Source organism: Bradyrhizobium sp. Leo170 (assembly GCF_004296405.1).
Classification (GTDB): Bacteria; Pseudomonadota; Alphaproteobacteria; order Rhizobiales; family Xanthobacteraceae; genus Bradyrhizobium.
Genome location: NZ_PSRR01000013.1, coordinates 1 through 56,841 on the forward strand (window position 1 = coordinate 1; position 56,841 = coordinate 56,841).

Annotated in this window: 52 protein-coding genes and 5 pseudogenes (1 of these 57 only partly in view); 37 read left to right on the forward strand and 20 right to left on the reverse strand. The window is 62.8% G+C overall.

The features are described 5' to 3' along the window. Positions 1-898 (reverse strand): TRAP transporter permease (locus CWO89_RS04380; RefSeq protein WP_130577440.1); only part of this gene is annotated, 898 nt, incomplete at its 3' end. Between the two features lie 363 nt (positions 899-1,261). Between CWO89_RS04380 and CWO89_RS04385 the strand changes: the two genes are divergently transcribed. Then, the gene (locus CWO89_RS04385) at positions 1,262-2,065 is read left to right on the forward strand and encodes an SDR family NAD(P)-dependent oxidoreductase (protein ID WP_130577441.1); all 804 of its coding nucleotides are present in this window, start codon (positions 1,262-1,264) and stop codon (positions 2,063-2,065) included. Between the two features lie 101 nt (positions 2,066-2,166). On the opposite strand, the gene CWO89_RS04390 is transcribed toward CWO89_RS04385, so the two are convergent. Further along, positions 2,167-3,711: a cation:proton antiporter gene (locus CWO89_RS04390; RefSeq protein ID WP_130577442.1), complete on the reverse strand. Its 1,545-nt coding sequence runs from the start codon at positions 3,709-3,711 to the stop codon at positions 2,167-2,169. A gap of 205 nt (positions 3,712-3,916) precedes the next feature. On the opposite strand from CWO89_RS04390, the gene CWO89_RS04395 reads away from it, so the two are divergent. The 8 genes from CWO89_RS04395 (at position 3,917) to CWO89_RS04430 (ending at position 9,948) form a co-directional block, all read left to right on the forward strand. Then, positions 3,917-4,630 (forward strand): tetratricopeptide repeat protein, encoded by a 714-nt coding sequence (locus CWO89_RS04395; RefSeq protein ID WP_165421005.1) that lies wholly within the window; start codon positions 3,917-3,919, stop codon positions 4,628-4,630. A 205-nt stretch (positions 4,631-4,835) separates the two neighbouring features. Further along, positions 4,836-6,743 (forward strand): propionyl-CoA synthetase, encoded by a 1,908-nt coding sequence (locus CWO89_RS04400; RefSeq protein ID WP_130577444.1) that lies wholly within the window; start codon positions 4,836-4,838, stop codon positions 6,741-6,743. Between the two features lie 139 nt (positions 6,744-6,882). Beyond that, positions 6,883-7,152, forward strand: coding sequence for a hypothetical protein (locus tag CWO89_RS04405; protein ID WP_130577445.1), 270 nt, complete (start codon positions 6,883-6,885; stop codon positions 7,150-7,152). 16 nt (positions 7,153-7,168) lie between these two features. Then, positions 7,169-7,375: a DUF6494 family protein gene (locus CWO89_RS04410; RefSeq protein WP_130577446.1), complete on the forward strand. Its 207-nt coding sequence runs from the start codon at positions 7,169-7,171 to the stop codon at positions 7,373-7,375. 114 nt (positions 7,376-7,489) lie between these two features. Continuing rightward, positions 7,490-7,909: a RusA family crossover junction endodeoxyribonuclease gene (locus CWO89_RS04415; RefSeq protein WP_130577447.1), complete on the forward strand. Its 420-nt coding sequence runs from the start codon at positions 7,490-7,492 to the stop codon at positions 7,907-7,909. Next, entirely contained in the window at positions 7,906-8,559 is a 654-nt protein-coding gene (locus CWO89_RS04420) for a hypothetical protein (protein ID WP_130577448.1), read from the forward strand. Before CWO89_RS04415 ends, CWO89_RS04420 begins: the two co-directional genes overlap by 4 nt. Positions 8,560-8,771: 212 nt before the next feature. After that, the gene (locus tag CWO89_RS04425) at positions 8,772-9,503 is read left to right on the forward strand and encodes an OmpW/AlkL family protein (RefSeq protein ID WP_165420996.1); all 732 of its coding nucleotides are present in this window, start codon (positions 8,772-8,774) and stop codon (positions 9,501-9,503) included. Positions 9,504-9,729: 226 nt separating this feature from the next. Further along, positions 9,730-9,948, forward strand: coding sequence for an alkylphosphonate utilization protein (locus CWO89_RS04430; protein WP_130577450.1), 219 nt, complete (start codon positions 9,730-9,732; stop codon positions 9,946-9,948). Between the two features lie 118 nt (positions 9,949-10,066). Here CWO89_RS04430 and CWO89_RS04435 read toward each other — a convergent pair whose 3' ends face one another. After that, complete coding sequence (locus CWO89_RS04435; RefSeq protein WP_165420997.1) at positions 10,067-10,762, reverse strand: DUF1013 domain-containing protein; 696 nt, start codon at positions 10,760-10,762, stop codon at positions 10,067-10,069. A 226-nt stretch (positions 10,763-10,988) separates the two neighbouring features. Between CWO89_RS04435 and ispH the strand changes: the two genes are divergently transcribed. Genes ispH through rnhA form a run of 3 tightly spaced genes read left to right on the forward strand, consistent with a single transcriptional unit; the run spans position 10,989 to position 13,408 of the window. Continuing rightward, positions 10,989-11,957 carry a 4-hydroxy-3-methylbut-2-enyl diphosphate reductase gene (ispH, locus tag CWO89_RS04440; RefSeq protein ID WP_130577452.1) on the forward strand — a complete coding sequence of 323 codons (969 nt, stop codon included), beginning with the start codon at positions 10,989-10,991 and terminating at the stop codon, positions 11,955-11,957. Positions 11,958-11,963: 6 nt separating this feature from the next. After that, positions 11,964-12,944, forward strand: a complete 981-nt coding sequence (locus CWO89_RS04445; protein ID WP_130577453.1) for a homoserine kinase — start codon at positions 11,964-11,966, stop codon at positions 12,942-12,944. Then, positions 12,941-13,408 (forward strand): ribonuclease HI, encoded by a 468-nt coding sequence (gene rnhA, locus CWO89_RS04450; protein WP_130577454.1) that lies wholly within the window; start codon positions 12,941-12,943, stop codon positions 13,406-13,408. Before CWO89_RS04445 ends, rnhA begins: the two co-directional genes overlap by 4 nt. Positions 13,409-13,604: 196 nt before the next feature. Here rnhA and CWO89_RS04455 read toward each other — a convergent pair whose 3' ends face one another. From CWO89_RS04455 to CWO89_RS04480, 6 genes are all read right to left on the reverse strand, one after another. Then, positions 13,605-14,090 carry a peroxiredoxin gene (locus CWO89_RS04455; protein WP_028168672.1) on the reverse strand — a complete coding sequence of 162 codons (486 nt, stop codon included), beginning with the start codon at positions 14,088-14,090 and terminating at the stop codon, positions 13,605-13,607. A gap of 108 nt (positions 14,091-14,198) precedes the next feature. Beyond that, complete coding sequence (locus tag CWO89_RS04460) at positions 14,199-14,753, reverse strand: DUF924 family protein (RefSeq protein WP_130577455.1); 555 nt, start codon at positions 14,751-14,753, stop codon at positions 14,199-14,201. Between the two features lie 27 nt (positions 14,754-14,780). Next, the gene (locus CWO89_RS04465; protein WP_130577456.1) at positions 14,781-16,469 is read right to left on the reverse strand and encodes a long-chain fatty acid--CoA ligase; all 1,689 of its coding nucleotides are present in this window, start codon (positions 16,467-16,469) and stop codon (positions 14,781-14,783) included. Between the two features lie 136 nt (positions 16,470-16,605). Continuing rightward, positions 16,606-18,075 (reverse strand): D-alanyl-D-alanine carboxypeptidase family protein, encoded by a 1,470-nt coding sequence (locus CWO89_RS04470; RefSeq protein ID WP_130577457.1) that lies wholly within the window; start codon positions 18,073-18,075, stop codon positions 16,606-16,608. Positions 18,076-18,296: 221 nt separating this feature from the next. Then, complete coding sequence (locus CWO89_RS04475; RefSeq protein WP_130577458.1) at positions 18,297-20,075, reverse strand: glucan ABC transporter ATP-binding protein/ permease; 1,779 nt, start codon at positions 20,073-20,075, stop codon at positions 18,297-18,299. Positions 20,076-20,246: 171 nt separating this feature from the next. After that, positions 20,247-21,305 (reverse strand): ABC transporter substrate-binding protein, encoded by a 1,059-nt coding sequence (locus CWO89_RS04480; protein ID WP_130577459.1) that lies wholly within the window; start codon positions 21,303-21,305, stop codon positions 20,247-20,249. A gap of 239 nt (positions 21,306-21,544) precedes the next feature. Between CWO89_RS04480 and CWO89_RS04485 the strand changes: the two genes are divergently transcribed. The 6 genes and pseudogenes from CWO89_RS04485 (at position 21,545) to CWO89_RS04505 (ending at position 25,059) form a co-directional block, all read left to right on the forward strand. Next, positions 21,545-21,982, forward strand: a complete 438-nt coding sequence (locus CWO89_RS04485; protein ID WP_130577460.1) for a hypothetical protein — start codon at positions 21,545-21,547, stop codon at positions 21,980-21,982. A 110-nt stretch (positions 21,983-22,092) separates the two neighbouring features. Beyond that, entirely contained in the window at positions 22,093-22,491 is a 399-nt protein-coding gene (gene hisE / locus CWO89_RS04490; RefSeq protein WP_130577461.1) for a phosphoribosyl-ATP diphosphatase, read from the forward strand. A gap of 62 nt (positions 22,492-22,553) precedes the next feature. Continuing rightward, complete coding sequence (locus CWO89_RS04495; RefSeq protein ID WP_130577462.1) at positions 22,554-23,135, forward strand: YqaA family protein; 582 nt, start codon at positions 22,554-22,556, stop codon at positions 23,133-23,135. Positions 23,136-23,266: 131 nt separating this feature from the next. Further along, positions 23,267-23,422 (forward strand): hypothetical protein, encoded by a 156-nt coding sequence (locus CWO89_RS49405; protein ID WP_463701560.1) that lies wholly within the window; start codon positions 23,267-23,269, stop codon positions 23,420-23,422. A gap of 3 nt (positions 23,423-23,425) precedes the next feature. Beyond that, positions 23,426-23,872, forward strand: a pseudogene (locus CWO89_RS04500) (hypothetical protein); the annotation flags it as partial. Between the two features lie 218 nt (positions 23,873-24,090). Beyond that, positions 24,091-25,059 carry an NAD(P)H-dependent flavin oxidoreductase gene (locus CWO89_RS04505; RefSeq protein WP_130577463.1) on the forward strand — a complete coding sequence of 323 codons (969 nt, stop codon included), beginning with the start codon at positions 24,091-24,093 and terminating at the stop codon, positions 25,057-25,059. Between the two features lie 53 nt (positions 25,060-25,112). On the opposite strand, the gene CWO89_RS04510 is transcribed toward CWO89_RS04505, so the two are convergent. Beyond that, on the reverse strand, positions 25,113-25,940 hold the full coding sequence (locus tag CWO89_RS04510) for an oxidoreductase (RefSeq protein WP_130577464.1): 828 nt from the start codon (positions 25,938-25,940) through the stop codon (positions 25,113-25,115). 101 nt (positions 25,941-26,041) lie between these two features. Here CWO89_RS04510 and CWO89_RS04515 point away from each other — a divergent pair, with 101 nt between their 5' ends. From CWO89_RS04515 to CWO89_RS04530, 4 genes are all read left to right on the forward strand, one after another. Continuing rightward, a complete protein-coding gene (locus CWO89_RS04515; protein WP_130577465.1) occupies positions 26,042-27,025 on the forward strand; it encodes a LysR family transcriptional regulator in 984 nt (327 codons plus the stop codon). A 116-nt stretch (positions 27,026-27,141) separates the two neighbouring features. Further along, on the forward strand, positions 27,142-27,777 hold the full coding sequence (upp, locus tag CWO89_RS04520) for a uracil phosphoribosyltransferase (RefSeq protein ID WP_130577466.1): 636 nt from the start codon (positions 27,142-27,144) through the stop codon (positions 27,775-27,777). A gap of 11 nt (positions 27,778-27,788) precedes the next feature. Continuing rightward, complete coding sequence (locus CWO89_RS04525; RefSeq protein WP_130577467.1) at positions 27,789-28,562, forward strand: thioesterase family protein; 774 nt, start codon at positions 27,789-27,791, stop codon at positions 28,560-28,562. Positions 28,563-28,839: 277 nt separating this feature from the next. After that, on the forward strand, positions 28,840-30,891 hold the full coding sequence (locus CWO89_RS04530) for an ATP-binding protein (protein WP_130577468.1): 2,052 nt from the start codon (positions 28,840-28,842) through the stop codon (positions 30,889-30,891). Positions 30,892-31,056: 165 nt separating this feature from the next. Here the strand turns inward: CWO89_RS04530 and CWO89_RS04535 are convergent. Then, positions 31,057-32,618: pseudogene (locus tag CWO89_RS04535) on the reverse strand (AMP-binding protein). Positions 32,619-32,729: 111 nt separating this feature from the next. On the opposite strand from CWO89_RS04535, the gene CWO89_RS04540 reads away from it, so the two are divergent. The 3 genes from CWO89_RS04540 (at position 32,730) to CWO89_RS04550 (ending at position 34,984) form a co-directional block, all read left to right on the forward strand. Next, a complete protein-coding gene (locus tag CWO89_RS04540; RefSeq protein ID WP_245475716.1) occupies positions 32,730-33,692 on the forward strand; it encodes an NAD(P)H-dependent flavin oxidoreductase in 963 nt (320 codons plus the stop codon). A gap of 164 nt (positions 33,693-33,856) precedes the next feature. Continuing rightward, positions 33,857-34,138 carry a hypothetical protein gene (locus tag CWO89_RS04545; protein WP_165420998.1) on the forward strand — a complete coding sequence of 94 codons (282 nt, stop codon included), beginning with the start codon at positions 33,857-33,859 and terminating at the stop codon, positions 34,136-34,138. A 120-nt stretch (positions 34,139-34,258) separates the two neighbouring features. After that, positions 34,259-34,984: a hypothetical protein gene (locus CWO89_RS04550; protein WP_130577470.1), complete on the forward strand. Its 726-nt coding sequence runs from the start codon at positions 34,259-34,261 to the stop codon at positions 34,982-34,984. Positions 34,985-35,085: 101 nt separating this feature from the next. On the opposite strand, the gene CWO89_RS04555 is transcribed toward CWO89_RS04550, so the two are convergent. Continuing rightward, positions 35,086-35,388 (reverse strand): hypothetical protein, encoded by a 303-nt coding sequence (locus CWO89_RS04555; protein ID WP_130577471.1) that lies wholly within the window; start codon positions 35,386-35,388, stop codon positions 35,086-35,088. A 113-nt stretch (positions 35,389-35,501) separates the two neighbouring features. Then, positions 35,502-35,678, reverse strand: a complete 177-nt coding sequence (locus CWO89_RS45695; protein ID WP_165420999.1) for a hypothetical protein — start codon at positions 35,676-35,678, stop codon at positions 35,502-35,504. 330 nt (positions 35,679-36,008) lie between these two features. Between CWO89_RS45695 and CWO89_RS04560 the strand changes: the two genes are divergently transcribed. The 4 genes from CWO89_RS04560 (at position 36,009) to CWO89_RS04575 (ending at position 40,334) form a co-directional block, all read left to right on the forward strand. Then, positions 36,009-37,343: an ABC transporter substrate-binding protein gene (locus tag CWO89_RS04560; protein WP_130577472.1), complete on the forward strand. Its 1,335-nt coding sequence runs from the start codon at positions 36,009-36,011 to the stop codon at positions 37,341-37,343. Between the two features lie 91 nt (positions 37,344-37,434). Then, on the forward strand, positions 37,435-38,376 hold the full coding sequence (locus tag CWO89_RS04565; protein WP_130577473.1) for a carbohydrate ABC transporter permease: 942 nt from the start codon (positions 37,435-37,437) through the stop codon (positions 38,374-38,376). Further along, complete coding sequence (locus CWO89_RS04570; protein ID WP_130577474.1) at positions 38,376-39,227, forward strand: carbohydrate ABC transporter permease; 852 nt, start codon at positions 38,376-38,378, stop codon at positions 39,225-39,227. Before CWO89_RS04565 ends, CWO89_RS04570 begins: the two co-directional genes overlap by 1 nt. A gap of 15 nt (positions 39,228-39,242) precedes the next feature. Then, the gene (locus CWO89_RS04575; protein WP_130577475.1) at positions 39,243-40,334 is read left to right on the forward strand and encodes an ABC transporter ATP-binding protein; all 1,092 of its coding nucleotides are present in this window, start codon (positions 39,243-39,245) and stop codon (positions 40,332-40,334) included. 36 nt (positions 40,335-40,370) lie between these two features. Here CWO89_RS04575 and CWO89_RS04580 read toward each other — a convergent pair. Further along, positions 40,371-42,089: pseudogene (locus CWO89_RS04580) on the reverse strand (alpha/beta hydrolase). Between the two features lie 528 nt (positions 42,090-42,617). On the opposite strand from CWO89_RS04580, the gene CWO89_RS04585 reads away from it, so the two are divergent. From CWO89_RS04585 to CWO89_RS48790, 3 genes and pseudogenes are all read left to right on the forward strand, one after another. Next, a complete protein-coding gene (locus CWO89_RS04585; RefSeq protein ID WP_130577476.1) occupies positions 42,618-43,454 on the forward strand; it encodes a universal stress protein in 837 nt (278 codons plus the stop codon). Between the two features lie 338 nt (positions 43,455-43,792). Next, positions 43,793-45,547, forward strand: coding sequence for a gamma-glutamyltransferase (gene ggt / locus CWO89_RS04590; protein ID WP_207234394.1), 1,755 nt, complete (start codon positions 43,793-43,795; stop codon positions 45,545-45,547). 54 nt (positions 45,548-45,601) lie between these two features. Then, a pseudogene (locus CWO89_RS48790) lies at positions 45,602-46,045 on the forward strand (ATP-binding cassette domain-containing protein); the annotation flags it as partial. A gap of 221 nt (positions 46,046-46,266) precedes the next feature. Here the strand turns inward: CWO89_RS48790 and CWO89_RS04600 are convergent. Together CWO89_RS04600 and CWO89_RS45700 are read right to left on the reverse strand one after the other, a co-directional pair. Next, positions 46,267-47,211: a LysR family transcriptional regulator gene (locus tag CWO89_RS04600; RefSeq protein ID WP_165421000.1), complete on the reverse strand. Its 945-nt coding sequence runs from the start codon at positions 47,209-47,211 to the stop codon at positions 46,267-46,269. 65 nt (positions 47,212-47,276) lie between these two features. Then, entirely contained in the window at positions 47,277-47,435 is a 159-nt protein-coding gene (locus CWO89_RS45700; RefSeq protein ID WP_165421001.1) for a hypothetical protein, read from the reverse strand. A gap of 11 nt (positions 47,436-47,446) precedes the next feature. On the opposite strand from CWO89_RS45700, the gene CWO89_RS04605 reads away from it, so the two are divergent. From CWO89_RS04605 to CWO89_RS04615, 3 genes are all read left to right on the forward strand, one after another. Then, positions 47,447-47,833 carry a cupin domain-containing protein gene (locus CWO89_RS04605; protein WP_130577479.1) on the forward strand — a complete coding sequence of 129 codons (387 nt, stop codon included), beginning with the start codon at positions 47,447-47,449 and terminating at the stop codon, positions 47,831-47,833. An 88-nt stretch (positions 47,834-47,921) separates the two neighbouring features. Further along, a complete protein-coding gene (locus CWO89_RS04610) occupies positions 47,922-49,145 on the forward strand; it encodes an FAD-dependent oxidoreductase (protein WP_165421002.1) in 1,224 nt (407 codons plus the stop codon). 154 nt (positions 49,146-49,299) lie between these two features. Continuing rightward, positions 49,300-50,277: a Bug family tripartite tricarboxylate transporter substrate binding protein gene (locus CWO89_RS04615; RefSeq protein ID WP_165421003.1), complete on the forward strand. Its 978-nt coding sequence runs from the start codon at positions 49,300-49,302 to the stop codon at positions 50,275-50,277. Between the two features lie 1,699 nt (positions 50,278-51,976). Here CWO89_RS04615 and CWO89_RS04620 read toward each other — a convergent pair. The 4 genes from CWO89_RS04620 to CWO89_RS04635 all read right to left on the reverse strand — a co-directional run bounded on the left by CWO89_RS04620 (position 51,977) and on the right by CWO89_RS04635 (position 54,201). Continuing rightward, positions 51,977-52,471 (reverse strand): hypothetical protein, encoded by a 495-nt coding sequence (locus CWO89_RS04620; RefSeq protein WP_130577482.1) that lies wholly within the window; start codon positions 52,469-52,471, stop codon positions 51,977-51,979. Between the two features lie 189 nt (positions 52,472-52,660). Continuing rightward, a complete protein-coding gene (locus CWO89_RS04625) occupies positions 52,661-53,290 on the reverse strand; it encodes a trypsin-like serine protease (RefSeq protein ID WP_130577483.1) in 630 nt (209 codons plus the stop codon). A 167-nt stretch (positions 53,291-53,457) separates the two neighbouring features. Next, on the reverse strand, positions 53,458-53,721 hold the full coding sequence (locus CWO89_RS04630) for a thiosulfate oxidation carrier complex protein SoxZ (RefSeq protein ID WP_245475718.1): 264 nt from the start codon (positions 53,719-53,721) through the stop codon (positions 53,458-53,460). A 42-nt stretch (positions 53,722-53,763) separates the two neighbouring features. Continuing rightward, positions 53,764-54,201 (reverse strand): thiosulfate oxidation carrier protein SoxY, encoded by a 438-nt coding sequence (locus CWO89_RS04635; protein WP_165421004.1) that lies wholly within the window; start codon positions 54,199-54,201, stop codon positions 53,764-53,766. A gap of 218 nt (positions 54,202-54,419) precedes the next feature. Here CWO89_RS04635 and CWO89_RS04640 point away from each other — a divergent pair, with 218 nt between their 5' ends. Together CWO89_RS04640 and CWO89_RS04645 are read left to right on the forward strand one after the other, a co-directional pair. Beyond that, on the forward strand, positions 54,420-55,451 hold the full coding sequence (locus CWO89_RS04640) for a hypothetical protein (RefSeq protein WP_130577486.1): 1,032 nt from the start codon (positions 54,420-54,422) through the stop codon (positions 55,449-55,451). Further along, positions 55,333-56,841, forward strand: a pseudogene (locus tag CWO89_RS04645) (hypothetical protein); its annotated part runs 1,542 nt beyond the window's last position; the annotation flags it as partial. The gene CWO89_RS04640 and the pseudogene CWO89_RS04645, both read left to right, overlap by 119 nt.

Here is a 56,841-nt window from a genome sequence, read left to right on the forward strand (position 1 = left end):
CGAGGCCGCCGGCCGCCAGCAATCCGCCGGCGGCGTTTTTCTCAAAGCCTGCTTTGGCCAGCATCGGATAGGCCACGGTGCCGATCATCACGGTGGTGGCGACGCCGGAACCCGAGGGGCCGCCGAGCAGGAACGACGACAGCACGACCGTCCGTCCTGCGCTGTTCGGCTTGCCGCCCATCAGCGCCAGCGAGAAGTCGATGAAGAATTTCCCGGCGCCGGATTGCTGCAGGAATGCGCCGTAGATGGTGAACAGGATGATCAGCGTGGCCGACACATCGACCGCGACGCCGAAAATGCCTTCCAGGGTGATGAAGAGATGGCCCACCAGGCGGGACAAATCATAGCCACGGTGGGTCCACGGTGCCGGCAAATGCGGACCGAGCATCGCATAGGCGATGAAGAACAGCGACACCACGGGCATGATGGGTCCGGTCGTGCGCCGCGTCGCCTCGAGTAGCAGCACGATGAAGACAATGCCGACGATGACATCCAGGTGGTCGGGCGTGGTGGCGCGGTCGGTGAAATCCTCGCCGCCCCACAGCGCATAGACGATGGTTGCGACCGCAACGATGCCCGGCACGATGTCCCACCAGCGTACGCGGTTGCGAAACCGGGTAGCCAGCGGAAACAGCAGGAAGCTCAGCACCAGCGTGAAGGCGACATGGGTATAGCGAAGTTCCTGGGTCGGAACGATCGCGTAGGCGGCATAGAGGTGGAACAGGCTCATGACCACCGCGATCGTGGTCGAAATGCGTCCCGCCCAGCCCATCAGGCGGTTGGTCGCGCCTTCCTCAGCCTCAACGAAGGTTTCCGCTTTTTGCAGCGCCTCCTCGGAGATGGCGACGACGTCGTCATTGGGCGACGATTTGCCTGACGGTCGGCCTTCTGTGGTCATGCTTCCCCCGGTACGCTCTCTGTAGCCCGGCTGGATGGCCGGGTCTTGGGCGGCGCATTCATGCTGGTTTGGGGGAAGCGTTGCAAGGGGCATCGCGCCTGCGACTTTCGGATGATACATGCGGCGTATGCATCGGGCACTTCAGCCGGATTGGGTTGACCGCGGGCGCGCGTCCGGCCAATTTCCCGGCAAGGGGAATACTCATGAATTCCAGGTTGGCGGCTGCCGCATTCTTGGTCGGCGCCTGGCGCGCCGGCCTGTAATCCTTAGCCCGGATAAGCGAAGCTGTGATTTGGGAGCGCCAGGCCCCGGATTACGCTTCGCTTCATCCGGGCTACAACACGAATAGCAAGGGAGAAACCAATGGATCGGCTCAAGGGCAAAATCGCGATGGTGGTCGGCGCCGGCTCGATCGGGCCGGGCTGGGGCAATGGCAAGGCGACCGCCGTCACCTTTGCCCGCGAGGGTGCCAGCGTGTTCTGTGTCGACCGTAACGCGGCTGCCGCGGAAGAGACGGCCGGCATCATCACCGGCGAGGGCGGCAATGCGACCGCGTTCACCGCGGATGTCTCGCGTGCGGCCGACGTCGAGGCGATGGTCGCGGCATGCCTCAAGACATACGGCCGCATCGACGTAACAGACAACAATGTCGGCATCGCCGAGATGGGCAGCGTCGTCGAGGTGAGCGAAGCGGAATGGGACCGCGTGTTCGCCGTCAACCTCAAGAGCGCCTATCTTGCCATGAAGCACGTGATCCCCGTGATGCAGAAGCAGGGCGGCGGCTCGATCATCAACATCTCCTCGATTGCCTCGATCCGCCATCTCGGCATTTCCTACGTCACCTACGCCACCACCAAGGCGGCGATGAACCAGATGACGCGCACCACCGCGGTGCAGTTCGCGCGCGACCATGTGCGCGTGAATGCGATCCTGCCCGGTCTGATGAAGACGCCGATGGTGGCGCATTCCGCCGGCCTCGCCGCCAGCTATGCTGCCGGCGATGTGGACGAGATGTGGCGCGCTCGCGACGCGCAGGTGCCGATGGGCCACATGGGCGACGCCTGGGACGTCGCCAACGCCGCGCTGTTCCTGGCTTCGGACGAATCGAAATACGTCACAGGAATTGAACTCGTCGTCGACGGCGGCGTGACGCTGAAGGTGAGTTAGCGCGTGGTGCCGTAGGGTGGGCAAAGCGAAGCGTGCCCACCATCCACGTTCGGTGCAAGAAAGGTGGGCACGCTTCGCTTTGCCCACCCTACAAATTCCCGTTACGCCTGCGCGCTCAATTCCGCACGGTCGAGTTCTTCCTCGATCAGGTGAAACGCATCATCGCCGATCTCCTCGGATTCACGCAGCGTCAAGAGCGATTGCCGGGCGGCGCTGATCGCGCGGCGTCTTAAGGGGTCGGCGGGAAGCTCGCTCGAGGTGACGCCGCCGCTTGGATCGGTCTCCGCGCGCATCAGGAGCGCGCGGTACTCCAGCCTGAGGATTTCGGCCTCTTCGGACGGATCGCTGTCGATCTCCTCCAGCGCGGCGCGAAAGGCGATGGCGCGGGCGCGCGCTGCCTCGGCCGTCACCGGGTCGTCGTCCTTCAGACGCAGCGCCAGGATCAAAGGCCGCAGGGTCAAGCCCTGGATCACCAGCGTTCCAAATACCACAGAAAAGGCGGTCAGCAGGATCAGGTCGCGATACGGAAAATCTTCCGGCAATGCAAAAGCGGCCGCCAGCGTGACGATGCCGCGCATGCCGCACCAGGAAACGACGATGCCGCCCTTGACCGTCGGCGGCGGCGCGGCGCGGTGGGGATGAAACAGCCCCCACGCCACCAGCCGCCTGACGACGGCGCCATAGCTCATCACCCAGCCGATGCGCGCGAGGACGACGGCCGCCAGCGCGCTTGCGGCAAAGATGCAATATTCCACGCGCACGACCTCGTCGAGCCCGGCCCAGATCGGCTTGAGCTGCATGCCGATCAGCATGAAGGCGAGCACGTTGAGCACGAACACCACGGTCTCCCACACCGCGTAGGACGGCACGCGTAGTCGCGCCGGCGTCCGCGCCGGTGCAGTACGCGCCATGGTGATGGCGAAGACGACGATGGTGAGGATGCCGGACAGGCCGATCCGCTCGGCGATGATCCACGCCATGAACGTGCCGCCGAACTGGGTGATGATCGCGCTCGGCGCGTAAGCGATTCGGCGCGTCAGCAGCATCGAAAGCCGGGCGAAGAGATAGCCGGCGATCAGGCTGCCGATCACCGCCAGCACGAGCGACGGCGCAAATTCGCGCAGCTTCAGGTGTTCGACTGCCACAGTGCCAACGGCGACGCGATAGATCAGCAGCGCGCTGGCATCATTGAGCAGGCTTTCGCCCTCGAGGATCTTCAGCAGCCGATAGGGCAGCTTGACCTGGCGCAGGATCGCGACCGCGGCCGCCGCATCCGGCGGAGCGACGATGGCGCCCAATGCGATCGCCGCGGCCCATGGCATGTCCGGCCTCAGCCAATGCGCCACCAGCGCGACGGCGGCGGTCGTGGTGCCGACCGCAGCGAGCACCAGCATCGACACCGGCAACCAGTTGTTGCGGAGGTCGCGGAGCGACGTATCGAATGCGGCATCGAGCAGCACAGGTGCCACGAACAGCGCCAGCGCGAGGCCGGGTTCCAATGTCCAGGATGGCCCCGACGGCAGGAAGGTCAGGAGCACGCCGCCGACCGCAAGGAAGGTCGGATAAGGCACGTTGATCCGTCGCGCCACCGCCGACAGCGGAATGGCGACGAGCAGCAGGACGATGGTCCATTCGAAGGTTGACACGCGTCAAATTCCTGTTGGCAGTCATTGGCTAATCTAGCATGAGTTTGCGAGCCCATGAGCAAGCGCGGAAATCGCGACAAATCTCCCGCTGGTGCGGGGTACGCGTCGTTTGCTACCATTGGCTCGAGATCAAGAATTCCTACCGGACCAATCGATGCAATCCTGGCTCTTCATCCGACGCGTCATCGTCGCGTCGAGCCTTTGCATGGCGCTCGCCCAGCCTGCATTTGCAACCAGCGTAGAACCGCTCAAGGATGTGCAGGCCGATCCCGCGCCATGCCTCACTGCTGCCGGCGCTGACGATAACGATAAGGCCGTCGATCTCTGCACGGCGCTGATCGACAACGAAAACACCGCCAAGGCCGATCGCGTCAAGGCGCTGATCGCGCGCGGTGACGCCTATGCCCGCAAGGACATGGTCGACCGCGCGATCTCCGATTACGACGCCGTGCTGAGGCTGGATCCGACGCTCGCCGATAGCTTCAATGCGCGCGGCGAGCTCTGGCGCAAGAAGGGCGACCGGCCCAAGGCGCTCGCTGACTTCGGCGCAGCGATCAAGCTGAACCCGGATCACGCCGCGGCGCGCGCCAACTACAAGTCGCTGGCGCTGGAGCTCGAGCGCCTCGGCGCGCTGATGGCCGTCGCCGGCAAGCCGAGTTTCAATTGCGCCAAGGCGCGCCGCACGGTGGAGAGGGCCATCTGCGCCAGCCCTGATCTCGCCGACCTCGACCGCGAGATCTTTGCGGCAAATGCCAGGGCGGTCCGCGAGGCCGAGAATCCGCGTGCCGCCCGCGCCCTGCAGCGCGAGCAGGACGAATTCATCGCCCGCCGCAACGCCCAGTTCGGCCGTCCCGGCTATGACCTGCCGACGGCGATGAAGCGGCGGCTGCAGAAGCTAAACGGGGTCGACGGGTATTAGCTGCGGCCGCTGGCTGAATGGAGCGCTCTTTTCGGCTTGAATCGTGGCCGCTGTCCGTGACAATGCGGTCAAAGACGATGAACTAGCCGCTTGCGTCATGCCCGGCCTCGTGCCGGGCATCCACGTCCTTCCCGGCTGAGGAAGCAACGCGTGGATGGCCGGGACGAGCCCGGCCATGACGGGGAGAAAGACCGGGAGGAACGCCATGAACATTCACAACAGCCGCTATCACGAGATCCATGCACGCTCGCTGGCTGATCCCGATGGTTTCTGGAGCGAGGCGGCGCGGGAGATCGATTGGATCGAGCCGGCCAAGAAGGTTTTCGATCCCTCGCTCGGCGTCTATGGGCGCTGGTTCACCGGCGCCGTCGTCAACACCTGCTACAACGCGCTCGATCGCCACGTGCTCGGCGGCCGCGCCGACCAGGTCGCACTGATCCACGATTCCCCACTCACCGGCAGCATCACGAAATTCACCTATGCCGGGCTTCTGAAGGAAGTGCAGGCGCTCGCCGCGGTCATGCAGGATTTCGGCGTGACCAAGGGTGACCGCGTCATCCTCTATATGCCGATGGTGCCGGAAGCGGTGGTGGCGATGCTGGCCTGCGCGCGGATCGGCGCGGTGCACAGCGTGGTGTTCGGCGGTTTTGCCGCAAAGGAATTGGCCAGCCGCATCGACGATGCCAAGCCGAAGCTGATCTTTTCGGCGAGCTGCGGCATCGAGCCCGGCCGCATCGTGCAGTACAAGCCGCTGCTCGACGAGGCGATCAAGCTTGCCAGCGCCAAGCCGGAAGCCTGCATCATCCTGCAGCGTCCGCAGCATGGTTGCGAGCTCACCGCGGGCCGCGATCACGACTGGGCCAGCTTGAGCCGCGCCGCACTCGATGCCGGCAAGGCCGCGCCTTGCGTCCCGGTGCTCGCGACCGACCCGCTCTACATCCTCTACACCTCCGGCACGACGGGAATCCCGAAGGGCGTCGTGCGCGACAATGGCGGGCATCTCGTTGCGCTGAAATGGTCGATGTTCAACCTCTACGGCGTCAAGCCGGGCGAGGTCTGGTGGTGCGGCTCCGACATCGGCTGGGTGGTCGGCCACAGCTACATCGTTTATGGCCCGCTGTTCCATGGCGCGACCTCGATCATGTATGAAGGCAAGCCGATCGGCACGCCCGATGCCGGCGCGTTCTGGCGGGTGATCTCCGAGCACAAGGCGGTTGCGTTCTTCACCGCGCCGACTGCCTTCCGCGCCATCCGCAAGGAGGATCCGGAAGGCAAGTTCATCCGGCAATATGATCTGGCAAATTTCCGCACGCTCTTCCTCGCCGGCGAGCGCGCCGATCCGCCGACGGTGGAATGGGCGGAGGCACAATTGAAGGTACCGGTGGTCGACCATTGGTGGCAGACCGAGACCGGCTGGTGCATTGCCGGCAATCCGGTGGGGCTCGGCATGCTGCCGGTCAAGCATGGCTCGCCGACGGTGCCGATGCCGGGCTATCAGGTCGACGTGGTCGATGAAGCGGCAAGGCCGGTGCCCGCGGGCACCATGGGCTCGATCGTGATCAAGCTGCCGATGCCGCCCGCCTGCCTGCCGACGCTGTGGCAGCAGGATGAGCGCTTCAAGGAAGCCTACCTCTCCGAATTCCCCGGCTACTACAAAACGTCGGACGCCGGCTACAAGGATGAGGACGGCTATGTCTGGGTGATGGGGCGCACCGACGACATCATCAATGTTGCCGGTCACCGGCTCTCCACCGGCGGCATGGAGGAGATCCTGGCCTCGCATCCCGATGTCGCCGAATGCGCCGTGCTCGGCGTCAAGGATGCGATCAAGGGCGAAGTGCCCTGCGGTTTCCTGGTGCTGAAGGCCGGCGTCAGCCGCCCGCCCGCCGAGATCGAGAAGGAGATCGTGGCATTGGTGCGCGAAAAGCTCGGCCCGGTCGCCGCCTTCAGGCTCGCGATCACGGTCGGCCGCCTGCCGAAGACGCGCTCCGGAAAGATCCTCCGCGGCACCATCAAGAAGATCGCCGATGGCGAAAGCTGGACCATGCCGGCCACGATCGAGGACCCCAAGGTGCTCGACGAGATCGGCGACGCGCTGAAGGGAAGGGTGTGACGGTTGGATCGTCATGCCCGGGCTTGACCCGGGCATCCATCAAGATCAGAGAAGCCGCCATCTTTTCGATGGATTGCCGGGTCATCCCCGATCAGGTCGGGGACGGGCACACGGCAATGACGAAAGAGGGAAACCACGTATGCGACGTTACTTCGCCCGAGCCCATATCGCGCTGTTCCTAGTCGCGCCACTGCTCGTCGGCTGCCTCGAGCGGAGGACGGCGCCGCTGGCCGATGCCGCGGGTGACGACGACGCGTTCTGCCGCGCCAACAACGTCCAGCAGGGCTCGCCCGAATACGTCGCCTGCCGCAAGGACCGCGACGTCCAGCGGCAGAACGCCGAAGCGCGCGCCGACCGTCGTCAGCGCAATCTCGGCGAATACATGCTCAACAATCCGGTGAGGCCATAAGCAGAGGAGGAACGTCATGAACGAGGATGTCTTCAACGAAAGCCTGCGCCGATTCCTGAAGCGCGTCGGCATCACCTCCCAGCGCGAGATCGAAAAGGCCGTACGCGACGCGATCGAAGCCGGCCGCCTCAAGGGCAACGAGAAGCTGACGGCGAAAATGACGCTGACGATCGACGCCGTCGGGCTCAAGCACGAGGTGACGGAAGAAATCGCGCTCGGATGAAGCCAGCGAGCAGCTATGGAGGCCGCTCGAAGCAAGGCAGTTGAAATGGAGCCGGGCCTGTGCAAGCCTCGGGTTTTCTGAATTGATACTGTTTTTGGCCTTCGAACTACGGCGATGAGCGTGGAAATCGAGTTTCCGCTTGAATTCTTGGTGGCCGGAACTCCCGTTTCCCTATCCGCCAAGCGCCGGGAGTCAGTGGATCAATGGAAGGCGCGCGTTATTGATGCGACGCGAGCGGTCCTGCCGGAGGGGCATTTCGCGACGGAAGGCCCGGTCGCGGCAACATTGTTTTATTTCCCCGCTGCCGAGATGGCCGGTGATATCGACAACATTGTCAAGCCTGTGCTTGATGCATTGGGTAAGCATATCTACGTGGATGATCGGCAGGTCCATCGGGTTCTGGTTCAGAAGTTCGAACCTGGAAACGTCTTCGGATTTGGGACTCCTAGTCCGACCCTGCAGGACGCGCTAAATAGAACCAAGCCTATTTTATATGTTCGGTTGTCGAACGATCCATTCGAGGATCTGACATGACGAGTGTCCCTGGAAGCAGCGAAGCCGAAGTGATCGAAAGTCTTCTGCCCCGCTATCAGGCGGAGGGATTTGACGTCTACATAAACCCGTCTCCATCAATCCTTCCGCCCTTTATGCAAGAGTATAGGCCGGACGCCATCGCTCTCAGAAAGGATAAGAAGATCGCAATTGAAGTTGTCGGCTCAAACACAGGCTCCACTCAGAAGATAAAAACGCTGCAATCTCTGTTTGCCGATCGCGATGATTGGGAGCTCAGGGTGTTCTACGCGTCACCCGCAGTGTCCGGCAAATTGCTGGAGATCGCTTCGACTGCCGCAATCAACGAATCGATTCAGCGTGTCGTTGATTTGAGTAATGCCGGCCATTCGCTGGCCGCTCTCGTGATGGCATGGGCGACGCTTGAAGCCATCGGCCGAGCCTTGCTTCCGGATCAATTCCAGCGGCCGCAAACGCCTGCACGTCTCGTAGAGGTACTTGGGTCTGCGGGATATGTTACGCCGGAAGAAGCCGACAGGTTAAGGGCAGCGATTGTGGTCAGGAACGCAATAGTTCACGGTCAACTTGATTCCGAGGTTGGTCCGGAGTTGCTCAACGGCTTCGTTGCTGTCCTGAAGACATTGGCGAAGCTGCTGCCGGCCGAAAACAGATAGTGACCTCGATGCGCGGTCATGCGTTACCGCTACGACTGAATCGCAACGCCGTTTGCCGTGATACTTTTGCAACGGTGTGACTCAATCACGCCATGTCTCGTCTGATTTGATCCGCATCAAATCCTTCACCGTCCCGCTTCTGGTCTGAGAGAGGCAACGCGCGACTTTCCGCGCGGACTTGGCGATGGGAAGACTTGGCGATGGGGAATTTGATGAGGACAAGAACAATTTTGACGGCGTCGCTCGTGCTTGCGGCGGCGTTCGGTGGGGCTGCCATGTCGGCGCAGGCTGCGGATCTGGCGCCGGTCTACAAGGCGAAGGCACCGCCGCCGGTGGAGACCTTCAACCCCTGGATGATCCGTCTGCGCGCGCTCGGCGTGCTGCCGGATGCGGGCGGCAGCTCGGTTAACGTCTTCGGCGTTCCGGGCCTGTCGTCACCGAATTCGGGGCTCTCGATTAGCGATCAGGTCATCCCGGAGCTCGACATCACCTATTTCTTCACCGAGAATTTAGCCGCCGAACTCATCCTTGGCGCGACCAGGCATCACATCAGCGGTACCGGGGCGCTCAACGGGCTCGACATCGGTAAGGCCTGGCTGTTGCCGCCGACGCTGACCCTGCAATATCACTTCACCGGGCTTGGCGCGTTCAAGCCGTATATCGGTGCCGGCATCAACTACACCGTGTTCTTCAACCAGTCCGCGGCCAATACGCCGGTCGGCGGTCTTGCGGTGACGGATCTGCACATCAGCAACCAGGTCGGCGCCGCGGTCCAGTTCGGCTTCGACTACATGCTCGACCGCCACTGGGGCCTCAACGTCGACGTGAAGAAGCTGTGGCTGCGGCCGGACTACTCGGCAACCGTCAACAACGCAATTCCAGTCACCGGGCGCGCCAATATCGATCCGTGGCTGGTGGGCGGCGGCGTCGTCTACAAGTTCTGACGCCGCGGGGGACGGCGGCGCCGGGAGCCGGGCTCCGGCGCCGCTGGCCGCCTTGGTGCTGAGCCAGCATGAGATGACGGACCAGATCGAATTGCGCTAGAGCATGATCCGGAAAAGTGGAAACCGGTTTTCCCTCGCGACAAACGCGAAGCGTTTGCGCGGAGATCATGCTCAAATTAAGAGATGAGATCATTCCCATCTCAGCGCGCGCCGCGGAAAGCATCACATGGACATCAAGGTTAGGGATTCAAACGGCGCGCCGCTCGCCGAAGGCGACAGCGTCACGCTGATCAAGGACCTGAAGCTGAAAGGCTCGTCCACGGTCTTGAAGCGCGGCACGGTGATCAAGAACATCCACCTCACCGATAACGAGGACGAAATCGAGGGCCGCACCGACAAGGTCAAGGGCCTGGTCCTGCGCACGGAGTTCTTGAAGAAGGCGTGAGGGCGGCCATCCGCCGTCATCACCCGCCACCGGGTCGCGGCTGCTGCATCACTCCAACAAAAACGCGGCGGGTTGATCCGCCGCGTTTCGCATGCCTCGTACCGAATGCGAGGCAGCCTTATTCTTCCTGCTCTTCTTTCTTGCCGCCGATCGTCTTCAGCTTGGCGAACACGGCGTCGACGTTGAGGTCGTCGCCCTTTCTCTCGGCGGGCTCGAACTCCGGCTCCTTCCGCGTGGTCTCGGAGGCCGGCAGCAGCGTGGCGCCACCATAGGTGGCGGTGGCGGGCTTCTCCTTGGCGGCGCGCTGCACCTCGAAGTCGAGCTCGATCTGCGAGCACAGGCCGAGCGTCACCGGGTCCATCGGGGTCAGCGTCGAGGTATTCCAGTGGGTGCGGTCGCGGACGCTGGCGATCGTGGTCTTGGTGGTTCCGACCAGCCGCATGATCTGGGCGTCCTTCAGTTCGGGATGGTTGCGGACCAGCCACAGGATCGCGCTCGGCCGCTCATGGCGGCGCGACACCGGCGTATAGCGCGGGCCCTTGCGCTTGGCGGCGGCCGGCAGCACCACCTTGCTCTCGCCGAGCCTGAGGCGATAGTTGGGGTCCCTTTCGCCCTTTTCGATCTCGTCGCGGCTCAATTGGCCGGTCGAGATCGGGTCCATGCCCTTGATGCCCTGGGCGGCGTCGCCGTCCGCGATGGCGCGGACCTCCAACGGGTGCATCTTGGTGAAATCGGCGACCTGGTCGAAGGTCAGCGCGGTATTATCGAGGAGCCAGACGGCGGTCGCCTTGGGCATCAGAGGTGCGTTGCTCATGGCAAATCTCCTTTGTGCTTCGCCCACCTCTTTGGAGGCGAAACCGGGGGTCATCAGCGATGACGGGAATCAAGCCCTATATAATCCTTCGGGTACCGGTGGCGCAATGGTTCTGCTAGAGTGCCTTGACACCGTCCGAAACCCAGCCCAAGTCGGGCTAAAGTCCTTACCCAACTGACCGTTCCCTGCCCGCCGGCAAGGGGTGATTCGGTCGCGAGATCGCTCCATGCCAGCCAAACCAGACCTGAGAATCGTGCTTTGTTCGCCACGCGGCTTTTGTGCCGGGGTGGTCCGGGCCATCGACACCGTGGAACGGGCGCTGATGATCTACGGCGCCCCGGTTTATGTCCGGCACGAGATCGTCCACAATAAATATGTCGTGGACGGCCTGAAGAAGAAGGGCGCGATTTTCGTCGAGGAACTGGCCGAAATCCCCGCGAATACCACCGCACCGGTGGTTTTTTCCGCTCATGGGGTTCCAAAGTCGGTTCCGGCGGATGCGCAGGCACGCCATTTGTTCTCGCTGGACGCCACCTGTCCGCTGGTCACCAAGGTGCACCGGGAAGCCGCGATCCATTTCAAGCGTGGCCGCGAGATCCTCCTGATCGGGCATTCCCACCACCCGGAGGTGGTCGGCACGCTCGGCCAGTTGCCTGCGGGCGCCGTGACCCTGATCGAGACCGCCGAGGACGCCAAGACCTTCACCCCGAAGGATCCCAACAACCTCGCCTTTGTGACCCAGACCACGCTGTCGATCGACGATACCGCCGAGATCGTCGCGCTGCTCAAGGAGCGCTTCCCGAACGTCAACGGGCCGCACAAGGAAGACATCTGCTATGCCACCACCAACCGCCAGCTCGCGGTGAAGAAGGTGGCTCCGGTGGTCGATGCGCTGATCGTGGTCGGCGCGCCGAACTCCTCCAACTCGCAGCGCCTGCGCGAGGTCGCCGAGCGCGAGGGCTGCCCGATCGCGGTGCTGGCGCAGCGTGCCAGCGACATCGACTGGGATCGCTTTGAGGGCATCAGCAGCCTCGGCATCACGGCCGGCGCCTCCGCGCCGGAAGTGATCGTCGAAGAGATCATGGACGCGTTCGCCGAGCGCTTTGAATTGCATGTCGAGACCGTCTCGGCCGCGGAAGAAAACGAGTTCTTCCCGCTGCCGCGCTCGCTGCGTCCTGAAGCCGCCGCCGAGTAGTCGTTTATGGCGGTCTACACCGACGTCGCCGCCGAAGAGCTAGCGGAATTCCTTAGAGGTTACGACATCGGCGATCTCCTCTCCTACAAGGGGATCGCCGAGGGCGTCGAGAACTCGAACTTCCTGCTGCACACGAGCTGCGGCTCGTTCATCCTGACGCTCTACGAGAAGCGCGTGGCGGAGGATGACCTTCCGTATTTCCTGTCGCTGATGGCGCATCTCGCCGAGCGCGGCGTGAGCTGCCCGCAGCCGGCGCGAAACCGCAAGGGCGAGGTCTTTAGCCGGCTCGCGGGGCGGCCGGCGGCGGTCATCAATTTCCTCGAAGGCATGTGGCCGCGGCGGCCGAATGTCGGACATTGCGGCGCCGTCGGCGAGGCGCTGGCGAAGATGCATCTTGCCGGGCTCGATTTCCCGATGTTCCGCCAGAACCCGCTCTCGGTTGCCGGCTGGCGGCCGCTGTTCGATCTTGCCGGCGCGCGCGCCGACAGCGTGCAGGCGGGCCTGCGCGATTTCGTCGAGCGCGAGCTTGGCTATCTCGAGGCGAATTGGCCGGCCGATCTGCCGGTCGGCGTCATCCATGCCGATCTGTTTCCGGACAACGTGTTCTTCCTCGGCGACAGACTGTCGGGGCTGATCGACTTCCCGTTCTCCTGCAACGACATCCTGGCTTATGACGTGGCGATCTGCCTCAATGCCTGGTGCTTCGAGCCGGACCATTCCTTCAACGCGACGAAAGCGCGCGCGCTCCTCAATGCATATGGCCGGGCGCGGCCGTTGTCGGAAGGAGAGCAGGCGGCGCTGCCGCTGCTCGCGCGCGGCGCCGCGCTGCGCTTCCTGCTGACGCGTTTGGTCGATTTCCTCAACGTGCCGCCAGGTGCGCTGGTGAAGCCCAAGGACCCGCTGGAATATGTGCGCAAGCTGCGCTTCCAGCAGAGCGTGAAGACGCTCAGCGATTACGGCGTGACGCAGGCGGGGTGCGTGGCGTGAGCGAAAAGCCGCATGTGACTGTTTTCACCGACGGCGCCTGCTCGGGCAATCCCGGCCCGGGCGGCTGGGGCGCGATACTGAAATTCGGCGACGTCGAGAAGGAATTGAAGGGCGGCGAGGCCCATACCACCAACAACCGCATGGAATTGATGGCGGCGATTTCGGCGCTGGAGGCGCTGAAGAAGCCCTGCGTGGTCGATCTCACCACCGACAGCCAATATGTCCGCCAGGGCATCACCGCCTGGATCTTCGGCTGGAAGAAGAACGGCTGGCGTACTGCCGACAAGAAGCCGGTGAAGAATGTCGAGCTATGGCAGCGGCTCGATGCCGCGCTGAAGCCGCACGAGGTGCGCTGGCACTGGATCAAGGGCCACGCCGGCCACGCCGAAAACGAGCGCGCCGACCAGCTCGCCCGCGAAGGCGTCGCCATGGCGCGGCTGAAGGAAAAAGTCGGCGGTTCGTAGTTGGTAGGGTGGGCAAAGCGCAGCGTGCCCACCATCCACGTTCGGTGCAAAAAACGGTGGGCACGCTTCGCTTTGCCCACCCTACGGCCTCTCCGTCGTCGTCCGTCATTGCGAGCGAAGCGAAGCAATCCATTTCGCCGCTTGCTGAGGCGTGGATTGCTTCGTCGCTACGCTCCTCGCAATGACGGGGGGAAGCTTAGAGCTGCGCCAGCAGCGTGTCGCCGCCGGAGACCTCGACCTTGCCCGGGGCCGGTTCGAGGTTGAGCTTCTTCACCACGCCGTCCTCGACCAGCATCGAATAGCGCTTGGAGCGGATGCCGAGCCCGTTGCCGGAGGCATCGAGCTCCATGCCGATCGCCTTGGTGAAATCGGCGTTGCCGTCGGCGAGGAACAGCGCCTCGTCGCGCTGGTCGGTGTCGCGCTTCCAGGCGTTCATGACGAAGGCATCGTTGACCGAGACGATCGCGATGGTGTCGACGCCCTTGTCCTTGATGGCGTAGGCGTTGAGGAAGATGCTCGGCAGATGCATCTTGTGGCAGGTGCCGGTGTAGGCGCCGGGCACTGCGAACAGCGCCACCTTCTTGCCCTTGAAGACATCATCGGTGGTCCGCACCTGCGGACCTTCCTCGGTCATCACGCGAAACTTGGCATCCGGCAGCTTGCCGCCAACTTGGATCGTCATCGTCCAGTCTCCCTGAATGAGCTGATGTTTTGTAGACCGTGCAGCTTGCGGGCACAATATTCGCGAGCGTCAAAACCGCAACGGCCGCGCGCCTTCACCGTTCCGTCATCATCCGGAAAATCCGCCTTCGTCCAGGAAGGCCTGCTCTTCGGGCGTGGTCGCGCGCCGCAGGATGCGGTTGCGGTGAGGAAAGCGGCCGAACCGCCGGATGATATCGGCGTGCCCCTCCGCATATTCGAGCTGCTCCGTATTGCCGATGTTCCGGAACAGCTCGATGCAGCGGATCTGGTCGGGCAGATGCTCCGAATGCATGAAGGGCATGTAGAGGAATTCGAGCAGGTCGGGGTCGATCCGCGCATCCACCCCGCGGTCGATGGCCCGATGCGCCACCTCCCGCGCCAGCGCGTCGCTTGAATAGGTCAGCGCGTCGCCGCGGAACATGTTGCGGGGAAACTGATCGAGAATGATGACGAGCGCCAGCGCCCCGTCGTCGATCATCTCCCATGACGACAACTCGCCGCCCGCCGCCTTCCGCCAGAGCTCGAGATAGCGGTCGCGTATTTCCGCATCGAACGCATCGTCGCCCGCGTACCAGCGATCGGGGCCGGCCGCGCGCCAGAACGCCAGGATCTCGCCCGGCGTGACATCGCGAACGTCAATCATGGTCCGAACGTCCGCTGGCGCGCGAATTCAGGCCGCAGCCGCCGGCTTCTTCTCGTCGCGCAATTCGCGGCGCAGGATCTTTCCGACATTGGTCTTCGGCAGCTCGGTCCTGAACTCGATCTGCTTCGGCACCTTGTAGTTGGTGAGCTGGGTGCCGCAGAACTTGATGATCTCCTCGGCGGTGAGGCTCGGGTCCTTGCGGACGATGAAGGCTTTGACCGCCTCGCTGGTCTTGGCGTCGGCCACACCGATCACGGCGCATTCGAGCACGCCCGGATGGCTCGCGATCACTTCCTCGATCTCGTTCGGATAGACGTTGAAGCCGGAGACCAGGATCATGTCCTTCTTGCGGTCGACGATCTTGGTGTAGCCGTTCTCGTCCATCACCCCGATGTCGCCGGTGCGGAAATAGCCGTCCGCGGTCATCACCCGCGCGGTCTCGTCCGGCCGGTTCCAGTAGCCCGACATCACCTGCGGGCCCTTGGCGCAGATCTCGCCGGCCTGTCCGAGCGGCAGTTCATTGCCGTCATCGTCGCGGATCGAGAGATAAGTCGAAGGCACCGGCAGGCCGATCGAGCCGGAGAACTTGTCGGTGTCGGCGGGGTTGCAGGTCAGCGTCGGCGAGGTCTCGGACAAGCCGTAGCCTTCCGACAGCGCGCAGCCGGTCACCGCCAGCCATTTCTCGGCCACCGGCTTTTGCGTGGCCATGCCGCCGCCGAAGGAGGTCTTGAGCTTGGAGAAGTCGAGCTTGTCGAAGCCGGGTGTGTTCAACAAGCCGTTGTAGAGCGTGTTGACGGCGGGAAAGCTGTTGATCTGGTATTTCGCGAGCTCCTTGACGAAGCCGGGCAGATCGCGCGGGTTCGGGATCAGGAGGTTGACGCCGCCGGCGCGCACCGCCAGCAGATAGCAGGCGGTCAGCGCGAAGATGTGGTAGAGCGGCAGCGCGCAGACGATGAAGAGCTGGTCGACATGCGGCGGCTTCTTGATCGCCGGCTGCAGCCAGGCGTCGTTCTGCAGCACGTTGGCGACGATGTTGCGGTGGAGCAGGGTGGCTCCCTTGGAGACGCCGGTGGTGCCGCCGGTATATTGCAGGAAGGCGACGTCATCGGGCGTGATCCTGGGCCGGTTGAGCTTCATGCCCCGGCCTGCGGCGACAGCAGTGTTGAATGCGACGGCGCGCGGGATCGAGAACGGCGGCACCATCTTCTTCACCCGGCGCACCACCAGATTGACGATCACGCCCTTGAAGCCAAGCAGGTCGCCCATGCTGCCGACGATGACGTGCTTGACCGAGGTCTTGCCCAGCACCTGCTGCACGGTGGCAGCGAAATTCTCCAGAACGATGATGGCTTCTGCGCCGGAATCCTTGAGCTGGTGCTCGAGCTCGCGCGGGGTGTAGAGCGGGTTGACGTTGACGGCGGCGTATCCGGCACGCAGCACGGCGGCGGTCGAGATCGGATATTGCAGCACGTTCGGCATCATCAGCGCGACGCGCGCGCCCTTTTGCAGGCCGAGGCTCTGCAGATAGGCGCCGAGCGCGGTCGACATCTCGTCGAGCTCGCGATAGGTGATCGCCTTGTCCATGCAGATGAAGGCCTTGCGGTCGGCGAACTTCGCAAAGCTTTCCTCGAGCAGCTCAACCAGCGATGAGTATTGCGTGACGTCGATGTCGGCGGGCACGCCGGCCGGGTAGTACTTGAGCCAGATGCGCTCCATGGAAATCCCCTCTCCTCGTCCCCGGACCGTGGCCCGGACTGCCTTCTTTTTGGCAGTATTGGGCTAGCCGGCGGCCGATGGCAAGCCGCCCGCGCCCGTTCGACGCATCAGCAAATCGGGGGATGTTGCGGCGCGGTTAACTGGCCGGCTTGCCGTCGTTCTTCGGCTTGGCCGCCGCCTTCGGCTTCGCCGGCTTGGCGGCCGGTTTGTCGCCCGCGGTGGCCGCGGGCTTCTCCGAAGGCTTTGCGGCAGCGCCGTCAGACTTGGCATTGGCGTGCCGGACCGCGGCCGGCTTCGCCGCTGGCTTGGCCTCCGGCTTTGCAGCCTGCTTGGTATCCGCCTTGGTATCTACCTTGGCCTGCTTTGCAGCCGGCTTGGCGTCGGATTTGCCATCCGATTTGGCGTCGGCAGACGCGTCCGACTTCTTGGCCGCGACATGCGTCTTCTTCTTGCGCGGCTTTGGCGTGTCCTTCTCGGTGTCCGCCGCGACCGCGGCGATCAAAGCCGCACCCGTCCGGGTCGGGCCGGTATAGACCACGACCGGCTCGGACGGCTCCGCCGGCTGCGCCAGCAAGTCGGCGGGCTTGAAGATCGGCGGCGGCAGGTTGGCGGCGAAGAAGGTCGCGCCGGTCTCGCCGCTGCTGCTGGTGCTGCTGCTGGCGACGGTGTCCTCGTCCTCATCACTTGCGGGCCGCTTGCGCTTGGGGCCGCACATCTCATCGCGCAGGTTCGGCGGCGTAGCGTCGATCGGCGCCAGACTCTCGACTGTGCCCAGCGAAGGGCGGAGCCAGGACAGGTTGTTATTGGCAAAACCGCGATCGAGCAGTTGCGCCGCGCGCACCGCGCGCATCCGGCCCGACGAGGCGCCGAGCACCACCGCGATCAGCCGCTTGCCGTCGCGCGTCGCCGACGCCACGAGGTTGTAGCCGGAGGCGCAGATAAAGCCGGTCTTGAAACCGTCGGCGCCGGGATAGCGGCCGATCAGGCGGTTGAAGTTCTGCGTGGTCCGGCGGCCGAAGCGGATCGAGGGGATGTGCACGAAATATTCGTATTCGGGAAGATCGCGGATGATGGCGCGGGCGAGGATCGCAAGGTCACGTGCGGAGGTGATCTGGCCGTCCGCCGGCAGCCCGTTCGGATTGACGTAGCTCGTCTGCGTCATGCCGAGCTTCTGCGCGGTCTCGTTCATCATCGCGGAGAAGCCGTCGATCGATCCGCCGACGCCTTCGGCGAGCACGACCGCCATGTCGTTGGCCGACTTCACCAGCATCATCTTCAGCGCATTGTCGACGGTGACCTGCGTGCCCGGACGGAAACCCATCTTCGACGGCGACTGCGAGGCCGCCGTCGGCGAGACCGTGAGCAGCGTGTCGAGCGAGATGCGGCCGTCCTTCACCGCCTTCAACGACACATAGGCTGTCATCAGCTTGGTGACCGATGCGGGATACCAAGGCATGGTCGCGTTGTCGGCCTGCAGCACCTTTCCGCTATCGGCTTCCACCACCAGCAGCGCCTCCGCCTTGGTCGCGCGCGGCGCAAGCGCGAGGGCCGCGGCGGCGACGAAGAGGAGAAGCGATCGGCGAAGCAGCGGGCGAAGAAGGTGCACTATCCTGGTCCGGTCCTGATTGAAGACCCGCCTTGAACAAACGCCTTGGCCAAGGTGGGCTTTCAGATGTGACGTTCCGGTTTCAAGCGTGTCCGGCGCCGGCCAATTTTGCGGCGGTGCAAACCCTATACCGGGTCGCTTTTGGAGAACAGAGGCCGGGTTATTTAATCGTGGACGAAATCGGCCGAATTTCGACAATTCCGCGGCCGGTGAAGCGCGGCCTATTCCGCCTGCAGGCTTGCTCGCGCGTTCTCCTGGACCATGAATTGGGCCCGCGCGAGATCGGCAAAACGGCCGCCTTTTGCGACGAGTTCATCGAAAGTTCCGCTTTCGATCACCCTGCCGTTGTCGAACATCAGGATGCGGGTGGCGTGGCGGATGGTGGAGAGGCGATGCGCGATCACGAAGGTGGTGCGGCCTTTCATCACTTCATCGAGAGCGGCGTTGACCTTGGCCTCGGTGACGGCATCCAGCGCGCTGGTGGCCTCGTCCAGGATCAGGATCGGCGGGTCCTTGAGCAGCGCGCGGGCGATCGACAGGCGCTGCCGCTCGCCGCCCGACAGCATGCGGCCGCGCTCGCCGGCATGGGTGTCGAATCCCTTCTCGCTGCGCTCGATGAATTCCAGCGCCTGCGCCCGCGCCGCGGCCGTGCGAAGTTCCTCGTCGGTGGCATCAGGTTTGCCGACGCGCAGGTTCTCGGCGAGCGAGCGGTTGAACAACAGCGCCTCCTGGAACACCACGCCGATGTTCCTGCGCAGCGCGGTCAGCTTCAGCGCGCGGATATCCATGCCGTCGATCTTGATGATGCCCGACTGCGGATCGAAGGCGCGGTGCAGCAGCGCGATCGCGGTCGACTTGCCGGCGCCGGTCGAGCCGACCAGCGCGATGGTCTGGCCAGGCAGCGCGGTGAAGGTCAGATCCTCCACCGCCGGACGCTTGCCGTCGTAGGAGAAGGAGACGTCGTTGAATTCGATGAGGCCCGACAGCCGGCCTGCATCCATCGCGCCGGGACGGTCGCGCACCGCCGGCACCGCGTCCAGCACGTTGAAAAATTCCTTCAAGCGCGGCGCTTCCATGAACACGTTGTTGATGAAGCCCACCACCTGCTCGAGCTTCTGGATCAGCATGGTCGCGAAGGAGACGAACATCACGATCTCGCCGACCGAGGTCAGTCCTTGCTGGTTCAGCACGATGCCGACCGTGAAGATCGCAAGCACGGTGATGGTGGTGGAGGCGCGCGTGATCACAGTCACCAGCGCCCACCACGACAACACGGGCATTTGCGCGGCGAGCAGCTTGTCGGCGACGAAGCGCAGGCCCTGCACTTCCGAGTCGATGCGGACGAAGCTCTGCACCAGCGCGACATTGCCGAGCGCGTCGGAGGCGCGCGCGGAGAGATCGCTGTAGTGCTCCTCGACCTCGCTCTGCATGCCGTAGGTCTTGCGTACCACCAGCGTGGTCAGCACGGTGAAGACGACGCAGAGCGCGAACAGGAGGATCGCGAGTCGCCAGTTGATGTAGAGCGAGAGCGGCAACAGCACGACCAGCGACAGGATCGCGGCAAAATGCTCGCGGAAGAAGCCGAGCCAGAGCCGCCACAGCGCGTCCGTGCCGTTCAGCATCACTTTCATCAGCCGTCCCGAATGGGTGCCGGTGTGAAAGGTCAATGGCAGTTGCAGGATGTGCTCGAAATAATCAGTCAAAACCGCCTGCCGCTGGCGATGCGCGAGCCGGTCGGCATGCAGCGCCACGATGGCGCTACACCCGATCGTGAACAGGCCGAACGCGACCCAGGCCGCGAGCAGCGGCCATGGCGAGGTGGACGCGATCAGTCCGGTGACCGGCTTGCCCGAGAGCACGTCGACGATCTTGCCGAACAGCACCGGCTCGGCGAATTGCGCGCAGGCGAGCAAGAGATTGGCGCCGGCCAGGATCCAGCCGAGCCGCGCCTCCTTGCCGAGCAATTCGAGCACGCGAACATAAAGACGAAGCAGCGACATGCCGCCATTCTAATCCGGGATTACGTGCAAGAACCAGAGCGCGATGCTCTTTCCCGCCGTTTCTCCACGTCATTGCGAGCGGAGCGAAGTAATCCATATCTCCGCTTGCGGAGGCGTGGATTGCTTCGTCGCTGTCGCTCCTCGCAATGACGGGCGCGGCGCTACTCTTGCTCAATTCACCACGCGCGCGTCGGCCGGCGGCAGGAATGCGTCATCGAAAATATCCGCCGCGGTCGGCCGCTTCTGGAATTTGAAATCCTCCGCGATCTGGTCGATCGACCGCTCGAACCTGACCGTATCGATGCCGCCGAGGCCGTGCTGCTTCACTTCCGCGGTGAGGATGTTGTCGCCGATGATGGCGCGCAGCCGCTCGGATTCCAGTTCGCGTGAGCCGGCATCCATGCGGCTCACCACTTCGGTGACCGCTCGTGCGGGTTCCTTGATCGCAAGATGTGTTCCCGTGATCACCGCCCGCATAAAGCCCTTCACGGCCTCGGGCTTGGCGGCTGCCAAGTTCGGGTTGACGATCAGCGCGGCGCCATAGGCCTCGCAGCCGTAGTCGGCGAAGCGCAGCACTGCGAGATCGTCCGCCGGCACGCCGCGATCGCGCAGGTTGATCGCCGACAGATAGGAGAAGCCGGTGACCGCGTCGACCTGTCCCGCCGACAGCATCGGCTCGCGGACCGCGGCGCTGATGCTGTTCTGCTTCACGCTTTGCGGCTTGATGCCGTTCTGCCTGGCGACCGCGGGCCACAGCCGGATCGAGAGATCGCCTTCGGCGACGCCGAGATTCTTGCCCTCGATATCGGAGAGCGCACGGATGCCGCGGCTCCTGCGCGCGATGATGGCGTAGGGCGCGTGGTTGAACAGCACGAAGATCGCCTTGACCGGTGCGGCGCCATTCCGGTCGCGCGCGCGGATCAGCGTGTTGATGTCGACCAGCGCGAAATCGCTCATCCCCGCGCTGACGCGCCCGATCGCGTCCTGCGATCCGCCCGCGATGTTGGTGGTGACCGCAAGCCCCTCCGCGCCGAACGATCCGCCGACGCCTGCCATCACGAAGGGCGACACCGCCGCGTCGATCGGGCGGTCGAGCGTAAGCTGGATCGTGATCGGCTGCTTGGCGACGCCTGCGCTCTGCGCGCGGCTTGCGCGAGAGCACAGGCTGGCGCCGAGGCCGATTGCAAGGCCCAGGAAATCGCGGCGGGTGGAAGTTGAGGTTACGCGCATGATGACGTCAGGAGACGCGAGACAATCTGTCGCGCTGGGTATGTCTGTTTCGTGACACCGAACGCGCGTTTTCGCCCGTTCAGCGGTGCCATTCTGCCGCTTCTAACCTGAATGCTTGATGACTGCCACGATTTCGCCAGGGATCGTTCAGCCTGCGTTTGGTTTGGGGAACTTAGGATCGCACCCGTGGTTGGCTATGAGTGGCCCGACGGGCCGAGCTTCCACGGAGGACTACTCAGATGTTTGCGCGAAAAGGTGTGTTTTCATCGATCGGCCGCGCAGCCGCACTGGCTACCGTCGCGGCGGTCGCGCTGACGGCGGTCGAGCCGTCGATGGCCTATGCGGGCTCGGCCCCGAAGGCCAAGGAGGTCACCAAGCAGGTCACGGCGCAGACCGGCACCAGCGACGTCACCGATATCAGCGCCCGCCGGCGATATTATCGCGGCGGTGGTGGCGGCGCGGCTGCTGCGGCAGCCTTTGCCGGCATCGTCGGTGCGGGGCTTGCGATCGCCGCCGCCCAGAACCGCCGCGATTACTATGATTCCTACGGCTACTATGGTGGCGGCCCGGTCTATTACGGTGGCCCGGCCTATTATGGCGGCGGCCCGTATTACTACGGCGGCGGCTATGGCCGCGGCGTGCCGTACTATCGCGGTCACCCGCTCGCGAGCTGGTAAACGCGATTTTGATCGAGATGAGGCCACCGGCCCGCGCGGCCGGTGGATTTTTTTCGCCCATTGGCCAGCATGTTAACACGCTGGCCAGAGGTTTGAATTAGGCTTGAGGAATGAGTGATTCGCTCGATCGGCTCTATCAGGCGGTTCTCGCGGCCCGGCATCTTGATCCGGCGACGTCGCGCACCGCCCGATTGTTTCAGCGCGGGCCGTCAAAAATGGCCAAGAAGCTGGCCGAGGAAGCGATCGAGGTCGTGATCGACGCCCTCAGCGGCAAGACCGACGCCGTGGTGCGCGAGAGCGCCGACCTTCTCTATAACCTGACTGTTTTGTGGGCAGCCGCCGGGGTGAAGCCGGAGGATGTCTGGAAAGAGATGGAACGGCGCGAGCATTTACTCGGAATCGCCGAAAAACTGCCGAAGACCGGAGCCAGGCTGGCCAAGCCGTCGGCCGAGCCGGTCGTGCGGCGGCGAATTGTCGCGCTCGAAAGCAGCCTGCGGAAGCGGCGCTGACCCGCCAACAATCCTCTTTTGCCGGCATGGACAAATGCGCTCCATGATGGTTGATCGCGCCCATGCTGAAACGGATCTACGACTGGTGCATCGACGCCGCCGACAAACCCTACGCGCTGTGGATTTTGGCCGCCGTCGCCTTCGCTGAGAGCTCATTCTTCCCGGTTCCGCCCGACATCATGCTGCTGCCGATGTCGCTGGCGCAGCCGAGGCGCGCCTGGTGGTTCGCCACCGTCTGCACGATCGCGTCGGTCGCCGGCGGCGTGCTCGGCTACGCCATCGGCGCGCTGCTCTATGACTCGGTCGGCCATTGGCTGATCACCATCTACGGCCTCGGCGACAAGGTGGACGCCTTCCGCGCCTCCTATGCCGAATGGGGCGCGGTGATCATCCTGCTCAAGGGCCTGACCCCGATCCCCTATAAGCTCGTCACCATCACCTCGGGCTTCGCCGGCTATAACATCTGGCTGTTCATCCTGTGCTCCATCGTCGCGCGCGGTGGCCGCTTCTTCATTGTCGCGGTCCTGCTCAACCGCTACGGCGATTTCATTCGCAAGGAATTGGAGAAGCGGCTGGGCTTCTGGGTCGCAATCGGCGCGATCGTGCTGGTGCTCGGCTTCTACATCGCCTTCAAGCTGGTTTAGCGCGCGCGAGAACTCTCTCCCCTCATGGTGAGGAGGCGCGAAGCGCCGTCTCGAACCATGAGGCCCAATCGAGCCCGTGGCCCATCCCTCGAGACGCGCGCTAAGCGTGCTCCTCGGGATGAGGGTGGTAGGTGTGGCGCAAAGCGCTTTGCCGTGTCGTCGTCCTCGGGTTACGCTTCGGCATGCTTGATCGAGTCGAGCTTTCGTTTCGCATCGGACCGCCCGTCGCCAAGGCGGCCGTTGTCGTGTCGACGCTGATGCTCGCCTCCGATCTCGCTTTTGCGTAAGCCGCGCCTCCAATCTCGCTCGGTGTCCAGTCACAGCCCCAGCCGAACCAAGCTCCGCCGCCTGAGCGCGAGGAGAACCCGGGCCTCATCAACGAGATCAGCAAGCTGTTCGAAAAGTCCAAGTCGATCCTGCCGTCCTTGAAGAGCCCGGGCGAGACGGTTGATGATCTCAACGCCCGCGCCAAGGATGCGGGCGAGGGCCTGTCTGCTCTCACAAGACCGTCATTGATTGTCACCGGCCGCGCGGCCTGCCTGGTCGCAGCCAACGGCGCGCCGGACTGCAAGGCCGGCGCCGACAAGCTCTGCCAGAGCAAGGGCTACAAGGAAGGCAAGAGCCTGGACACCGATGCGGCCGAGAAATGCTCGCCGATCGTGTTCGTTCCCGGCCACAAGCGCAGACCCAATGACTGCCGGACGGAAAATTTCGTCACGCGGGCGATCTGCCAATAGCGCTCTGTAGCTCTCGTAGCCCGGGTGGAGCGCCAGCGTAACCCGGGTCCGCTCGCAGATGCGGACACAGACGTCCCGGGTTACGCGTTCCGCTCCACCCGGGCTACGGCAATAGCGCGAAAACGCAATACTTGACACTGGAAAGATTGCCTTGCTGGTATGATGTCTGGCATCTTTGGCCTAGTCTCTCTTCCCAGCTAATCGAAGGATCTTCTCTGATGTCCATGCCTGCCTTGTTCAAGGGCCGTCTGTCGATTCCAGTGATCGGTGCGCCACTGTTCATCATCTCCGTGCCTGATCTCGTGATCGCGCAGTGCAAGGCCGGCGTGGTCGGATCGTTTCCGTCGCTGAACGCGCGGCCGCCGGAGTTGCTCGACGAATGGCTGGGGCGCATCAAGGAAGAGCTCGCGGCCTATGACAGGGCGCATCCCGAACGGCCCTCGGCGCCGTTCGCGGTCAATCAGATCGTGCACAAGTCGAACAACCGGCTCGATCATGATCTCGCGCTCTGCGAGAAGCACAAGGTGCCGATGATCATCTCCTCGCTTGGCGCGCGCGAGGAGCTCAATCAGGCCGTGCACAATTGGGGCGGCATCGTCTTCCACGACGTGATCAATCAGAAGTTCGCCCACAAGGCGATCGAGAAGGGCGCCGACGGCCTGATCCTGGTGGCGGCCGGCGCGGGCGGCCATGCCGGCACGCTGTCGCCGTTCCCCTTCGTTGCGGAGACGCGGCAGTGGTTCGACGGTCCGATCGCGCTGTCGGGCGCGATGGGCAACGGCAAGGCGATCCGCGCCGCGCGCATCCTCGGCGCCGACTTCGCCTATATCGGCTCGGCCTTCATCGCGACGAAGGAAGCGAATGCGGTCGAAGGCTACAAGAGCATGATCACCGGCTCGGCCGCCGAAGACATCGTCTATTCCAACCTGTTCACCGGCGTGCACGGCAATTACCTGAAGCCGTCGATCGTCGCCGCCGGCATGGACCCGGACAATCTGCCGGCCTCCGATCCCTCCAAGATGAGCTTCGGCACCGACGCCTCCGGCGAGCGGGCGAAGCCGAAAGCCTGGAAGGAGATCTGGGGCTCAGGCCAGGGTGTCGGCAGCGTCGAAAAGATCGTGCCCGCCGCCGAACTGATCGCGCGCTTCAAGAAGGAATACGAGGAAGCGGTCGATCCGGCATTGTGATCAATCAATTGGCGGTCCCGGCGTTGCGCACGGGACCGCCAGTGCTTTCCTGATCAGGCAACGTCGGTGGAAAGCGAAAGGTCCCTCCACGCTTCGAAGTCGGCCTGAAGCGCCTTGATCTTCTCCTCGACCAGCCGCACGGCGTCGCTGCCAAGCAGAAGATGCGCGGGCGGATCATCCGACATCGCGACCTTCAACATCGCCTGCGCGGCCTTCGCGGGATCGCCGATCTGCTTGCCGCTATATTCCATGCGGCGCTGGCGCGCCGGGTTCATCACCTGGTCGTAGTCGGAAATCGATCGCGCCGCCCGCACCAGCGATCGTCCCGCCCAGTCGGTGCGGAAGCCGCCCGGCTCGATCGCCGTCACCTTGATGCCAAGGTCCTTCACTTCCTTGCCGACCGTCTCCGAAATCCCCTCCAGCGCGAACTTGCTGCCGTGGTAGTAGCTCAGGCCGGGAAACGTCATGATGCCGCCCATCGAGGTGACGTTGAGGATGTGCCCGGAGCGCCGCTTGCGCATGTAAGGCAGCACCGCCTGCATCATGGCCACCGCGCCGAACACGTTGACCTCGAACTGGTGGCGCAAATTCTCGATCGAGGACTCTTCCAGGATGCCCTCGTGGCCATAGCCGGCATTGTTCACGAGCACGTCGATCGGGCCGATGCTGCGCTCGATCTCAGCGACCGCAGGGGCGACCCTGCTGGTGTTGGCGACGTCGAGAATCACGGCGTGCGCGCCTTTGCCGAGTTTCTCGAAATTCTCCTGGTCGCTTTGCTTCCGCACGGTGCCGGCGACCGTGTGGCCTTCCCGCAGGGCAGCTTCGGCCAGTGCGCGGCCGAAGCCGGTGGAAACGCCTGTGATGAGGAATGTCTTTGCCATCTGTGATGTCCTTTCGGCCCAAATCCCGGATCACAGATAGGCGGATTGATTAATGCAACAATCGGCATAAATTGACATGACCTGATGCAGAATATCGAACAATGATCGATGCTGGCCTTTTCGAACTGAACGCCATCGCCGCGATCGCGGCCCACCGCAGTTTCCGCGCGGCGGCCACGCAGCTCGGCATCTCGCCATCGGCCCTCAGCCATGCGGTGGCAGGGCTGGAGAAGCGGCTTGGCGTTCGCCTCATCAACCGCACGACGCGCAGCGTCTCGTTGTCGGCGGCGGGCGAGCGCTTCCTCTCACGGGTCAATCCGGCGTTGCGCGAGATCGCCGGCGCCATGGAAGACGTGAACGTCTTCCGCGACACGCCGGCGGGCGCGCTGCGCATCAGCCTGAAGGAGCGCGCCGGCCATCAGATCTTGCGGCCTGTCGTTGCAAAATTCCTGCGGCGATATCCCGACATGCAGGTCGAACTGACGATGGAGGGCCGTCACATCGACATCGTCGCGGAAGGCTTTGATGCGGGCATTCGGCTTGCCGAAGCCGTTCCGCAAGACATGGTGGCGGTCCCCTGCGGGCCGGACTCGCGTTTCCTCGTGGTAGGCGCGCCGTCCTATTTCGAACGGATGTCGGTGCCGCGCTCGCCTTCGGATCTGCTTGCCCATGAATGTGTTCGCAGGCGGATGCCCAGCGGCAAGCTGTACCGGTGGGAGTTCGAGAAGCGCGGCGAGGAGGTCGCGTTGGACGTGCCGGGCAGGCTGACGCTCGATAACGATGCCCTGATGGTCGAGTCCGCGCTGGATGGCTTCGGCCTCATCTTCGTGAGCGAGTGGTGGGTCGCCGATCATCTCGCCTGTGGCCGCTTGCGCGCGGCCCTTGAAGACTGGACGCCGCCGTTTCCCGGATTGCGCCTCTATTACCCGCGGCATCGACACATGACCGCTGGCTTGCGTGCCTTCATCGATCTGCTGCGGGAAGAACTGCCGTCGGCCGTGGCGCGAAAAGCGGGCGGAATTCCCAAGCCAGCGCACGCTTCGAAATCGGTGCGGTCTATGCAATCGGCAAATATTCGCAAGTGAAGGCGAACGGCTTCCGCTTGTCGTCTTGGATAACCCGGCGGCGAGGGCCATCCGTGCACCGGCGCGGCGTCACGAACCCTTGATGCGGGCAGCGACCCTGTGCGACAAATACCGCCATGAGCGCCGCCGCCGTCAACGTCGTCAACCATCCGCTGGTGCAGCACAAGCTCACGCTGATGCGTGAGCGCGACCGGTCGATCAAGAGTTTCCGGGAACTCGTCAACGAGGTCGGCATGCTGCTCTGCTACGAGGTGACGCGCGACCTGCCGCTCGAACTGGTCGACATCGAGACGCCGCTGATGCCGATGAAGGCGCCGATGATCGCGGGCAAGAAATTGACCTTCGCGCCGATCCTGCGCGCCGGCGTCGGATTCCTGGACGGCATGCTCGCGCTGGTGCCGTCGGCGCGCGTGTCGCATATCGGGCTCTATCGCGATCCCGAGACGCTGGAAGCGGTGGAATATTTCTTCAAGGCGCCGCACGATCTGGCCGATCGCACCGCGATCCTGATGGACCCGATGCTGGCGACCGGCAATTCCGCCGTCGCCGGTGCGAACCTCCTGAAAAAGCGTGGCGCCCGCGACCTCCGTTTCGTCTGCCTGCTGGCCGCCCCTGAGGGCATCGCGCATTTTCAGCGGGAGCATCCCGATGTGCCGCTCTGGACCGCGGCCATCGATGAGCGGTTGAACGACCACGGCTACATCCTGCCCGGCCTCGGCGATGCCGGCGACCGCATGTTCGGCACCAAATAGGCCCAGTTATCATGGACCCCATCTTCCGCGTTGACGGCAACAAAGTCGTCACCAGCCCGGATGCCGCCGGCCCCTGGCATCCGCAGATGCAGCACGGTTCCGCGCCTGCGGCGCTGGTGGTGTGGGCCGCGGAGTCCCTGCCCACGCCGGTGCCGATGCAGGTCGCGCGCGTCACCATCGACTTGATGCGGCCGGTGCCGGTCGCGTCGCTCACCATCGAGACCGAAATCTTGCGCGAGGGCCGCAAGATCCAGCTCTGCGGCGTGCGGCTCCTGGCCGAAGGCGTGCCTGTGGTCGCGGCCTCCGTGCTGCGGATCAAGTCGCAGGCGCAGGCATTGCCGCCCGACGTCGTTGACCTGCCGCTCGGGCTTCCCGGCCCCGATCAATCGATGTTCGAGCCTGCCGATAACCCCGGCAGCCCGTTCACCAGATGCATCTCGATGCGCGCCGCGCGCGGCCGCTTCGGCATGGTTGGTCCTGCCGCGATCTGGTTTCGCGTCGACCGGCCGCTGATCGCGGGATCGCCGGTGTCGCAGGCCATGCGCGCGGTGGTCGCCGCCGATTTCAGTAACGGCACCTCGTCCACGCTCGATTTCCGGGAGTGGACCTTCATCAATGCGGACCTCACCGTGAGCCTGGCGCGACAACCGGTCGGCGAGTGGATCCTGCTCGACGGCGAAAGCTGGATCGGACCTGACGGGGCAGGGCTTGCGATGTCGCGGCTCGCCGACGAGCGCGGCTATTTCGGCCGCGCCGTGCAAAGCCTGGTGATCGAGAAGCGCTAGAGCATGATCCGGAAAAGTGGAAACCGGTTTTCCCTCGCGACAAACGCGAAGCGTTTGCGTGGGAAGATCATGCTCGATGATCTAGAGTAACGCGGCGAAAAATCGCTTCATCGCCTTGGAACGCTTCGATGCCGGGCGAGTTTGGCCCTTCGTTGAGGGCCATCATGAAGTGCGTTGATTTAGCCGCCGGCGGACGGACGCTCGCTGCCGGGCAAGCGTCAGCCGTCGTCGCTTCCTATCCTATTGCAGCCAAGTCTTTTTTAGCCCGGAGCGTACCGTGAGGCCGGGTCCTTCCTCCGAACGCGCGGTGGTCCTTGCTTCGAGCGAGCGTGAAGCGGTCGAGACCGCCTGCCTGATCCGTGAGGCGGGCTACTATGCCAACATCTGCGGCGATCTCACCGCGCTGAGGCGCGAGATCGCAAGCGGCGCGGGGCTCGCCGTGATCGCCGATGACGCGATCGTGGGGACGGATTTGACCAGCTTGACGCGATGGCTCAACGATCAGCCGGCATGGTCGGATTTCCCGATCGTGCTTCTGACCCAGGGCGGCAGCCCCGAGCGCGATCCCGGCGCGGTACGGCTCGGCAAGATCCTGGGCAATGTCACCTTCATCGAGCGGCCGTTTCATCCCACCACGCTTGCGAGCATCGTCAGCTCCGCAGTGCGTGGCCGACGCCGCCAGTACCAGACCCGCGCCATCCTCGAAGACCTCACCGAAAGCGAGAGCCTGCTGCAGACCGCGCTGAACGCCGGCCAGCTCGGCGCGCTGGAATTGCATCTGCCGGAATTCGAGCTCGAGGCTTCGGACATCTGCAAGACCTATTTCGGGCGCCGTACGAGCGAGCGGTTCACCTATCCGGAGCTGCTCGACGCCGTACATCCCGACGACCGCGAGCGGCGTCTCGGCGTCCTGGCACAAAGCATCCGCACCGGCAAGCACTACGCGATCGAATACCGGGTGATCTGGCCGGACGGCTCGCAGCATTGGCTCGACGTGCGCGCCCGCGCCGTGCGCCGGCCCGATGGCAGCCTCAAATCGCTGGTCGGCGTCTGCTCCGACATCACCCTGCGCAAGACCGCCGAGATCGAGCGCGAAAACCTGCTGGCGCAGCTTGCAGCCGAGCGCACCGCGCTTTCGGAATTGACGGCGACGCTGGAGCAGCGCGTCGAGCAGCGCACCGCCGACCTCCTGAAAGAGGTCGCCGCCCGCGAAAAGGCACAGGAGCAGCTCCGCCATGCGCAGAAGATGGAGATCATCGGCCAGCTCACCGGCGGCATCGCCCATGACTTCAACAATCTCCTGATGGCGGTGATGGGCAATCTCGAGCTCTTGCGCAAGCGCCTGCCCAGCGACCAGCGCCTGCATCGCCTCATCGACGGCGCAATGCAGGGGGCCGAGCGCGGCGCCTCGCTGACGCAGCGGCTGCTCGCCTTCGCCCGGCAGCAGGATCTGCGCGTGGAGCCGGTCGATCTGCGCGCGCTGATCCGGGGCATGAGCAATCTGCTCGAACGCTCGCTGGGGCCGCGGATCGCATTGCACCTCGATTTGCCCGAAGGCCTGCCGCCGGCGCGGATCGACGCCAACCAGCTCGAGCTTGCGATCCTCAATCTCGCGATCAACGCGCGCGATGCGATGTCGGATGGCGGCGCAATCGACATCAAGGTGTCGGAAGATCAGGCCGTAAAGGATCCGTCGCTCATGCCGGGCTGTTATCTCAAGCTGTCGGTGATCGATACCGGCAGTGGGATGTCGCCGGAGATCCTGAAGCGCGCGATCGAGCCGTTCTTCTCGTCAAAGCCGCTCGGCAAGGGCACCGGGCTCGGACTGTCGATGGTGCATGGGCTCGCCGTGCAACTCGGCGGCACGCTGCAGCTTTCCAGCATCGAAGGCCAGGGCACCACCGCAACGCTGATGCTGCCGGTTGCGACGGTCCTGGCGGAAGCAGCGAGCCCAGCGCCGCCGTCGCGAAAGCTCAAGCGCTCCGCGGTGATCCTGTTCGTTGACGACGATCCCTTGATCGCGATGTCGACCACGGAGATGCTGGAGGATCTCGGCCACCGCGTGATCGGCGCCACCTCAGGCCTGCACGCGCTTGACATCCTTCGCAGCGAGCAGCCGCTCGATTTGATGATGACCGATCACGTCATGCCAGGGATGACCGGGCTCGAGCTTGCCGCCGCCACGCGAAAAGTGCGCCCGTCACTGCCGATCCTGCTCGCCACCGGTTATGCCGAACTGCCCGACGGCGTGCAGGTCGACCTGCCGCGACTGGCGAAGCCCTACCACCAGGATCAGTTGCGCGACCGGCTGGACCAATTGCTGCGGTGAGCGTTACCCCAGCTCTCTCCACGTCATTGCGAGCGGAGCGAAGCAATCCATAGCGACGCACGCGGAGGCGTGGATTGCTTCGTCGCTACGCTCCTCGCAATGACGTCGCGTAGCGATGCGGCGCACCTATCGGAGATGCTGCCGCGCGTCTCGAGCGCACGCGCGTCATCCCACCATCCGCTCGCGGCCGGTCCAGAAGCTTGCCTTCAACACCTTCTTGTCGACCTTGCCGACGCCGGTCATCGGCAATTCCTTCACGAAGCGGATCTGCTTCGGCGCATGCGCCGAGCCTTTCTTCGCTTTCACCAGGTTGATCAGCTCATCCGCATCCGGCCGCGCGCCGTCGCGGGCGACGATAACAGCGGTGACCGCTTCACCCCATTTGTCGTCGGGCACGCCGACGACCGCGACCATCGCAACGTCCGCGTGCTGCGACAGCACGTCCTCGACCTCGCGCGGGAAGATGTTGAAGCCGCCGGAGACGATCATGTCCTTCTTGCGATCGAGGATGTACATGTAGCCGCGCTCATCGGCGCGGGCGATGTCGCCGGTATGCAGCCAGCCGTTCTTGAGCGTCTCCGCTGTCGTATCGGGCCGCTTCCAGTATTCCGCCATCACATGCGCGCGCGCACGCAGATCTCGCCAGCTTCGCCGGTTGCGACCTCCTCGTCATTGTCATCAAGGATCTTCACGTCGCAGACGGCGATCGGGAAGCCGCAGGACAGGAACAGCCCGGGCGTCTTCGGATCATGGTCGGCCTTGCGCAGCACCGAAACCGGATAGCATTCGGTCTGGCCGTAAAGCTGCGAGAACACCGGCCCGATCCGCTCGATGCCTTCGACCAGCCGGCTCGGCGACATCGCCGAGGCGCCATAAAGCAACAGTTCGAGCGAGGAGAGATCGGTCTTATCAAGCAAGGGATGATCGAGCAGCACATAGATCATGCTCGGCACGAACAGCGTGAAGTTGATCTTCTCCCGCTCGATGGTCTTGAGCACGGCCTCGGGATCGAAACCCCTCAGCATGTGCGCGGTGCCGCCGCGCATCAGCGTCGGCAGCACTTTCGTTCCGGCGACATGGCTGGTCGGCGCCACCGTGAGATAACGCGGCGTGTCGGGGATTTCGAAATCGGCCAGGATCGCGCCGGCGAAGCCGCCATATTCGCGGTGATGGCGCAGCGCGCCCTTGGATTTGCCTGTCGTGCCGCCGGTATAGTTCAGCGTCGCGATGTCGTCCGGTCCGGCCAGGCAGCGCGCGGTAGCGTGCCCCGCCTGCTCGATCGCCTGCAACAGGTCGATGCCGTAATCGGCGGGGCCGAGCGTGAACACGGTTTTGATATTCGTGGCTTTCGCCGCGAGATCGCCGCCGCGGTCGCGGAAGGTCGCGGCATCGATGATCAGCATCTGCGCGTCCGAATCCTCGATCTGGAATAGCTGATCGTCCAGCGATCCCAGAGGATGCAGCCAGGTGATCGCAAGTCGCGCGAGCTGCGCGGCGACGCCGGCGCACCAGGCGTCGGCGCGGTTGGCGCTCAGCAGCGCGACGCGGGTGCCAGGCGCGAAGCCGAGCCGCATGAACACGTTCTGGATCCGCCCGACCAGGTCGGTCGTGCCCCGGTAGGTGATCGATCCATCAGGCCAACTGAAGGCGGTACGCGTGGGATAGCGTGCCAGCGCCCGCAGCGTCTGCGCGCACACCGGTGGAAACGCATGGAGCGGATCGCTCATCTCAAGAATTCCTCCCCGTCGGTTTTGTGTCTGGCATTTCTTCGTGCCAATGTTGACGATGACGCTAGCACAACAAGGAAGCGGCTCAAGCCGGGAGAGGGAAGAAACGCCTTGCCGTCGAACAACACTCGCTCGCGCTTTCGCGAACGCCTCTCGCTGCCGCTGATCGCGGCGCCGATGTTTCTGGTCTCCGGCGTCGAGCTGGTGGTGGCCGCCTGCCGCAATGGCGTGATCGGTTCGTTCCCCACGGTGAATTGCCGCGAGACAGAACAGCTCGATCAGTGGCTCGCCGAGATCGAGGATCGATTGCAGCGGCATTCCGGCGCCAGCGGCAAGGCGGCCGCGCCGATCTGTCCGAACCTGATCGTGCACCGCTCCAACGCGCGGCTGCAGCAGGATCTGGACGTGCTGCTGCGTCACAAGCCGGAGATGGTCATCACTTCAGTCGGCTCGCCGGCACCTGTCCTGGCGCCGCTGCACGATGCCGGCGCGCTGGTGTTCGCCGACGTCGCCTCGATCCACCACGCCGAGCGCGCGGTCGAAGCCGGCGCCGACGGATTGGTGCTGCTCACCGCGGGCGCGGGTGGGCAGACCGGCTGGCTCAATCCGTTCGTGTTCGTGCGCGCTGTCCGCGCCTTCTTTGATGGTCCGATCGTGCTCGCCGGAGGCATCTGCGATGGCCACGCGCTACGCGCCGCCGAAGCGCTCGGCTGCGACCTCGCCTATATGGGCACCAAATTCATCGCCACGCGCGAGAGCATGGCGGATATCAGTTACAAGCAGATGCTTGTCACAAGCGGCGCCGACGATATCCTGCTCACCACTGCCTTCACCGGCCTGCAGACCAACATGCTGCGCCCCTCGATCGAAGCTGCCGGCCTCGATCCCGACAACCTGCCGCAGCGCGGCGCCATCGACATCGGCAAGGATATCGACATCGGCGCCCGCGAAAGCCGCCCCAAGCGCTGGCGCGATATCTGGAGCGCCGGCCATTCGGTCTCCGGCGTGACGGATGTGCTCCCGGTGGATGAACTGGTGGCGAGGACGGTCGAGGAATATCGCGCCGCCCTGTAGCCCGGATGGAGCGAAGCGTAATCCGGGATGAGGTCACCCCGCCCTCGAAACCCCGGATTGCGCTTCGCTCCATCCGGGCTACGACTAATTCGCCCCGAGATACCACTTAACCCGGCATTAACCACGTCCGCCCCAACAATAGCCGCGCAGGACAGCCCGCCGCCATGGCCGGGCTGGCGCAGGACCAAAGGGGATACGACGTGCTTCTTGAGGCCTTTCTCACCAAAACCCCCGCGACCCTTGATGAGCTTCGGACCCGCGTCCGCCACGCCTTGCAGCGCCATCCGCTCTGTCGCAACGTCGAATTCGACGTCGTCAGCATGCCTCGCACCCGCCGGACCAACTGGACCATCAGCCTGCATTCGGTATCAGGGTCCGCGCTGTTCGAGGCCCATGACATCGTCGCCGACATCCAGGAAGCCTATGAACTGGCCGCCGCGGCCTGATTTTCGCTTGTTTAAATTAGGTTTTTTTCGCCTTTGCCCCGCCTTGGCGGTTCCAAGGGCATGCTAACGCCGCAATTAGCGTTCAATTTCAAGGGAAGTCCGGGCGAGATGGAGACGTCGTTGACTAGGGCCATGACCATCATCGCGCTGACCTGCTTCCTCGTGGTTGGCGCCGCCGCCACCAGCATTTTGAGCCGTGACAGCGTGCCGATGCCGCGCAGTGTCGCGGAGGAAGCCGCGCCCGTTCATCCCGTCTCCAACAAGGAGAGCAAGAAGGACCGCCTCGCGGTGGTGGCCTACGCGCTCGCCGCCTATGAGCCGCCGCCGCAGACCCCGGCGCAGGCGCAGCTTCAGGCCCAGGCCCAGGCCGCCATCCCGGATCTCACGGCCTCCCTGCGCCAGGCCTATGCGTCGGCCGAGCCGGCCGATGTCGGCCTGCCGAAATTGACCGAGCCGCCCGCGAACCAGCCTGCAGCCGCCCAGCCGGCCACGCCGGCGCCCCCCAAGCCAAAGGCTGCCGCCAAGCCCGCGCCGCAGAAGAATTACGCGCTGCTCAGCGATGCGCAGATCGCCGGCATCAAGGACCGGCTGAAGCTGACCTCGTCGCAGGAATATTACTGGCCTGCGGTCGAGACCGCGCTTCGCGCCGTCGCCCGCAAGATCCACCAGAAGCGCCAAGCCGATCCGAATGCGAACGGGATGCCGATCGATCCGGACTCCGACGAAGTGCAGCAATTGAAATCGGCGGCCATGCCGCTCCTGTTCCAGCTCCGCGAAGACCAGAAGAACGAAGTCCGCTCGCTCGCCCGCATCATCGGCCTGGAAAAAGTCGCCGCGATGATCTGAGCGGCGTGGCGAGAAAGTTTCCCACGATCCTGTCATTCCGGGCTCGATGCTTCGCATCGCCCCGGAATGACAGGGAAGAGTCGCCCGCACAATCCGCCCGATCAATGCAGCAGGTCGTACGCCGCTACGCGATTGATGTCGGCCAGGCGACGATCGGCATTGGCCTCAAGGTCGAGGCTTCCAACCAGGTCAAGCAGGCGCTGATAGGCATGGTCCGCGACGTCAACGGGCAGAGGTTCTTCGTCGAAGGCTTCGACGTAGCCGCCAACGAGATCGCTCAGCAGCCGGCACAAAGCCTGTTGCCCGGGCTCGTCCCTCACTAACGCGTCGAGTTTTTGCTGGAAGTTTTGGAAGGTTCGCAAGCCATGGTGCTGCTGCGAGAGCCATGCATGCAAGTCGTTCATATCAGCCTCTTCATGCTACGGAAGAAGCTACCGGCTTATACACGCGGCCGGCTTCTGGCGCCATCGCGATTTTTTTGCACTGCGGCCCTTGAAGGCGGCGGAACAGGGCGACATCAATTCTCGTTGCGCCAGCCTCCCAACAGGAAAGCTTTGCGCGGTCTGCGATTTGCTCCCGCCTGCGCCTGCACGTCGGGGAGATCGACGCTGCTTCGCTTCATCAGGAGCCTGGCGATGATCCCGATGATGACGAAGGGCGCGACATAGATCACGAACACTTCGAGGGCGCGCATCGGACCGCTCCGCCTGATTGTGGACCTCGCGCATTGTAGCACAAGGCATCTTTCATGTCGGCAAGGAAGGTGCTCTGCCTACCCTAGGCCTGGGCGGAGGCGACGCATGGACTGCCTCAACGGTGCAGTGCGAAAGGTTACCCGGCAGGACGACGCTGCCCCGGTTTAGTGCCGGTTCAAGCGAGCCTCCGCCCGCCACGCGTTATCGAAATTGGGCAGGCGTGCTAGTATCTCCAGTTGTTCAAGCCCAAGTCTCTTGGGTGACGTCTCTTGGGTGACGTCTGCATGCAAAGAGGAGAATTCAACTACAAGATAGAGGGAGGACAGGTCATGGCTCGCATAAGTCGGCGTGAGCTTCTTAAGCTTTCCGGCGGTGGTGCAGTTGCGGCGAGGACTGGAGGACTGGCGTCAATTCTTGCCCTGAAGCAGGCGCCCGCCTACGCACAAGCAACGACGATTCATTGGCTGCGCTGGAACGATTTCGTTCCTGCCTCGGACGAAGTGCTCCGCAAGGTGATCGTTCCCGAATGCGCCAAGGCGCTCGGCATCAAGCTCAACATCGAGATGATCAATGGCAACGACATCCAGGCGCGCACCACATCGGCGATTCAGTCCGGCACCGGACCGGACGTGATCTGCGCGCTCAACAACTGGGCGCAGCTCTATCCCGAAAGCGTCATCGACGTCAGCGATGTGGCGGAGGAGATCGGCAAGGCGCAGGGCGGCTTCTACGAGGAATCGCGCGTCGTCGCCAATGACGGCAAGAAATGGATCGCGGTCCCCTGGTGCGTGCTCGGCGCGCAACTGGCGTACCGCAAGTCCTGGTTCGCGGAGATCGGGTACGAGGCGCCAAAGTTCCCGCAAACCTGGGAGGAATATCGCGAGGCCGGCAAGAAGCTGAAGGCGAAGGGCCGGCCCCTGGGGCAGACGGTCGGCCACAGCTTCGGCGATCCGCCGACCTATGCCTATCCGTATCTTTGGTCATGGGGCGGCAAGGAGGTCGAGGCGGACGGCAAGACGGTGACGCTGAACTCCAAGGCGACGGTCGATTCCGTCAAGTTCGCGGTTGGCTTCTGGAACGACGCATATGACGAGGGTGGGCTCGCCTGGGACGACACCAGCAACAACCGCGCCTTTCTCGCAGGCACGATCAGCTCGACGTTGAACGGCGCCTCGATCTACATCGAGGCCAAGCGCAAGCCCCAAGTCTATCTTACCGAAACCGGCACGCCGATGTGGCAGGACATCCTGCACGCGCCGCTGCCCAGGGGCGCCGCCGGCCAGTTCGGCTATCATTTGCCGATGTCGAACATGCTGATGAAGTATGTGAAGGACCAGAAGGCCGGCAAGGAGTTCCTGCGCTGGATCACCTCCAAACCGGTCTATCAGGCGTGGTTCGATTCGCAGCAGGGCTATTCCGTCGGGGCGACGACGGTTTGGGAGCAGGATAAGCTCTGGGAGAACGACCCCGTGATGCTGCCCTTCCGGACGGCGGCGCGGGCCGGACGTTTCCCCGGCTACGCCGGGCCGGCCGACCGCCACGCAGCCGAGGTGCTCAGCAAGTACATCATGGTCGACATGACGGCAAAGGCGATACAGGGCATGCCGGCGCAGGACGCGGTGAAATGGGCGCACGACGAGGTGGCAAGGATTTATGCAGCTTGAAGCCGCTTCCTCGGCGCGCTAGGTTTCGATCTCGCCTCGGTGCTGCGGCCCGCGGCCGCAGCGCTCCGGCAGCCGTTCGGAGAACCGCTCGATGGCCGTCGACTCCGTCGTCGCTGCAAGACCCTATGTGTCCGCGCCGCGGCGCGGGCCGGTCACGCGAGTTCTCGAGAACGAGCGCTGGTTCGCGTTCTTCCTGCTGCTGCCGACCGCAGTGCTGCTCGGCCTCTTCATCGCCTATCCCTTCGTCAAGGGCGTGCTGCTGGCCGTGACCGACGCCAAGGTCGGCGTGCCCGGAAACTTCGTCGGACTGCAGAACTTCGCGGTGCTGATGAACGACAGCATCTTCCGCGTCGCGGTCTGGAACACCATCCTCTACACGGCGGTGACGACCGTCTTCAAGCTGGCGCTCGGCTTGTGGCTAGCTCTGCTGCTCAACCGCCATTTCAGGGCAAAGGCCCTGACCCGCGCCTTCATTCTGCTGCCTTTCATCATCCCGACCGTGCTCTCGACCTTCGCGTGGAAGTGGATGTTCGATCCGACCTTCAGCGTCATCAACTGGACGCTCTTTCACCTCGGCATCATCCGCACCCGCATCAATTGGCTGGGCGACCCCGGACTTGCGCTGATCTCGGTGATGATCGTCAATATCTGGCGCGGCGTGCCGTTCTACGCAATCAGCCTGCTCGCCGGATTGCAGACCATCAGTCCGGAGCTGGCCGAGGCGGCCGCGATCGACGGAGCGCGGCCCTGGCAGCGCTTCCGCTACATCACCTGGCCGCTGCTGCTGCCGGTCACCATGGTCGTCGTGCTGTTCTCGGTGATCCAGACATTCGCCGATTTCCAGCTCGTCTATATCCTGACCGGCGGCGGACCGGCCAACGCCACGCAGCTCTTCGCCACCTATGCGTATCAGGTCGGCGTCGGCACGGGTCTGTTGGGTGAGGGCGCGGCGATATCGCTCGCGATGTTCCCGGTGCTGCTCGTCGTCGTCGTCGTGCAGCTCCTCTATATCCGCCGCGTGGAGACACTTTGATGATAGAGGGTGCGCGCTGGCGTCGTTGGGTCTTCTTCAATCTCCCGCTCGCGCTGTTCGTGATCGGGCTCCTCTTCCCGTTCTATTGGATGATGGTGACGACGGTGCGGCCGGACGCCGAGCTCTATCGTCCCTGGATGGCGCCGAACTACACGCCGTTCTGGACGCTCAATCCGACCCTCGACCATATCCGGTATCTCCTGGACGAGACGCTGTTCAGCCGGTGGATGCTGAACACCTTCTTCATCTCGGTGCTTGCCACGGTGATCTCGCTTTTCTGCGGGCTGCTGGCCGGCTACGCGCTCTCCCGGCTCAAATTTCCGTTCGCCGGCAGCCTCGGCACCGGAATCTTCATCACCTATCTCGTGCCGCAGACGCTGTTGTTCATCCCGCTCGCCGATATCATCCGCAACTTCCGCCTCGGCGATACGCCCTGGGCGCTCGTTCTCACATACCCCACCTTCCTCATCCCCTTCTGCACCTGGCTGCTGATGGGCTACTTCAAGGCGATCCCGCGTGAGCTCGAGGAATGCGCACGCATCGACGGCGCGACGCGTTGGCAGGCGATGGTCTACATCGTCTTCCCGGTCGCCGTGCCGGGCATCCTCTCGGCCGGAATCTTCGCCTTCACGCTGTCGTGGAACGAGTTCATCTATGCCCTCGTCTTCCTGTCCTCGCCGGAGCAGAAGACGGTCTCCGTCGGCATCACCTCGGAGCTTGTCCGCGGCGACGTGTTCTACTGGGGCTCGCTGATGGCCGGCGCGCTTCTCGGTTCGGTACCGGTGGCGCTGATCTATTCCTTCTTCGTCGAGTACTACGTCGCCGGCATCACCGGGTCCGTCAAAGGGTGAGGCAAAGGGTGAGCCATGTCTCGGGTCATCATACGGAGTTTGAACAAGAGGTTTGACGGGGTCCACGCCGTCAAGGACGTCAATCTTGAGATACACGACAAGGAATTCGTGGTGCTTGTCGGTCCCTCGGGCTGCGGCAAGACGACGACGCTCCGCATGGTGGCAGGGCTCGAATCGATCACTTCGGGCGAGATCATGATCGGCGACCGCATCGTCAACGAGCTGCCGCCGATGGACCGCGACATCGCCATGGTGTTCCAGAACTACGCCCTTTATCCGCACATGAGCGTCTACGACAACATGGCCTTCGGCCTGAAGATGCGCGGGTTCGATCGCACCGAGATCGCGAACCGCGTGAAGGCCGCGGCCGAAATCCTTGGCATAGAGGAGCAACTGCAACGCAAGCCGCGGCAGCTCTCCGGCGGCCAGCGGCAGCGCGTCGCCTTGGGCCGCGCCATCGTTCGACATCCGCAGGTGTTCCTGTTCGACGAGCCGCTGTCGAACCTCGACGCCAAGCTGCGCATCCAGATGCGGGTGGAGATTAAGAAGATCCACGTCCGCCTCGGCACCACCGCGATCTACGTCACCCACGATCAGGTCGAAGCGATGACGCTCGGCGATCGCGTGGTCGTCATGAAGGATGGGCTCGTTCAGCAGGTGGGCGAGCCGCTCGAGCTCTACAACGAGCCCGCCAACCGCTTCGTCGCAGGCTTCATCGGCTCCCCGGCCATGAACTTCGCGACGGTGGAAATGGCCGACACCGAGGGCGCCCTCTGGGCCCGCCATGAGGGCATCCGCATCAAGCTGCCGACTGAGCTCGCAGGCCGGCTCCGGCCGCATGTCGGAGAGAATGTCACGCTCGGAATCCGGCCGGAGGATCTGCACGTCGCATCCGGCAGCGACATGGCGGACCTCAGCTTCGATGCCGTGGTCGAGGTCATCGAGAAGCTCGGCTCCCAGATTCTTCTGGACGTCAGGGTTGGCCCCAACACGATGGTGGCCGCAGTCGAACCGACCGTCAAAGCGAAAGTCCACGACCGCCTTCGCCTCGCGCTGAATCCGGAGCGGCTGTATTTCTTTGACCGCGTGTCGCAGGCGGCAATCTGAGGTTTTTCACATTGGCGTGCTCGGGATGGGGTCGTGTTACTCAAGCGTCCCGGCCGCCGATGGTGTTGGACCAATAGCCGCGGCGGACTGCGGCTTGGAGAGGTGCTGCTTCAGCCGCGTGATTCCTTCCGGCGCCCAGTCGCGAACGTCCGTCACCTCGATCCATGCGTCGATGTAGTGCGCCGGGGCGTAGACGTGGCCCTAGCCGATCGGCGCCTCGGTTGCCATGAGCATGTCCAGCATCAATTGGAAAAGAGTTACGACCGGGTACCAGCGCAATTGCGGCGACACGTCCGGGCCGCGCGGCGGCTGCATCCAGTCCGGTTCGCGATAGAGGCTGCGATAGTCGAAAAAGGTCGCCGGATCGCTTGCATATTGGAGGTAGACGATCCTCACCGGTCCCCACGGGGCATTCGGACCTGGGGGCTCGGCAGCCTCTCCGTGCTGATTCATGAACCGCACGAACGATCCATCGCGAAAGCGGGGAAGCCAGGCGGGCGACCCGGGGTTCCGATGGTCGGTGAGCCAGCGCCAGAGCCTGCTCGAATAGGGCGGCCCGCTCCAGAGCGCGCCATCGAAAGGGTCGCCCATCACTTCGATCAGGTCCGTCGACTGTTCGGAATTCGTGGCGCCAAGACTGATACCGTGGAGATAAAGCCTCGGCCGGTTTCCCCTCGGAAGCGTGGTCCAATATCCATAGATCTCCTTGAAGAGGGCGCGCGCGACTTCAGCGCCATAGCCTGGGGCCACGAGCAGGTATAGCCAACTGGCAAGATAGGAGTATTGCAGAGCAACGCTCGCCACGTCACCGTCGTGCAGATATTCGACGCTGTCGATCGCCGCCGGGTCAACCCAGCCGGTGCCGGTCGGAGTTACCACAATAAGCACGGATCGTTCGAACCCGCCGACGCGCTTTAGTTCTTCCAGTGCAAGCTTGGCGCGCCGTTCCGGCGTGGCCGCCGAGCGTAGTCCGACATAGGCGCGAATGGGCTCGAGCGCTCGCCTGCCCGACAAAGTGCTTATGTCTTCGCGGGTTGGCCCCGAGGAGATGAACTCTCGACCCGCCCGCCCGAGCTTGTCCCAGGCGAGCAGGGAAGCGTTGCTTCCGGTCTTCAAAGGGTCTGTGGGCGGCGGAGTCTCCGGTTCGATCCTCGCGTCGTATTCCCGGAAGGACGCCTCTGCGACGTGCAGGACCGCGCGGAAGAGGACTCCATTGATAACCGACCAAAACAGCGCAACCGCCGCGATGACGCCGATGACGTTAGACACCCGTCCTGGCAGGAAACGATTAACGCTTGTCGCGACAAAGCGGAGCGTCAGTCGGAAGAGCCGCGCGAGCGCGATCAGGATTGCGAAAACACTCAGCGCAATCAGGCTGACCTCGAGTGGATGCACCGTGTCGACCGGCTCGAGTTTCATCAACTCACGGATTGAATTCTGCCATTGCGCCATCTGCGAGAGGGAGATGATCGCGACGATCGCGCAACCGGTGGCGGCAGCGAGCTTGACGACGCGCAGGAAGCGGCCAGTGAGTTGCACAAGCTCCATATAGTCCCAAAGCCAAACGCCAAATACGCCGATGCCGTATCCGGCCGCAAGAGAGCATCCAGAAAGCACGCCCTGCGTCAAAAAGGTCCGCGGCAACAGCGTCGGCGTCAGAGAGGCAGCAAAAAACAGCGTTCCAATGAGAACGCCGCCGGTAGAGAATGAAGGCCACAGCCTTCTCTTTATGGCTGGGGATCGATTGGTGACCATCGTGCTGCGAGCGAAGTGTGGTCAGAAAGCGCTGTTGAACGGATTGCAACAGCATCGCAAGCATGCCGCATACTGACACGAGTGTTTAGCCGAAGGATCGTCGGCCCGGACGGTATCCTTCGTGTGGCAAACCGCCTTCGAAGAGCATGACGCCCTCCTTGCTGGTTAATCGTCAACCTTCTGCGCGGCGCGCGTTGGCCACTACTAGCATTTTTGTGCCAGCTCGTACACAACTGGGTTGTATGACTATTCGCCAGATCGCCTTGACAGGCTGGTATTGATGGCTGCGCCGACGCCCCCGTTGGATCATTGTTGGGCGCTACGCTGCCAGAGGCTCGCCCTGGCGCCACCCGCGATCATCATCCCGCAGGCATCAGGCGAAGAGGTCGCGGAACCGACAGCAGGAGGGAACACGCGACACGATCCCGTCGTATTGCAAGGTAGGCAATTGACGAGCCGGCCAGCCTGAGGACAATTGATCACGTGCGCAAACGAGTGCGGATCTCTTGAGCCGTATGGTGATGAAACATGAAGGACATACTCGTTTTCCTTTCTCCCTCGCGCAGAGATGACCTCTCGAGCGGAGCGCATTGTGCGATCGCCCTGGCTCGCACGCATGGGGCGCATCTATCTGCATTGATTGCAGATGTGGAAACCGACCTCCGCGACTTGCCGCCTGAACCGGACATTCGGCAAGTGGAGAGGGCTGGCGCCAAGCCGGCAACGTCAAGTGAACGGGTGGCACGAACGGCGGAACTCGTTCAGTCCGCTGCGACGGACGCAAACGTATCATGTGACATTCTGCAGACCGAAAACCAGCCCGTCTCGCTTCGCGAACGAATGATCCATTGCACCCAGGTGCACGACGTCCTGATTATCGATGCGCGCGGGCCGCTCGATTCGCCCCGCAAAGAACTCGTCGAGGCAGCTCTGTTTGCGAGTGGTCGGCCAATTGTCTTCGTGCCACCAAACACCCCTGTACTCGCAAAAGGCCGGATTGTCGTTGCATGGGACGGAACACGCTCGGCGGTTCGTGCAGTGCGCGATGCTTTGCCCCTTCTCGCTCAGTCGCGTGAGGTACTCGTCGTATCGGTCATTGACGACAAGCTGTTTCCGATACCTCATTCTGGAGACGCACTCTGCCGCTATCTGGCGCGGTGGCATGTTGATGCCAAGTTCGGCACGATCCATCGTGAGACTTTGAACATTGGCGCGAGCCTTCTGGCCTATGCGCAGCAAGCAGACGCGGATCTGCTTGTGATGGGCGCGTTCGCACATGGATTCGAGCGCGAGCTGATGCTCGGTAGCGCAACGCGAGATGTCTTCAACGCGAGGATCGAGATTCCCGTACTCTTATCGCACTAGTTTGCAGCGACGGCGCCGCCTGCGCGCGCGACATCCATCCTTCATGCGGCCCTGCTGCTGGCTACACTAGAACTTGGCAAACACATTGACGCGACCATCCTGCGTCGCGCCGTGGAAGCGGTCTTCGTAGCCAGTGACGCTGACGAAGCCGGGGACTGGAAACCACGAATTTGTCGGTGAACTGAAAGCGAGCGGGTCAAACGCTGCCCGTTCAACTCCTGGCGGGGATGTTGGATCGTGACAAACGTAGCCATCTAAGTGTTGCGAAGCGCGCGATCACGGCGTCTCCTCATGCGGAAGAGCGCGCGCCCGAGGCTGGCGTGTACCGGAGTGGTATGATGATAAACATACAATGGATGGCTCTGCTCCTGGCTATGGTCGCGGGCGGGGCGCATGCGGCGACGCCGTTGGCGCTCGAGGCGCGGAACGGGATGGTTGTGAGTTCGCAACACTTCGCGTCTGAGGCAGGCCTGGAGATCCTGAAGGCCGGCGGCAACGCCATCGATGCGGCTGTCGCCGTAGGCTACGCCGAGGCGGTCGTGAATCCGTGTTGCGGCAATATTGGTGGCGGCGGGTTTATGCTGGTGCAGTTGGCCGATGGTCGTGACCGGTTCATCAATTTCCGCGAAACTGCGCCGCTAGCGGCGAGCGAAAAGATGTATCTCGACATCAGCGGCAATCCGATTCCGGGCGCTAGCCGGTCTGGCTACAAGGCGGTTGCTATCCCGGGCACGGTCAAGGGGCTGGATGCCGCTCTGACCGAATATGGGACGATGTCGCGCGCCGAGGTGATGGCGCCCGCGATCCGGCTTGCCCGCGATGGGTTTGTGCTGACCCGCGCTGACACCGACATCATGGATTATACGGCAGGTCGGTTTCACAATGACCCGGCGGTCGCAGGCATCTTTCTGCGCCACGACGGAAGTAACCTCCAGCCGGGCGACAGGTTGGTGCAGACAGATCTGGCGGTGACGCTCGAAGCGATCGCCAAGGACGGGCCGGACGCCCTCTACACCGGCCGAATCCCGGCTGCGGTCGAGGCTGCGTCGAAGGCAGGCGGCGGAATCCTTACAGCCGATGATTTTGCTCATTACAAGATCACCGAGACAGAGCCGCTGCACTGTACCTATCGCGGCTACGTCTTCGCCTCGGCGCCGCCACCGAGCTCAGGCGGCACGACGCTGTGCGAGATCCTGAATGTTCTCGAAGGCTACGACATGGCGGCGCTTGGTTTTCACTCGGCTGCCTCGATCCATGTCATGGCCGAGGCTATGCGTTATGCCTATCTCGACCGCAATACGTATTTGGGCGATCCCGATTTCGTTAGAAATCCTGTTGATCGGCTATTGTCCAAGCACTATGCGGCAGCCATCCGAGCCAAAATTCTGCCCGACAAGGCGACGCCTTCAGCGGAGCTGCGGCCCGGACTCGAACAGCATGAACAAGGCGATACCACGCACTACTCGGTCATCGATCACGCCGGCAACGCTGTCTCTGTCACCTACACGCTCAACGGTCTGTTCGGCGCAGCGGTGATGGCGCCGGGCACTGGTTTCGTCCTGAATGACGAGATGGATGACTTCACTATCAAGCGCGGCGTGCCGAATATGTACGGGCTGGTGCAGGACCAGGCGAATCTCATCGCGCCGAATAAGCGCCCGCTGTCATCAATGGCCCCGACGCTGATCACCCGGAACGGCAAAATCTTTGCGGCGCTCGGCAGCCCAGGCGGCCCGCGCATCATCACCATTACGCTTGAGGCGGCACTCAACATCATCGATTACGGCATGGAGCCGCGGCAGGCAGTTGATGCGCCCCGGCTGCATCTTCAAGGGCTGCCTGATGAACTCGACTACGAGCCGTATGCGATCTCACCTGACACCGCAAAGCTGCTTCGTGAGATGGGCTACAAACTGGTCGAACAGACGCCGTGGGGAGCGGCTGAGCTCATCGCGATCGGTCCTCCCGATGGCGGCGTTGCCGGTCCGCGCTCGTCCGGCAATGATGCCGCGCGGAGCGGCAGGATGCGGCCCGGCTATTTCTATGGCGCCCATGATGATCGCCGACCGGCCGGCAGTGCCGCGGGAGACTAGATCGACGTTTCGAAAGGTCGCGACCGATGAATCGTTGAGCAGGACACCAGCAGCGTGAAGGCTGCGGCCGAAATCCTTGGCATCGAGGAACAACTGCAACGCAAGCCGCGGCAGCTCTCCGGCGGCCAGCCGCAGCGCGTCGCCTTGGGCCGCGCCATCGTTCGACATCCGCAGGTGTTCCTGTTCGACGAGCCGCTATCGAATCTCGACGCCAAGCTGCTCCGGTCGTATATGGGAGAGAACGTCACGCTCGGAATCCGCCCGGAGGATCTGCATGTCGCATCCGACAGCGACGCGGCGGGCCTCAGCTTCGATGCTGTGGTCGAGGTCATCGAGAAGCTCGGCTCCCAGATTCTCTCGGACGTCAGGGTCGGCCCCAACACGATGGTGGCCGCAGTGGATCCGACCATCAAAGCAAAAGTCCGCGACCGGCTTCGCCTCGCGCTGAATCCCGATCGGCTGTACTTCTTTGACCGTGTATCGCAGGCGGCGATCTGACGGTTTTTCTTGCGTTAGAGCATGATCCAATCAGGTGGAATTGCAGCCGCGATGAACGCTGCGCTCCCTCTCCCGCTTGCGGGAGAGGGTCTGGAGAGGGCTCTCCGCGAAGGGACTCTTCGTGTGGAGAGAGCGCCATAGCCGAAGCGATGGTGGCCGAAATGGTCACTTGCGCTCGTCGCGTCTTAGGCATTAGGCGTTCGAGCGAGGTTTCGACGGCGTCAAAGCTGTTTCTCAGAGCGAGATACAGTTGAGCGGCGGCTTGCGTTAGGACCAGTTTGCCCACCTGCCGTTCGAAGTGCCGGAGGCGCTGACGTGCCTGCTTGCGTCAGGAGCCATGCACGAAATGCCGAGAGCAGGGGATTGTCGGCTTTCTCTTCCGGGCAGGCGAAATAGTACGAGCCGACGCTTCTCAACGTGAGGCTCGACAGCACCTTCAGCTTGCCGGAGGTCAACTGGTCGGAAATCAGGAATTCAGGAAGCAGGGCGACGCCAAGACCGGAGTTCGCTGCGCTGATCAAAGTGGATTGAATATCGAAGCGTGGCCCGCGGATCACATTCGTGCCGCCGAGTTCCGCAGCATCGAACCAGCGACGCCATGCATCGGGTCGCGTGACCAGATGCAGAAGCCGCAATTCGGCAACCTCACTCGGTCGCAGTTCGGCGCGCTTGCCGATAAGCGTCGGCGATCCGACCGGCAGAAGAACTTCGTCGAAAAGATAGTCTGCTTGCGTGCCGGGCCAGTCCGGCTCACCGAAGTATAGCGCACCATCGAGCGCGGTCTCGCTGAAGAAGAAGCGCGTGTTGCGCGCACTCACGTTGACGGCAACGCCGGGATTCTGAGCATAGAAGTCCGGCAGGCGCGGAATGAGCCATTGGGTGCCGACGGTGGGCAGCACCGCGATGTCCAGAACCGTGCCGTCGGCCTCGTAGCCCATGATCTCGAGTGTATCGCGCTCGATCCGCTCGATCGTCTGCGCCACACGGGTGCTGTAGGCTGTTCCGGCACGCGTCAGGGTGATCCGCTTTTTGATCCGGTGGAAGAGTTTGACGCCGAGCTGCGTCTCCAGCTGCGCGATCTGGCGCGAGACCGCACTTCCGGTCAGCGCGAGTTCGCTGGCGGCACGCGTGACGCTGAGGTGCTTAGCAACCGCGCTGAAGGCCATCAGCGCGCCGAGGCTGGGTATTCTGCGGCGCATAGTTCATTCCAAAAACGCAAGACGTCCGCAGATTAAATTGTTTGCACGCCTAAACACAAGGCAACAAACTCGCGCGGATGACGAAAGTCAATTGAGCGGCGGCCTCTATCAACGCCGCGCCCATCAATGGCGTTGGGAATTTCAGACTGCAGCGCCAGCCAACCTGCAGGCGCTTCAACGATCAACTTCAAGGAGAATATCCGTGGCGGTCAACAAATTGCATGACGAGTTCCACACGCTCGACATGGAGAGCGGCTGGCAGCTGCCCCAGGGCTACGATCCCAAGTCGGGCGCGCTGGAGAAGATTTTGTCCGGATCGCTGGACACCGCGAACAAGCGCGGTAGCCGGACGCGATTGCTGAAATTCCCTCCGGGCCTATTCACCAAGCAACCGATCGTTCACGACCACTGGGAAGAAGTCTTTCTGGTCTCCGGCGACCTGATCGTTGGCAATGACGTGAACGGGCAAGGCGGCACGCCGTTTGCTGGACACACCTACGCCGTCAGGCCGCCGGGCGCGTGGCACGGTCCGTTCAAATCTGAAGGCGGCTGCCTGCTTCTCGAAATGCACTACTACGATCCCGCCTGACAGCGGCAGACGCATTGACTGGCGGCCTCCTTCGCGGAGACGCCGATGAGAGCCGATGCTCGAAATTTCTGCAAGAGGTCTGGATACAATGAGTAATGCGAAGCCTCCCGTCATCATCGCTGGGGCAGGGCCGGTGGGCATGGTGGCAGCGGCAGATATGGTGCGACAGAACATCCCGGTTCTGGTGCTGGAGAAGAACGACCAACTGAGCAGCGAATCGCGCGCATCGACGTTCCATCCGCCCACGCTGGACATGCTCGATGATCTCGGTTTCGCCAGCACCCTGATTGCGCAGGGCCTGAAGGCGCCGACTGTTCAATACAGCTCGTCCGAAGACGGCGTGCTCGGGACGTTCGACTTCGCAGCGATTTCCGATCTGGTGCGGCATCCGTTCCGCCTGCAGGCCGAGCAGTTCAAGCTAACGCGCATCATTTTGGATGCTTTGTCCGGCAACCCGCTGTTCTCGATCGCGTTCGGCAGCGAGGTCAAATCCGTCGAGCAGACGAGCGATGCCGTCAAGGTAGTGGTCGGAGCCCAGGGGCGCGACACCATGCATGAATGCGCCTGGCTGATCGGCGCCGATGGCGCGAACAGCATCGTACGCCGCAGCCAGGACATCAAATTCGAGGGCTTCACCTGGCCCGAGCGCTTTCTGGTGATGACAACTCCGGTCGATTTCACGGTGCTTCGCCCGGGTGTGTCGTCGGTCAGCTATGTCGCCGATCCCGAGCGCTGGTACTTCCTTCTCCGCATCCTCGGAGCGTGGCGCGTGATGATGCCAGTGGCTGCGGAAATCTCCGATGCCGAGGCGCTCTCCGAAGACTATGTGACGGCGTCGATCCGGCGGATCGTTCCCGCCGAGATGGAAGCCCCCATCCTCCACACGACGTTGTATCGTGTGCATCAGCGCGTCGCCGCGAACTTCCAGAAAGGTCGCACCTTCCTGGCTGGCGACGCCGCCCATATCAACAATCCGCTCGGCGGCATGGGCATGAATGGCGGCATTCACGACGCATTGAACCTGACGGCGAAGTTGGGTTCGGTCATCAATGGTACGGCCAATGAGCGTGTTCTCGCCGACTACGATCTGCAGCGTCGTACGGTCACGATGCAGGCCATTCAGGGCGACACCATTCGCAACAAGAAGAATCTCGAGGCGAAAGATGAAGCCGACCGCGCGCGTTTCCGCGACGACATTCGCGCCGCGGCCGCCGATCCAGAAAAGGGACGAGCGCTCTTGCGCCGAATTGCAATGCTAGACTCGCTCGAGCGTGCAGCTTCGCTGCATGTCGCCGCGGCCCACCAGGGGTGATCAGCAATTCTCTCTTAGACGATGTCGACGGTAACCGGCTTATCGGCCGGGTAAGAACCACGTCAGTGGAAGCACCAGTGAACTTGGAGGAGTCAATGCCATGGTTCCCAAGATGTCATGCAGGATGTTCAGAATGCGAAGCAATGATCTACTGATGAAGTGGGCGACGTTTATTTTGGCGGCACTGCTATCGCCAGCATCCTTCGGGGTGCCCGGCGCGGCAGCGGCTGGATTTCCTGAAAAGATGATTACGATTGTCGTCCCGTATCCTGCCGGAAGCACCGCCGACGCGATTCCACGATTGGTGGGTCCGTTGATGTCCAAGTCGCTCGGTGTTCCCGTGATCATCGAAAATCGCGGCGGCGCAAACGGGTCGATCGGGGCGGTTCGCGTCGCTTCCTCACCAGCGGATGGCCACACGCTTCTGCTTGCGACGACTGGCATGCTTACAATCAACCAATGGATCTATGAAAAGCCGACGTACAATCCTGAAAAGGATTTCACGCCGATCACCAATGGCGCTTCGACGCCGAACATCATCGTCGTCAATCCGTCGGTCAAGACAAGCTCGCTGAAGGAATTGGTGGCGCTGGCCAAAGCTGAGCCTGGCAAGCTGACATTTGCTTCGGCCGGCAACGGGAGCACGAGCCACCTGTGTGGGGAGACGTTGAAGGTGCTCGAAGACATTGCTGCCGTTCACATACCGTACCAAGGAGCAGCTCCAGCACTCCAGGATGTTGTCGGTGGTCAAGTTTCTATGATGTGCGACAACCTATCGAATGTCGTCCAGCAGGTGCAGAGCGGAGCGCTGAGGCCAATTGTCGTGACCGCGCTTGAACGAAGCAAGCAGCTACCCGATGTGCCGACGTCCCCGGAAGCAGGATCACCTGATCTCCTCGCAGGCAACTGGTACGGCTTTGTTGCTCCATCGGCGACCCCAAAGCACGTGATCGAGAAGCTCAACAAGTCCATCGTGGAGGCCTTGCGAGATTCGACCGTCTCAGCTCGTCTGGAAGGCCTTGGTTTGACCGTGATCGCTGATGAGCCCGCCAAGTTCGGAGAAACCATCGCAAAGGATTCTGCACGGATGGAAAATATTGTAAAGCGTGCAAAAGCAAAGGTTTTCAACTGATGCTGTCGATCAGAAGGCACCGATGATCCCGCTGAGAAGCGCTTTCAGCACGAAGACGTAGGCTGCCGCTACAGCACCCAACGCCTGCAACCCGCCTCTCGCCCACAGAAACGTGTGTGTGCCCAAACCGCTATGGGTGCCTGAAGCGGATGGGGACGACCTTTGTGAGCGGGTGGTGAGAGCTGTCAAAGGCGGCTTGTGGTCGCACCAACAGCGAGCAGGGTTGTTTGTTCGGGTTTGTCTCGAACGGTAGCGAGATGGTGCCCCTGGCCGGCAGTCGCCTATTCCCATAACCTTCTGAATTTAAGGTCATTTTATCCGTCAATCGCTGCCGATACCAGCAGAAATACCAGCAAGATGACGCGCGGTATCAGCTCGCAAAAATAAAACAGCAGGCGCCTCGGCAGCAGACACGGTCCATGCGGTTCTTGCTCCACAATCGGCCGACTGGAATCGAACCCCGGCTCAGACTCGAAAACTTTGGAGGAGGCAGGCGAGCGCCCACTCAGCAGCTTTCAGTCTTCTTCGAAGTGGAATGATTGAAAATCGTGGATTTGACTCTCACTCTCTCCGCTATCGCACGATCTGGCACGCCGAACTACTATTTGGCGCGATCCGCAACCTGTCATTTTCAGGTTACGTCGGCATCGAGAAGCTAAGCTCAAACGGACGATGGATGCGAGCGAACCACACTCGGGTTCGAAGACGTATTTCGATTATTTATCGACCCACGATATTCGGATTAAGTGAAAGAAAGTTACATTGAGTGAGCCAGCGGTAACCTGCCCGACTACGGCGAGCTGGTCCATGTTGAACGGCTTTGAGAGCAAATTCGTCCCAACATCGAGCGTCCCATAGTGAACGATAGCATTCCGAAAGCCCGTCGTACATAGACTCTCCAGTCTTGGCCGCAGCTAAACGGCTGCATCAGCCGACTGCCGCCCGGGTCGTACCCGGCTTAACCAATTCAGTGAGGAGCAGTGTAACGTCTCAGTAACGGCTTGGCTGGCTGACGTTCAGTATGGCCAAAATTGGTAATTTATCTAACTGTCCACTTACCTGTTTTGACCGTGCCAACAAAGTGAGCGTCTCCTGTGGCACCCGCGCCCGACTCGCCAGGAATCAAATTATAAAAGAATGCTTCGACTTCATTTCCTGTCGTGCCAACAAGTAAGCCCGTTCCTTTGACGGCGAAGCCAGGGACTACATTAGTTCCTGCCTTGTATCGTCCGCTTCTGGCCTTAAGTAGGTCCCCGTTTCCACCGTTTGTACCCGCCCACGTTCCAGCATCTGTGTTCAGAACCACGGAAGCCGTTTCACCGCTTGTACCCGTTAAGCGAAGTGTTACGTCCGCGGCCGACGCCGGTAGAACAGAAAAGAAAAGACAAACGGCTCCGAAGGCATAGTTTGCAAAAGATCGTACGAGCATGACACCCTCCGTTTGATGCTACTAAGCAGGAAAAATGCAATCCTACTAGCGCTGGAAGCGAGACGTATGGTCCGAGGATAAATCTTGCAGCGAAGTTTGTTCACGAGTCCGCCTTGCGTTGCATCCCTGTGAAACAGATGTAACGCACGCACGGTAACGGAGCGCGATTCGCCTTCTGCGCCGACTCCTAGCAGAGCTGCATCGTTGACGGTGTCGTGCCCTGCCGCCGACGTCTCTCATCTTGCACCAAACGGGCTCGCTCGCTTAGGACTAGCCAAGCTGCCAGAACCAGATCGTGGTTGCATCGGCGTATGTTGCATGCACTCCCTTGGTCCCGTCCCACAGATCGATGTGACCGGTGACCGTAAAAACCTTTGCAAAGTCGCTAGGTGCGCCTTCGGCCCGCGCCGCCTTTTCATAGATCGACGTGAGCGCCAAGCCGCCTTCAAAAAAGACGATCCCTTTCCAGGAAGGCCGGTTTGCCCATGTCGAAGCGTCGATCTTCCCGCCGTTCTGCGCCCTGGTGACGCGCGCCATCCCGTCCGCATTGCGGACGCGCTTGTGATCGCAGTAGTTCACATTGTCGGCAGCGGGAAGGTTATAGCCGGCCTTTATGATCGCGTCGGAGAGGTTTAGTGCACAGCAATGCACCAGAACCGTCTTGCAGCCTTCGGGATGGTTATAGGTGCAACCCGAAGTGCTGCACCCATTCTCGCCAAACTGGGCGAGAACCTTGCTGTATTGCCAATCCTGCGTTGAACTCATCCTCTGTCCTTCCTGCGATCTTGTCTCGATTGGCCGGCGCCGCTAGTGCCGACAATTCGCCACGCCGGCATCCAGTCCGCAGATCTTGTTGCCGGTCGTTGCGCTCCAAGTCTTGATGAAACTGGCATCGTCGGCCGTCATCACACTGCTGAGGCGCGAAATTTTCGTCGCCGGCACCCTTGGACTCATTCACTCCGAACACGACCGCGTTGACGGATCCACCATGACATACCCCGCCCCGCCACTGTCGCCACCGCATAGTTTCGCGCCGCCCTGCACCTCGTAGCGGTTGTCGGCCACCGGCAATCCCTTTACCGTCGCGCTTCCGACGTACAACGTATCGCTGACCGGTCCGCCCTCGATCAAACAACCGTAGCCCAGAAGAACGACGCTGGTGCCCACCTTCACCGTCGCAGGATTGGTGTTCAAGACCTCGTATTTGAGATTGGGCGCGGTGATCGCGCCAGACGACCCGCACATTGCAATGTCGGCCGTCGTGTCGGCCGGATACTTCGGATTCGATTGGCATTTCAGAGCCAATGTCTGATTGTTGATCAGAACCTCTCCGTTTGTGGTTCCGTCAAGACAATGCGCGGCTGTCATGATCGCCTTGGGTCCAACAACGGTGGCCGTGCAACGTTTCGGTGCATCGAAGATCAGCGTCGCGGACCAAAGATTGGGATCGGCCGGCGCGCCGCCGACGATGAACGGCGCGAGCGATGCAGATGGCTCGATTTCCTTTAGTTTGAAGTCAGCTTGTGCGCTTGCCGTGCCCCAGCTGACAAGCACGATCGCCATCAAAATCACTCGCTTCAACATGCAGTATCTCCTCCTGCAGGCGTCAGAAATTGCCGCCGTAGATCAGCGTGTGTTCGTCACCGGATCCGTAAACGATCTCACCTGTAATGCAGCGGCGAGAACTTGAACATTTCCCAGTATGATTCGCCGACATCGGAAAAGGGCAAAGAGATCTCCTCGACCATTCGCTACGTCACTATGATTTGCTCCTCGGCAACGATCTTGGTTCCTCCCTCATCGGTCCAGATGAAACGAAGGCGCAAGGTTCCGGTGGCCTGCGGCTTGAACTTGAACCGCATGTACGGGTTGGCGGAAATCGCCGCTGTCAGGTCGGCTGAGAAAATCTCCGCGCCACCGGCCTCGCAGCTGAACTTCTTCAGGATGGAGCGCGAGCCGGCCTCCATCAGATTCGAAACCAGCGCCCGCACCTCGACGACATCGCCTTGCGGCACCGTCCTCTTGTCTATCCTGATGCGCGGCTTGGGTGTCATGCCTCACACGCACCCCGTCTTGGCCACCGTCACCTTCTCGGTGGCCGCATAGCACGAGCGGTCGTTCAGCCGCGCGACAGCCGTCACGTGCTGCTCGCCCGCGGCCAGCCTGATCCTAGTCGTCGCCTCGACCACGCTCATCGGAAAAAAGTGGAAGGTGACGATCGCCGGCTTCTCGTTGCCGTCAGCTACCACGAGCACGTCCGTTACGTAGGCGCCCGGCGGAACGTCGACCGAGACGCTCACCTCGACCGCGCTGCCCTCTTCGGTCGCGGGCGGCAGCCCCAGTTTCACCCGGCCGACAACCGGTGTTTTGCCATCGGCAAATTGCCCGATCAGCAGGTTGACCGCAGCTTGATCGGCGTGCGCGACGGCTGATCGTCCCAGCACGGCCATGCCTAGCGCGCCAAGGAAGGCCGACAGTTTCTGGCGGCGGGTCAAATATAGCGCCACACGACTCCCCCAGGGCGGCGAGCGATTTTGTCGCAGCCCAATAAATGCGCGACCGGCTTTTATGATGCCCACTGAATATTTCGAATTCGAGAGGGCGAACCTCAGATAGCGCAATAAGTTGTGGACAACTGGGTATGCAACGCAGTCCTGCGCGACGGCTGCGGGGTTTGCCATTTTACTGGCGGGGTTCTGGGGGGGCGGACCACGTGCATCGATACGTTCTGAAGAACTTGTTGCTCGACGAAACGAGTGGCGGAAGTGCGACAGAGTTCACGTCGCCCTCGCTCAATCGGCGAAATTTCCTGATCGGCTCGGGTGCGGTCTATCTCGCCTCGGTCACACCGGCGCGAGCCGACGATCTCGCCATCGAGCAGGTCGGGCGGGGTTTTCGCCTGAGCGTGCAAGGCAATGTCTGGCTGATCGATCCCGACAAGTTCGGGCCGGCGGCCACGGCGGAGTATCGCTGGGTCGATGCGACTGGACGCTACCGCTCGGGTATTCCCACGAGCGCGGACGTCCCGACACTGATCGCGCATGAGATCGAACTCAAGAACGCCGTCTTCCCCGGCTTTTCGCTGCGCGCCGATTTCAAGGCGCAACTTTATCCGCGATCGGACCAGTGGTATCTGAGGATCGGTTTTTTCGAGGCAAACTGGAAACAGATCGAGATTCCATTCGCGGGCTGGATCGATCCGGATCCGAACACACGGACCAACTACCGCAGTGCGTATCGCGGCTCGGCCATCATTGTGGGCAACATCAACAACCGCGACAACAAGATTGATCCGGAAGGCCGCCCGGCGCAGTTCGAGATCGCCGCGAATTTCGCAAGCCGGATCGCCATCGAGCCGGATCGCGGCGCGCTTCGTTTCATGTCGAAGCGGTTTCGCTTTGGCGCTACCGGCATCAGGCTTCTCGTGGACGACCGCCCCCCCGTCCCGCTGCCGGATCACGCGATAGGTCCGTTTACCCGCCTGGCATTCGAGGATGCGCGCTTTCGTAACGGCAAGGCCGATCTGGGCACGATCGGCCGCACGCTCAACGCGCACATCGACTACGACCATTGTGAAGCAGTGCTGGTGGATTTTCACCTCTCGGGCACGCGCCCGGCCCTGGCCGATGCGCTTGAACGGCGATGGCGCATTAGTCCTGTCGGGACCCGGCACGGGACCGATCGGAACGCGTCTGCAACTGGAGCGCTGGCGGATCGTTGCGCGCGCCAATGGCCTCGACCATAACGCCAAGTTGGGAGGCTGGGTCGCACGCTTTGCCCACGCCATCGAAGGCGATCGCGTTTCCATCGTCGTCCAGGGCGACGGCTATAGCGCGACGCGGCAAGATATCGAGCTCGACATCGGATCGAACGCGAGCGAGAGGATCGCCTTCAACAGTCATCTGCTGACCGCGCACATCCCGATCCTCGGCGCGTCCACGGCGGACCTCGATTTCCGTCGCAGCATTGTCCGGATCGTTCTGGGCAAACCCGAGCGGGACAATGCCACGCCCGACAGCGTGCCAAGGAATGCGCTATACCAGATTGCCGACGGGCGCGCCCAGTTCAAGACGGTGCTGGACAACGCCGATCTCCGCGTCAAGCGCAGCACGGATCTGCTCGACCTGTCGTTCGGATTCAGGCGATATGAATTGGGCGTCGAGGATGGCGTCTCGCTTCTGCTCCGCCGCGCTGCGACTGCAACTGCCGGCAATCGCGGCGCGAAGGCAAAGTCGCCGCTTCCCGTCGATCCCGACCGGCCGCTGTTGATCGTCAAATTCCATCCGCAATATTTGCTGGAGCAGGCGTTCGCGGAGGATGGCGGATCGGGATGTGCGGCGACACAACCCGCGAATACGCCCGACAACATCTGTCAGGCCAAGTTTCCGGGAGAAGCGGGCCGCATAAATCTGAAGGACATCGAGCCACCCGGTCTGGCGCAGACACGTCTGTCCGAACCGTCGCGGATCGTGTTTTCCGACGACACTCCGCCCTCGGCCACGGGCGATCGGCTCAGCGTGAGCTATCTGACCGACTGGTCCGAACTTGCGACCGTCGTCAACAAGCGGGCGCTGCCGCGGGACGCCACGCTGACGGACCAGCTCGATCTGGTCGGCATCAACCGTCTGACGACCCGCACCGACGCCAAGGAAATGATCATCGCCAATACCGAGCCGCCCGGCCCGGAGGAAACAGCGATCGAGCCGGTATACCGGATGATAATTTCGCCGGACGCCAAGGCAAAGTGGACGACACCGCGCCACCTGCCCACGCCGGCAGTTCCCGTGATTTGGGCGGCGGAACTCGCTAATCCGAAGTCGACCGCCGTTCGCGTGTTGTGGTCGCGCGACATGGACCTGTCGTTCCTCAACGCCGGCGGGGATCAGCTTGATCCGCCCCCGGCGCTGTTCAAGTCGCTCCCGCAGACGAAATTCGCGGCTTCGCTGAACCAGGACGATCGGCGCCAGCTGGCGCAGATGATGTCGGTCTACGGCGTCGCCGCCATGCGGCGAATAACGATCTCCGGATCGGACGATCCGAACGGAATGGTGTTCCTGCCGAAGGAAAACTATTGCGCGCTCGATCCGGAAGAAAAAAGTTCTCTGGATACGCCGCCGATTTCGGCCCGCCAGGAA

Excerpts from the sequence above, each read along its gene's own strand:
- CWO89_RS04460 (WP_130577455.1), bottom strand. The coding sequence starts at position 14,753 with ATGATTGACGTTCGCGATGTCACGCCGGGCGAGATCCTGGCGTTCTGG.
- CWO89_RS04415 (WP_130577447.1), top strand. The coding sequence starts at position 7,490 with ATGAGCGTGGAAATCGAGTTTCCGCTTGAATTCTTGGTGGCCGGAACT.
- CWO89_RS04385 (WP_130577441.1), top strand. The coding sequence starts at position 1,262 with ATGGATCGGCTCAAGGGCAAAATCGCGATGGTGGTCGGCGCCGGCTCG.
- CWO89_RS04425 (WP_165420996.1), top strand. The coding sequence starts at position 8,772 with ATGAGGACAAGAACAATTTTGACGGCGTCGCTCGTGCTTGCGGCGGCG.
- upp (WP_130577466.1), top strand. The coding sequence starts at position 27,142 with ATGAGCGCCGCCGCCGTCAACGTCGTCAACCATCCGCTGGTGCAGCAC.
- ggt (WP_207234394.1), top strand. The coding sequence starts at position 43,793 with ATGATAAACATACAATGGATGGCTCTGCTCCTGGCTATGGTCGCGGGC.
- CWO89_RS45695 (WP_165420999.1), bottom strand. The coding sequence starts at position 35,678 with ATGCGCGCCCTCGAAGTGTTCGTGATCTATGTCGCGCCCTTCGTCATC.
- ispH (WP_130577452.1), top strand. The coding sequence starts at position 10,989 with ATGCCAGCCAAACCAGACCTGAGAATCGTGCTTTGTTCGCCACGCGGC.
- CWO89_RS04565 (WP_130577473.1), top strand. The coding sequence starts at position 37,435 with ATGGCCGTCGACTCCGTCGTCGCTGCAAGACCCTATGTGTCCGCGCCG.
- CWO89_RS04485 (WP_130577460.1), top strand. The coding sequence starts at position 21,545 with ATGTTTGCGCGAAAAGGTGTGTTTTCATCGATCGGCCGCGCAGCCGCA.
- CWO89_RS04515 (WP_130577465.1), top strand. The coding sequence starts at position 26,042 with ATGATCGATGCTGGCCTTTTCGAACTGAACGCCATCGCCGCGATCGCG.
- CWO89_RS04560 (WP_130577472.1), top strand. The coding sequence starts at position 36,009 with ATGGCTCGCATAAGTCGGCGTGAGCTTCTTAAGCTTTCCGGCGGTGGT.
- CWO89_RS04495 (WP_130577462.1), top strand. The coding sequence starts at position 22,554 with ATGCTGAAACGGATCTACGACTGGTGCATCGACGCCGCCGACAAACCC.
- CWO89_RS04610 (WP_165421002.1), top strand. The coding sequence starts at position 47,922 with ATGAGTAATGCGAAGCCTCCCGTCATCATCGCTGGGGCAGGGCCGGTG.
- CWO89_RS04625 (WP_130577483.1), bottom strand. The coding sequence starts at position 53,290 with ATGTTGAAGCGAGTGATTTTGATGGCGATCGTGCTTGTCAGCTGGGGC.
- CWO89_RS04445 (WP_130577453.1), top strand. The coding sequence starts at position 11,964 with ATGGCGGTCTACACCGACGTCGCCGCCGAAGAGCTAGCGGAATTCCTT.
- CWO89_RS04480 (WP_130577459.1), bottom strand. The coding sequence starts at position 21,305 with ATGCGCGTAACCTCAACTTCCACCCGCCGCGATTTCCTGGGCCTTGCA.
- CWO89_RS04615 (WP_165421003.1), top strand. The coding sequence starts at position 49,300 with ATGAAGTGGGCGACGTTTATTTTGGCGGCACTGCTATCGCCAGCATCC.
- CWO89_RS04525 (WP_130577467.1), top strand. The coding sequence starts at position 27,789 with ATGGACCCCATCTTCCGCGTTGACGGCAACAAAGTCGTCACCAGCCCG.
- CWO89_RS04585 (WP_130577476.1), top strand. The coding sequence starts at position 42,618 with ATGAAGGACATACTCGTTTTCCTTTCTCCCTCGCGCAGAGATGACCTC.
- CWO89_RS04435 (WP_165420997.1), bottom strand. The coding sequence starts at position 10,762 with ATGAGCAACGCACCTCTGATGCCCAAGGCGACCGCCGTCTGGCTCCTC.
- CWO89_RS04555 (WP_130577471.1), bottom strand. The coding sequence starts at position 35,388 with ATGAACGACTTGCATGCATGGCTCTCGCAGCAGCACCATGGCTTGCGA.
- CWO89_RS04620 (WP_130577482.1), bottom strand. The coding sequence starts at position 52,471 with ATGAGTTCAACGCAGGATTGGCAATACAGCAAGGTTCTCGCCCAGTTT.
- CWO89_RS04545 (WP_165420998.1), top strand. The coding sequence starts at position 33,857 with ATGGCCGGGCTGGCGCAGGACCAAAGGGGATACGACGTGCTTCTTGAG.
- CWO89_RS04410 (WP_130577446.1), top strand. The coding sequence starts at position 7,169 with ATGAACGAGGATGTCTTCAACGAAAGCCTGCGCCGATTCCTGAAGCGC.
- CWO89_RS04475 (WP_130577458.1), bottom strand. The coding sequence starts at position 20,075 with ATGTCGCTGCTTCGTCTTTATGTTCGCGTGCTCGAATTGCTCGGCAAG.
- CWO89_RS04505 (WP_130577463.1), top strand. The coding sequence starts at position 24,091 with ATGTCCATGCCTGCCTTGTTCAAGGGCCGTCTGTCGATTCCAGTGATC.
- CWO89_RS04405 (WP_130577445.1), top strand. The coding sequence starts at position 6,883 with ATGCGACGTTACTTCGCCCGAGCCCATATCGCGCTGTTCCTAGTCGCG.
- CWO89_RS04395 (WP_165421005.1), top strand. The coding sequence starts at position 3,917 with ATGGCGCTCGCCCAGCCTGCATTTGCAACCAGCGTAGAACCGCTCAAG.
- CWO89_RS04420 (WP_130577448.1), top strand. The coding sequence starts at position 7,906 with ATGACGAGTGTCCCTGGAAGCAGCGAAGCCGAAGTGATCGAAAGTCTT.
- CWO89_RS04465 (WP_130577456.1), bottom strand. The coding sequence starts at position 16,469 with ATGGAGCGCATCTGGCTCAAGTACTACCCGGCCGGCGTGCCCGCCGAC.
- CWO89_RS04570 (WP_130577474.1), top strand. The coding sequence starts at position 38,376 with ATGATAGAGGGTGCGCGCTGGCGTCGTTGGGTCTTCTTCAATCTCCCG.
- CWO89_RS04400 (WP_130577444.1), top strand. The coding sequence starts at position 4,836 with ATGAACATTCACAACAGCCGCTATCACGAGATCCATGCACGCTCGCTG.
- hisE (WP_130577461.1), top strand. The coding sequence starts at position 22,093 with ATGAGTGATTCGCTCGATCGGCTCTATCAGGCGGTTCTCGCGGCCCGG.
- CWO89_RS04430 (WP_130577450.1), top strand. The coding sequence starts at position 9,730 with ATGGACATCAAGGTTAGGGATTCAAACGGCGCGCCGCTCGCCGAAGGC.
- CWO89_RS04455 (WP_028168672.1), bottom strand. The coding sequence starts at position 14,090 with ATGACGATCCAAGTTGGCGGCAAGCTGCCGGATGCCAAGTTTCGCGTG.
- CWO89_RS04510 (WP_130577464.1), bottom strand. The coding sequence starts at position 25,940 with ATGGCAAAGACATTCCTCATCACAGGCGTTTCCACCGGCTTCGGCCGC.
- CWO89_RS04575 (WP_130577475.1), top strand. The coding sequence starts at position 39,243 with ATGTCTCGGGTCATCATACGGAGTTTGAACAAGAGGTTTGACGGGGTC.
- CWO89_RS04600 (WP_165421000.1), bottom strand. The coding sequence starts at position 47,211 with ATGGCCTTCAGCGCGGTTGCTAAGCACCTCAGCGTCACGCGTGCCGCC.